Annotated in this window: 38 protein-coding genes and 1 other RNA gene; 13 read left to right on the forward strand and 26 right to left on the reverse strand. The window is 71.9% G+C overall.

Features of this window, described 5'->3' with window-relative positions:
- Positions 1–212: 212 nt before the first annotated feature.
- A complete protein-coding gene (locus ADK67_RS38545; protein ID WP_197289817.1) occupies positions 213–845 on the forward strand; it encodes an HdeD family acid-resistance protein in 633 nt (210 codons plus the stop codon).
- A gap of 9 nt (positions 846–854) precedes the next feature.
- On the opposite strand, the gene ADK67_RS38550 is transcribed toward ADK67_RS38545, so the two are convergent.
- Positions 855–2570 (reverse strand): NAD+ synthase, encoded by a 1716-nt coding sequence (locus ADK67_RS38550; RefSeq protein WP_053721526.1) that lies wholly within the window; start codon positions 2568–2570, stop codon positions 855–857.
- 88 nt (positions 2571–2658) lie between these two features.
- On the opposite strand from ADK67_RS38550, the gene ADK67_RS38555 reads away from it, so the two are divergent.
- Positions 2659–4206 carry an alpha/beta hydrolase gene (locus ADK67_RS38555; RefSeq protein ID WP_082404452.1) on the forward strand — a complete coding sequence of 516 codons (1548 nt, stop codon included), beginning with the start codon at positions 2659–2661 and terminating at the stop codon, positions 4204–4206.
- Between the two features lie 4 nt (positions 4207–4210).
- Here ADK67_RS38555 and ADK67_RS38560 read toward each other — a convergent pair whose 3' ends face one another.
- The 3 genes from ADK67_RS38560 to ADK67_RS38570 form a co-directional block, all read right to left on the reverse strand.
- Complete coding sequence (locus ADK67_RS38560) at positions 4211–5167, reverse strand: hypothetical protein (protein WP_053721558.1); 957 nt, start codon at positions 5165–5167, stop codon at positions 4211–4213.
- Between the two features lie 13 nt (positions 5168–5180).
- Positions 5181–5462, reverse strand: coding sequence for a DUF4287 domain-containing protein (locus ADK67_RS38565; protein ID WP_053721528.1), 282 nt, complete (start codon positions 5460–5462; stop codon positions 5181–5183).
- 95 nt (positions 5463–5557) lie between these two features.
- On the reverse strand, positions 5558–6403 hold the full coding sequence (locus tag ADK67_RS38570) for a helix-turn-helix transcriptional regulator (protein WP_053721529.1): 846 nt from the start codon (positions 6401–6403) through the stop codon (positions 5558–5560).
- Positions 6404–6523: 120 nt separating this feature from the next.
- On the opposite strand from ADK67_RS38570, the gene ADK67_RS38575 reads away from it, so the two are divergent.
- A complete protein-coding gene (locus ADK67_RS38575) occupies positions 6524–7273 on the forward strand; it encodes an SDR family oxidoreductase (RefSeq protein ID WP_053721530.1) in 750 nt (249 codons plus the stop codon).
- 38 nt (positions 7274–7311) lie between these two features.
- Here ADK67_RS38575 and ADK67_RS38580 read toward each other — a convergent pair whose 3' ends face one another.
- Entirely contained in the window at positions 7312–8130 is an 819-nt protein-coding gene (locus ADK67_RS38580) for a TetR/AcrR family transcriptional regulator (protein ID WP_053721531.1), read from the reverse strand.
- A 65-nt stretch (positions 8131–8195) separates the two neighbouring features.
- Between ADK67_RS38580 and ADK67_RS38585 the strand changes: the two genes are divergently transcribed.
- Positions 8196–9884 (forward strand): right-handed parallel beta-helix repeat-containing protein, encoded by a 1689-nt coding sequence (locus tag ADK67_RS38585; protein WP_053721532.1) that lies wholly within the window; start codon positions 8196–8198, stop codon positions 9882–9884.
- On the opposite strand, the gene lysX is transcribed toward ADK67_RS38585, so the two are convergent.
- The gene (gene lysX / locus ADK67_RS38590; RefSeq protein WP_053721533.1) at positions 9868–13161 is read right to left on the reverse strand and encodes a bifunctional lysylphosphatidylglycerol synthetase/lysine--tRNA ligase LysX; all 3294 of its coding nucleotides are present in this window, start codon (positions 13159–13161) and stop codon (positions 9868–9870) included. The two genes, ADK67_RS38585 and lysX, sit on opposite strands and share 17 nt — an antisense overlap.
- On the opposite strand from lysX, the gene ADK67_RS38595 reads away from it, so the two are divergent.
- Together ADK67_RS38595 and panB are read left to right on the forward strand one after the other, a co-directional pair.
- Positions 13160–13966 carry an alpha/beta fold hydrolase gene (locus ADK67_RS38595; protein ID WP_053721534.1) on the forward strand — a complete coding sequence of 269 codons (807 nt, stop codon included), beginning with the start codon at positions 13160–13162 and terminating at the stop codon, positions 13964–13966. The two genes, lysX and ADK67_RS38595, sit on opposite strands and share 2 nt — an antisense overlap.
- A gap of 176 nt (positions 13967–14142) precedes the next feature.
- Positions 14143–14997 (forward strand): 3-methyl-2-oxobutanoate hydroxymethyltransferase, encoded by an 855-nt coding sequence (gene panB, locus ADK67_RS38600; protein ID WP_053721535.1) that lies wholly within the window; start codon positions 14143–14145, stop codon positions 14995–14997.
- A 262-nt stretch (positions 14998–15259) separates the two neighbouring features.
- On the opposite strand, the gene ADK67_RS38605 is transcribed toward panB, so the two are convergent.
- Positions 15260–15766 carry a hypothetical protein gene (locus ADK67_RS38605; protein ID WP_053721536.1) on the reverse strand — a complete coding sequence of 169 codons (507 nt, stop codon included), beginning with the start codon at positions 15764–15766 and terminating at the stop codon, positions 15260–15262.
- 36 nt (positions 15767–15802) lie between these two features.
- Here ADK67_RS38605 and ADK67_RS38610 point away from each other — a divergent pair, with 36 nt between their 5' ends.
- Genes ADK67_RS38610 through ADK67_RS38625 form a run of 4 tightly spaced genes read left to right on the forward strand, consistent with a single transcriptional unit; the run spans position 15803 to position 19755 of the window.
- Positions 15803–16561, forward strand: a complete 759-nt coding sequence (locus ADK67_RS38610) for a hypothetical protein (protein WP_053721537.1) — start codon at positions 15803–15805, stop codon at positions 16559–16561.
- Between the two features lie 15 nt (positions 16562–16576).
- The gene (locus tag ADK67_RS38615; RefSeq protein ID WP_053721538.1) at positions 16577–18265 is read left to right on the forward strand and encodes a hypothetical protein; all 1689 of its coding nucleotides are present in this window, start codon (positions 16577–16579) and stop codon (positions 18263–18265) included.
- A 41-nt stretch (positions 18266–18306) separates the two neighbouring features.
- On the forward strand, positions 18307–19251 hold the full coding sequence (gene pip, locus ADK67_RS38620; protein WP_053721559.1) for a prolyl aminopeptidase: 945 nt from the start codon (positions 18307–18309) through the stop codon (positions 19249–19251).
- A 54-nt stretch (positions 19252–19305) separates the two neighbouring features.
- Entirely contained in the window at positions 19306–19755 is a 450-nt protein-coding gene (locus ADK67_RS38625; RefSeq protein WP_442974226.1) for a GNAT family N-acetyltransferase, read from the forward strand.
- Here the strand turns inward: ADK67_RS38625 and ADK67_RS38630 are convergent.
- The 11 genes from ADK67_RS38630 to ADK67_RS38680 are packed head-to-tail and all read right to left on the reverse strand — an operon-like array spanning position 19745 to position 30601.
- Positions 19745–20500, reverse strand: a complete 756-nt coding sequence (locus tag ADK67_RS38630; RefSeq protein WP_053721539.1) for a helical backbone metal receptor — start codon at positions 20498–20500, stop codon at positions 19745–19747. The genes ADK67_RS38625 and ADK67_RS38630 overlap by 11 nt on opposite strands.
- Positions 20500–21168, reverse strand: coding sequence for an NADPH-dependent F420 reductase (gene npdG, locus ADK67_RS38635; protein WP_053721540.1), 669 nt, complete (start codon positions 21166–21168; stop codon positions 20500–20502). Before npdG ends, ADK67_RS38630 begins: the two co-directional genes overlap by 1 nt.
- Positions 21169–21220: 52 nt before the next feature.
- Entirely contained in the window at positions 21221–22627 is a 1407-nt protein-coding gene (locus ADK67_RS38640; protein WP_157621351.1) for an RNB domain-containing ribonuclease, read from the reverse strand.
- Positions 22628–22648: 21 nt separating this feature from the next.
- Positions 22649–22837, reverse strand: a complete 189-nt coding sequence (locus tag ADK67_RS38645) for a hypothetical protein (RefSeq protein ID WP_157621353.1) — start codon at positions 22835–22837, stop codon at positions 22649–22651.
- A gap of 37 nt (positions 22838–22874) precedes the next feature.
- Positions 22875–23405 carry a hypothetical protein gene (locus ADK67_RS38650; protein ID WP_053721542.1) on the reverse strand — a complete coding sequence of 177 codons (531 nt, stop codon included), beginning with the start codon at positions 23403–23405 and terminating at the stop codon, positions 22875–22877.
- 12 nt (positions 23406–23417) lie between these two features.
- Entirely contained in the window at positions 23418–24419 is a 1002-nt protein-coding gene (locus ADK67_RS38655; protein ID WP_053721543.1) for a C40 family peptidase, read from the reverse strand.
- Between the two features lies 1 nt (position 24420).
- Positions 24421–25026 (reverse strand): hypothetical protein, encoded by a 606-nt coding sequence (locus ADK67_RS38660; RefSeq protein WP_053721544.1) that lies wholly within the window; start codon positions 25024–25026, stop codon positions 24421–24423.
- Positions 25026–26948: a hypothetical protein gene (locus ADK67_RS38665; RefSeq protein WP_053721545.1), complete on the reverse strand. Its 1923-nt coding sequence runs from the start codon at positions 26946–26948 to the stop codon at positions 25026–25028. The genes ADK67_RS38660 and ADK67_RS38665 overlap by 1 nt, the downstream gene beginning before the upstream one ends.
- A 58-nt stretch (positions 26949–27006) precedes the next feature.
- Positions 27007–29823 (reverse strand): ATP-binding protein, encoded by a 2817-nt coding sequence (locus ADK67_RS38670; RefSeq protein WP_231648563.1) that lies wholly within the window; start codon positions 29821–29823, stop codon positions 27007–27009.
- Positions 29824–29848: 25 nt separating this feature from the next.
- Entirely contained in the window at positions 29849–30322 is a 474-nt protein-coding gene (locus ADK67_RS38675) for a hypothetical protein (RefSeq protein WP_053721547.1), read from the reverse strand.
- 3 nt (positions 30323–30325) lie between these two features.
- Positions 30326–30601: a hypothetical protein gene (locus ADK67_RS38680; protein WP_053721548.1), complete on the reverse strand. Its 276-nt coding sequence runs from the start codon at positions 30599–30601 to the stop codon at positions 30326–30328.
- 383 nt (positions 30602–30984) lie between these two features.
- Between ADK67_RS38680 and ADK67_RS38685 the strand changes: the two genes are divergently transcribed.
- Positions 30985–31329 (forward strand): hypothetical protein, encoded by a 345-nt coding sequence (locus ADK67_RS38685; protein WP_053721549.1) that lies wholly within the window; start codon positions 30985–30987, stop codon positions 31327–31329.
- Positions 31330–31440: 111 nt separating this feature from the next.
- On the opposite strand, the gene ADK67_RS38690 is transcribed toward ADK67_RS38685, so the two are convergent.
- Together ADK67_RS38690 and rnpB are read right to left on the reverse strand one after the other, a co-directional pair.
- On the reverse strand, positions 31441–33051 hold the full coding sequence (locus tag ADK67_RS38690; RefSeq protein ID WP_053721550.1) for a DUF6345 domain-containing protein: 1611 nt from the start codon (positions 33049–33051) through the stop codon (positions 31441–31443).
- A gap of 217 nt (positions 33052–33268) precedes the next feature.
- Positions 33269–33669, reverse strand: an RNA gene (gene rnpB, locus ADK67_RS38740) — RNase P RNA component class A.
- 221 nt (positions 33670–33890) lie between these two features.
- Between rnpB and ssuE the strand changes: the two genes are divergently transcribed.
- On the forward strand, positions 33891–34448 hold the full coding sequence (gene ssuE / locus ADK67_RS38695) for an NADPH-dependent FMN reductase (RefSeq protein ID WP_053721551.1): 558 nt from the start codon (positions 33891–33893) through the stop codon (positions 34446–34448).
- Here ssuE and ADK67_RS38700 read toward each other — a convergent pair.
- From ADK67_RS38700 to ADK67_RS54190, 6 genes are all read right to left on the reverse strand, one after another.
- Complete coding sequence (locus tag ADK67_RS38700) at positions 34445–35572, reverse strand: bifunctional RNase H/acid phosphatase (RefSeq protein ID WP_053721552.1); 1128 nt, start codon at positions 35570–35572, stop codon at positions 34445–34447. The two genes, ssuE and ADK67_RS38700, sit on opposite strands and share 4 nt — an antisense overlap.
- Positions 35569–36306 carry a zinc ribbon domain-containing protein gene (locus tag ADK67_RS38705; RefSeq protein ID WP_053721553.1) on the reverse strand — a complete coding sequence of 246 codons (738 nt, stop codon included), beginning with the start codon at positions 36304–36306 and terminating at the stop codon, positions 35569–35571. The genes ADK67_RS38700 and ADK67_RS38705 overlap by 4 nt, the downstream gene beginning before the upstream one ends.
- Complete coding sequence (locus ADK67_RS38710) at positions 36303–37130, reverse strand: Nif3-like dinuclear metal center hexameric protein (protein ID WP_053721554.1); 828 nt, start codon at positions 37128–37130, stop codon at positions 36303–36305. The genes ADK67_RS38705 and ADK67_RS38710 overlap by 4 nt, the downstream gene beginning before the upstream one ends.
- Positions 37127–38170, reverse strand: coding sequence for an Rv2231c family pyridoxal phosphate-dependent protein CobC (gene cobC / locus ADK67_RS38715; protein ID WP_053721555.1), 1044 nt, complete (start codon positions 38168–38170; stop codon positions 37127–37129). The genes ADK67_RS38710 and cobC overlap by 4 nt, the downstream gene beginning before the upstream one ends.
- Before the next feature lie 27 nt (positions 38171–38197).
- Positions 38198–39205 (reverse strand): polyprenyl synthetase family protein, encoded by a 1008-nt coding sequence (locus ADK67_RS38720; protein WP_231648564.1) that lies wholly within the window; start codon positions 39203–39205, stop codon positions 38198–38200.
- Between the two features lie 402 nt (positions 39206–39607).
- Positions 39608–40081 (reverse strand): hypothetical protein, encoded by a 474-nt coding sequence (locus ADK67_RS54190; protein WP_157621355.1) that lies wholly within the window; start codon positions 40079–40081, stop codon positions 39608–39610.
- A gap of 63 nt (positions 40082–40144) precedes the next feature.
- On the opposite strand from ADK67_RS54190, the gene ADK67_RS38735 reads away from it, so the two are divergent.
- Positions 40145–40600 carry a low molecular weight protein-tyrosine-phosphatase gene (locus ADK67_RS38735; RefSeq protein WP_053721563.1) on the forward strand — a complete coding sequence of 152 codons (456 nt, stop codon included), beginning with the start codon at positions 40145–40147 and terminating at the stop codon, positions 40598–40600.
- Positions 40601–40901 lie beyond the last annotated feature (301 nt).

Genomic DNA, 40901 nt, shown 5'->3' on the forward strand with positions numbered 1-40901 from the left:
GCTCCGGGGTTGGGGCGGGTGGTGAGCGGGCCCGGCAAGTGGCACAGGTCCAACTATGGCGTTGGAATTTAGGGTAGGCCTGCGGTCCGGTGAACTCCAACGGTGGAGATGGAATGTGCGGTGCGTCACGGCGTGCGCGTGGGTGTCACCCGAAAGGTCGGAGTGCGGTGGTGGCGGCTGCGGGTCGGGATTGGTGGACGCACGATGGCCGCATGACGCATCCCGAGGCGAACGCCGCTGGTCGCGGTCAGCGGGCCGAGGTGCCCGCCGGTCAGGTTCGGCGGGGTGAGGCTCCTGCCGGCCGCACGCGGGCGTTGTGGATCGCCTTTGGGGTGATCACCCTGGTGATGGGGCTCGCCGTCCTGCTCTGGCCGGGGTTGACGCTGCTGACGGCGGCGGTGCTGTTCGGGGTGCAGCTGCTCGTCACCGGCGTCTTCTGGCTCGTCGGCTCCTTCGGCGCGGACGCGCTGGGGCGGCAGCGGTGGCTGCTGGCGGTGGCCGGGTTGTTGGCGCTGGTCGCGGGCATCCTGTGCCTGCGCTCGCCGTTCCAGACGATCGCGGTGCTGACGCTGCTGCTCGGGGTGACCTGGGTCGTCGGCGGGGTGGCCGAGGTCTTCCACGGGTTCGGCACGAGCGGGTGGGCGGTGTTCTCCGGGGTCGTCACCGCGATCGGCGGGATCGTGGTGCTCGTCTGGCCGGTCGCGAGCCTGATCGCGTTGGTCTGGTTGCTCGCCGTCGTGCTGATCGTCTTCGGGACGATGACCATCGCGGGTGCGATCAGTGCCGACCGCACGCCGAAGACGGCGAAGGCGGCCGCGCCCACCGGGACGGCCGCCACCGCGTGACGCGTCCGGTCAGCCCTCGCGCCAGCCGCTGGTGATGGGCAGCCTGCGGTCGCGGCCGAAGGCCTTGAACGTGATCTTGGTGCCCGGCGGGTACTGGCGGCGCTTGTACTCGGCGCGGTCGACCATGCGCAGCACCTTATCGACCAGTTCGTGCGAGAAACCCATCGCGATGAGGTCGCGGTAGCCCTTGTCCCCCTCCACGTAGTCGTCCAGCACCGAGTCGAGCAGTTCGTAGTCCGGCAGCGAGTCGGCGTCGAGCTGGCCGGGACGCAGTTCGGCCGACGGCGGCTTGCTGATGGAGTTCTCCGGGATCGGCGGCAGCTCGCCCAGCTTCTCGGCCTGCGCGTTGCGCCACCGCGCCAAGTCCCACACCAGCGTCTTGAGCACGTCCTTGATCGGCGCGAACCCGCCGACCGCGTCGCCGTAGATGGTCGAGTAGCCGACGGCCAGCTCGGTCTTGTTGCCGGTGGCCAGCACCAGGTGCCCGTGCTGGTTCGACAACCCCATCAACGTGACGCCGCGGCACCGCGCCTGGACGTTCTCCTCCGCCAGCCCGGTCAGCCCGAGCTGGTCGACGAAGGCAGCGACCATGTCCGCGATCGGCTGCTCCGCGTAGTGGCAGCCGGTGCGCTGGGCGAGGTCGTAGGCGTCGGACTTCGAGTGGTCCGACGAGTACACCGACGGCATGGACACGCCGTACACGTGGTCGGCGCCGAGGGCGTCCACCGACAACGCGGCCACCACCGCCGAGTCGATGCCGCCCGACAGCCCCAGAACGACCGAGCGGAAGCCGTTCTTGTGGACGTAGTCGCGCAGACCGGTGACGAGCGCGTGCCACACCTCCGCCTCGTCGGACAGCGGTTCGGCGGGCTGCGGCACGGGCAGCGGGTCGTAGGCCGGGAGCGGGTCATGGGTCAAGGATCGGCGGTGGACCATAAACCCGCCGTAACCACCTTCCGTGCGGGGCGCGCCGCCGGGGAGGTCGAGGTCGAGCACGACCAGGTGCTCCACGAACTGGGGCGCGCGGGTGATCAGAGCGCCGTCCGCGGCGACCACCATCGTGTCGCCGTCGAACACCAGCTCGTCCTGCCCGCCGATCAGGTTCACGTACGCGAGAGGCGCTCCCGCCTCGACCGCGCGCCGCGCCACGAGCGGCAGCCGGGCGTCGTCCTTCTTCCGCTCGTACGGCGACGCGTTCGGCGAGACCACCAGGTCCACGCCCGCCTCGCCGAGAGCGGCGATCGGCCCGCCGTCCTGCCACAGGTCCTCGCAGATCACCATGCCGACTTCGAGGCCGTGCACGCGCACGACGTCCAGCGTGTCGCCGGGGGTGAAGTACCGGCGTTCGTCGAACACGCCGTAGTTCGGCAGGTGGTGCTTGTGCTGCCGGGCCACCACCTCGCCCCGGTGCAGCACGGCGGCGGCGTTGCGCATGCCGTGCTCGTCGCGGTCGAGGTAGCCGACGAACACCGCCAGCTCGCCGCACCCCTCGTCCTTCAGGCGGGACGCGAGCGCGGTCAGCGCCTCCTTGGACGCCTCCGCGAACGACACGCGCAGCGCCAGGTCCTCGACCGGGTACCCGGTCAGCGCCATCTCGGGGAAGACCGCGAGGTGGGCGCCCGCCTCCACGGCCTTGCGGGACCACTCGACGACGAGTTCGGTGTTGCCCGCCAGGTCGCCGACACAGGCGTTGACCTGGGCGAGGGCGAGTCGGAGCTGTGGCATGGGGGCATTCTCGCTCACTCGGAGCGGCCTTGGCGGACGTTGTGGCGGACGTGTCACACCTACGATCGAAGATGTGCGCCGTCCGATGATGCTGTTCCTCGCCCTCCCGCTCCTCGCCTCGTGCACGAGCGTGCTGCCAGGATCGCCCAACGCCGGGATCGCGTTGGAGCAGAGAGGGCCTGCCGGGGTGGTGCCCGCCGGGTTGGAGCGGTTCTACGGCCAGCAGTTGGGCTGGGAGGACTGCGCGCCGTACGCGACGACGGGGACGACGACGTCGCTGTTCAAGAACAAGAAGTCGATCGAGTGCGCCCGCATGGAGGTGCCCCTCGACTACACCAAGCCCGACGGCCGCACGATCAAGATCGGGTTGCTGCGGCAGCCCGCGACCGGCGACCGGATCGGGTCGCTCGTGATCAACCCGGGTGGTCCGGGCGCGTCCGGCATGGCCGCGGCGGCGGGCATGGGCGCGCAGGTCAAGTCGTCGCCGGTGGGTGAGCGGTTCGACCTGGTCGGGTTCGACCCGCGGGGCATCGGGGCGAGCGAGCCGCAGGTCAAGTGCCTGACCGACGCCGAACGGGACGCCGACCGGCTGGACACCGACATCGACACGTCACCGGCGGGCCTGGCGGAGACCGAGTCGGAGAACAAGGCGTACGCGGAGAAGTGCGCCGCGGTGACGGGCGCCGACGTGCTGGCCAACATCGGCACGCGGGACGTCGTGCGCGACCTGGACGTCATGCGGTCCGCGCTCGGCGACGAGAAGTTGACGTACTTGGGCTACTCGTACGGGACGCACATCGGCGCGGCGTACGCGCAGGCGTTCCCGGGCAACGTGCGGGCGCTCGTGCTGGACGGCGCGGTGGACCCGACGCAGAACCAGGTGGAGTCGCTGATCGCGCAGGGGGCCGGGTTCCAGAAGGCGTTCGACGCGTTCGCCGCGTGGTGCGCGACGCGGCAGGACTGCGCGCTGGGCACGGACCCGGCGAAGGCCAACCAGGCGTTCCGGGAGCTGACGTTGCCGCTGGTGCAGCGGCCGGTGGCGGTGGGCGAGCGGAAGCTGTCGTACAACGACGCGATCACCGGCGCGATCCAGGCGATGTACTCGGAGGAGCTGTGGGCGCCGCTGAACACCGGGTTGACGGAGCTGAAGAACAACCGCGGTGACGTGCTGATGTTGTTGGCGGACAACTACTTCGACCGGGACCAGCAAGGCCGGTACTCCACGATCACGGACGCGTTCGTGGCGGTGAAGTGCGTGGACGAGCCGCGGGTGACGGACAAGAACGTGCTGAACGACGTGGCGCGGCGGTACAAGCAGGCCGCGCCGTTCCTGGACGACGGTCAGCCGCCGGGCGCGGCGCTGGACGCGTGCGCGTTCTGGCCCGTGCCGCCGAGCGTGCAGGAGCACAAGCCGGTGTCCGGGCTGCCGCCGGTGCTGGTGATCTCGACGACGGGCGACCCGGCGACGCCGTACGAGGCGGGGGTCAGCCTGGCGAAGGAGTTGGGTGGCGGGCTGCTGACGTTCGAGGGGAACCAGCACACCGTCTACTTCCACGGCAACGAGTGTGTGGACGAGGCCGGGCACGCGTACCTGATCGAGGTGAAGCTGCCGGCCGAGGGGACGCGCTGCTCCTAGAAGGTCACACGTCCCACCGGGCGCGCAGGACGCCGTCGTCGTCCGGGAGCACGGCGGCGAGCAGTGGATGCCGCTCGTCCACGAACGTGGAGATCGCCATCGCCGCCCGGGCCTCGGCCAACAGCGGGGGCAGCTCCGGGTAGTGCTCGTCATCGGCGTAGCAGCTGGTGATGCGCCCGTCCTGGTGCTCCCAGACGATCTCCACGCTGCCTTCCTCCGGCAGGCCGCAGAGCACGGCGGCGACGTCGTCGTTCAGGTCGGGCCACACCCACAGCCGCGACCGCGGGGTGAGCCGGGTTCGGATCGCGTCGACGTCGGAGGCGCGGAGGCGGTGCCAGCGGGAGGCGTTGAGCACGTAGCCCTCTTCCAGGACCACCGCGCCGCGACGGGTGGCGAGGTCGCTCAGCTCAGCCCAGAAGGCGTCGTCGGCGGGCCGCTGCGGCGGGGGTCGGTCGAGGGTCCGCTCGTAGTCCTCGGGGTCCGTCGATTCCGGGAACAGCCCGAGTGCCCGGGTGCGGGCGACCGCGTTCTCGCAGGGCTCCGCACTGCCGATGTACATGTACTGGTCGAAGCCGACGTGGACGAAGAACCTCCCGTCCACCTCCAGGTCGCACGAGGCACCGTTGTCGCGCAGCATGGCCCGCAGGAGTTCGAGCCCGGTGGCCAGGTCCACCTCCGCGCCGTCGTGGAAGCCGGTCAGGTCCGGCGGGAACAGCCCGGCCAACCCGTACCCCTCGATCGGCGCCTCCACGCCGAAGGTGACGATGCCCGGGAGCAACGGGTCGCGAATGGCCAGGCGGGTGACGCCGGTGTCCTCGGCGAAGGCGGCCATGGCGGCGAGGTAGGCCGCTTCCACGACGCCGTGGTCGCTGGTGACGTCCTCGGGGCCGTGGTACCGGCCGTGCTCGTCGCGGTCGGCCGGGTCGTACTTGGTGATCCGGAAGACGTGGGGCAGGGGCACGCCGCACATCGAATCAGCGGTTGGCGAGGCCGTCGATCCGCAGGGTGGCCGAGTCGTCCCGGTGGGTCCCGGTGCTGCCGACGTGCTTGTCGCTGATCGCGGTGCCGTTCTTGAGCACGTGGTAGAGCGCCATGCCGTGGCCGCGGCCCAGGTCGTAGTCGTCCTTCAGCCATTGGAGGACGACGCCCGCCTTGGTGGTCGCGTCGTACCCGTGGTCGGCTGCCTCGGACAGCAGCTCGGCCGGCGTCTTGCCGGTCTTGCGCTCGATGGTGTCGAGGTACGCCTGGAAGGACATGGTCTGCTCCTGTTCGTCGGTGCGACCAGCCTAGGACAACTCGAGCTGTCTTGACAAGTTTTTTTGTCGGTACTGGACCCCAGAGCGGTTCGAGTTCAGGCCTGCTGCTCTGAAGGCGTTCCTGACGGCGCAGCGGACCAGCTCGCCAGGAGCTTGAGGCGGTCCTCGGTCGGTGAGCCCACGCGAGCCGTGTAGACGGCGAGCACGACGTCCGGGTCGCCGGTCGGTTGCAGGGTCTCGTAGTCGAGGTCCAGGTCGCCGACCACGGGGTGGTGGACGAGCTTCGTGCCGTGCGTCTTCTCCTGCACCTTGTGCTGCGCCCACAGCTTGCGGAACGTCTCGTCCTTCACCGACAGCTCACCCACCAGCGCGGCGAGCCTGGCGTCGTCCGGGTAACGCCCCGCGTCGAGCCTGAGGAACGCCACCATGTCGGCGGCGACCGTGGGCCAGTCGCGGTAGAACGTGCGGGATTCGGGGCGCAGGAACGTGTGCCTCGCCGAGTTGCGGTCCTCCGGGGCCAAGGCGCCGAAGCCGTAGAGGGCGTCGGCGAGCGGGTTCCACGCGAGGATGTCCGAACGGCGGCCCATCACGAACGCGGGCACGTCGTCGACCACGTCGAGCAGCCGGCGCAGGCCCGGTCGGATGCGTTGCGGCGCGGGGCGTTTCGACGGCGCGGGGCGGACGAGGTTGCGCAGGTGGGCGCGTTCGGTCTCGTCCAGGCGCAGCACGCGGGCGACGGCGTCGAGCACCGAGTCGGAGACGGCGGGCGTGCGGCCCTGTTCGAGGCGCATGTAGTAGTCCACGCTGACGCCGGCCAGCAACGCCAACTCCTCGCGGCGCAGGCCGGGGACGCGGCGCCGGCCGCCACCGGGCAGGCCGACGTCGTCCGGGCGGACGCGAGCACGGCGGCTGCGGAGGAACTCGCCCAGGTCGTGGTTCACCCATCCAGTATGGCCGCCGTCCCGGTGCCGAGCCTGGGTACTGCCAGACCTAGGGAACGCGGCCCCACAGGTTGACCAGAGCCTCTGGTACCTACTGCGACCAGGTCCAATGTTCTTGCCATGACCTACGACCTGAACAACCGCACTGCCGTCGTCACCGGTGCCGCGAGTGGCATCGGCGCCGAGATCGCGCTCGTCCTGGCCCGGTCCGGGGCGAAGGTCGCGCTGCTGGCCCGCCGCGCGGACCGGCTCACGGACCTGGCCGCCAAGATCGCCGCCGAGGGCGGGCAGGCGATCGCGGTCGCCGCCGACGTCACCGGTGACCTCACCGAGGCCGTCGAGGCGGTCCACACCGCCTTCGGGCGGGTCGACCTGGTGGTGAACAACGCGGGCGTGATGCTCGCGAACCCGCTCACCGAGGGCCGCGACGACGAGTGGCACCGGATGATCGACACCAACGTCAAGGGCCTGCTGAACGTGACCAAGGCGTTCACCGCGGACCTGGTCGAGGCGGGCGCGACCGGCACCGCCGACCTGGTGAACATCTCGTCCGTGGGCGCGCACCTGACGTTCCCCAACTACGCCGTCTACACCGCGACCAAGGCCGCCGTCACGCACCTGTCGGCGAACCTGCGCACCGAGCTCGGCCCGCTGGGCGTGCGGGTGACCAACGTCGAGCCCGGCCTGGTCAGCAGCGAGCTGGCCGACCACATGGACAACCCGGACGTGTCGGCGCACCTGACGCAGTGGCGCGAGCAGGTGCCGCCGCTGAACCCGGCCGACATCGGCGACGTGGTCGGTTTCGCCACCAGCCGCCCCAAGCAGGTGAACCTGCGGCAGCTCGTGGTGCTGCCGACGGTGCAGGTCTGAGGATCCGAGCCGCCCGGCGACGATGGTCGACGGGCGGCTCAGCTCGACCGGCGGCCGCGGTAGGCGCGTTGCTGACACGCCCGCGAGCAGTAGGCGCGAGGCCTGCCGGACGTCGGCTGCTCCACCGGGTTGCCACACACCTGGCATGTTTCATCACGCTTTACATCACGCTGCCGGACCAGGAGTTCGATGCCGTCGAGCACCCGGGCCAGGCCGAAGCCGAACGGGTCCGGCTGGTCGAAGCCACCGGACTCCCACAGCGAGGTCAACGTCGGGTAGCGGTCGAAGCGGGCGAACAGCGTGTCGCGCGCGCCCCACCACTCCTCGTCGCTCACCCCCGTGCTCCGCTCCGCCCGCGCGGCCTCGACCAGCGCGGACGCCTCGGCGTCCACGAAGCGCGCGACCAGGCCGACCGCCGCGACCACCTCGGCCGGGGCGAGGCCGGTGTCCACGACGATGGCCAAGGCGTGCTCGTAGTGGGCCAGCGCGTTGGGTCCGGGCACGTGCCGGGCGCCCGACCGCTCGGCCAGCCACGGGTGCCGTTTCCGCACGTCCCAGGCAGCCCGGGCGAACGTCTCCAACCGTGCGCGCCACCCGTCTTCCGGAGCCTGCGCGGGCGGGTCGCCCAGCACGGCGTCACGCATCAGGTCGACCAGGTGGTCGCGGCCCGGCACGTGGCGGTACAGCGACATGGTGGTGAAGCCGAGCCGTTCGGCGACCTTGCGCATGGACAGCCCGGCCAGGCCTTCCGCGTCGGCCACCTCGACCGCCGCGCCCACGATCGCCCGCAGGTTCAGCGCCGGTCGTTCCTCCCACAGGAGCTCGACCCCGCGGTCGGGATCGCCCGCTTTCCCCATCACGCACCTCCGCGCTCATGATATACATCTGAACTGTTTACGGCATAAACAGCGAAGGTGTGATCATGGTCGAGTTCCACGTCTCCCCCAGCGGGGACGATGCCACGGCGGGCACCGCCGAGCGGCCGTTCGCCACGTTGGCCCGCGCACGACAGGCCGCCCGCGAGGCGGACGGTGACGTCACCGTGCACCTCAGGGCGGGCACGCACGTGCTCACCGAGCCGTTCGACCTGACCGAGGAGGATTCCCGGGTCGTCTACCAGGCGTTCGGCTACGGCACCGACGCGCAGGAAGAGGTCGTCGTCAGCGGCGGGAAGGAAGTCGCCGGGCAACGGGGACCTGACGGCGTGTGGTTGGCCGAGGTCGGCGACCTCGTCACCCGCCACCTCGTGGTGAACGGGCGGCGGGTCGAGCGCGCCGGCGTGGACGGCCTGCCCGGCACGGTCCGCCGCACGCCCACCGGCTACGCCACCGACCACCCGCTGGACTGGCGCAACCCGTCCGGCGTCGAGTTCGTGCACCGGGGCGTCTACCCGTGGACGGAAGCACGCACGGCGGTCGCGTCCGCCACCGGGGACGGCGAGATCACCATGGCGCAGCCCGCGTTCGGCTGGGCCGTGGACCTCTACAACTCGGAGTGGTTCGGCCAGGTCATGTCCGGTCCCCCGGCGCCGACCCGCGTCGAGAACGACCCGGCGTTCCTGACCGAGGGCACGTTCGCGCTGGACCGCTCGCGGCCCGGGCACCACGTCCTGCACTACCTCCCGCGCCCGGACGAGGAGCCGCGGGTGGTCGCGCCCGTGCTCGAAGTGCTCGTCCGGGCCACCGGCGTGCGGGACGTGGCGTTCCGGGGCGTGACGTTCGCCGACACCACGTGGCTGCGCCCCGGCAGCGACCGGGGCTTCCTGCACTACCACTCGAACGGCTACTACGACGGCGGCCGGATCGGGAAGGTGGAACCGGCCGAGGGCGCGTGGCTGACCGTGCCCGAGGAGCACGAGGAGATCCCCGCCTGCGTGCGGCTCGACGGCACGACCGGTGTGCGGTTCGAGGGCTGCCGGTTCACCCGGCTGGGCGCGACGGGGCTCGGCGCGACCGGCGGCGCGGACCTCGTGGTGCGCGGCTGCGACTTCGACACCCTCGCCGCGTCCGCCGTCTCGATCACCGGCACCCGCGGCGCGACGGTCGAGGACAACCTCATCGCGCACGTCGGGCTGGACCACTCCGGCTCGGCCGGCATCACGTTCCACGACACCGAGAACTGCACCGTCGCGCACAACCACGTCCACGACGTGCCCCACAACGGCATCGTGGCCAACCCGTCCCGCGGCGGCACCCGCATCACGCGCAACCTCGTGACCGGGGCGATGGGCGTGCTGGCCGACGGCGGCGGGATCTACCTGTCCGGCGCGCAGGGCACGTCCGAGAACGGGGCCGTGATCAGCGGGAACGTCATCGAGGACACCCGCACGCCGTACAACTTCGGCCTCTACACCGACTACGGCGCCACGTGGGTGGCGGTCGAGGGGAACGTGGTCGCCCGCGCCGACAACACCGCCGTGCTGCACGTCTACCCGCCGTTGGAGCACGTCGCCTACCGGGGCAACTTCTGGGACGCCGACCCGGTGGGCAGCGACGCCGTGCCGGACGGCGTCACCTACGAGGACAACACCACGATCGCCGACCCGGCCGCGCTCGACGCCGCCACGGCCGACATCCGGGCGCGGGCGGGGCTGCTCACGACACGGGCCTGACGAACGGGAACAGCACGGTCTGCCGGATCGACGTGCCGGTGAGCATCATCAGCACCCGGTCCACACCCATGCCGAGCCCGCCGGTGGGCGGCATCCCGTGCTCCAGGGCGTCGAGGAAGTCCTCGTCCAGGTCCATCGCCTCGACGTCGCCGCTGGCCGCCTTCAACGACTGCGCCTCCAGCCTGCGGCGCTGCTCCACCGGGTCGGTCAGCTCCGAGTAGGCCGTGCCGATCTCCGCGCCGAACGCCACCAGGTCCCAGCGTTCGGCGAGGCGGGGATCGGCGCGGTGCGGCCGGGTCAGGGGCGACACCGAGGTCGGGAAGTCGGTGTAGAAGGTGGGGTCGACCGTGTTCGGCTCCACCAGCTCGTCGTACGCCTCCTGCACCAGCGCGCCGTGGTCGGCGTCCTCACCCGGCTCGATGCCGTGGCCCGCCAGCAGGGAACGCAGCTCCGGCAACGGGGTGTCCGGGGTGACCGTCGCCGAGAGGGCGGCGGACACGGCGGTGTGGACGGGGATGACCGGCCACTCCCCCGAGAGGTCGACCTCCACGCCGTCGCGCAGGGCGATCGGGCGGCCGTGCGCGGCCACGGCGGCGTGCTGCACGAGTTCCCGCATGAGGTGCAGCATCGTCGTGTAGTCGGCGTAGGACTGGTAGGCCTCCACCATGGTGAACTCCGGGTTGTGCGAGGCGTCCGCGCCTTCGTTGCGGAAGTTGCGGTTCAGCTCGAACACGCGGTCCACGCCCGCCACGCACAGCCGCTTCAGGTACAGCTCGGGCGCGATCCGCAGGTACATGCGCATGTCGTAGGCGTTGATGTGGGTGACGAACGGGCGGGCGTTCGCGCCGCCGTGCACGGCCTGGAGCATCGGCGTCTCGACTTCGAGGTAGCCGCGGCCGTGCAGGAAGTCGCGGATGCCGCGCACGACGTCGCTGCGCAGCCGCAGCATCCGCGCCGAGTCCTCGTTCACCACCAGGTCCAGGTACCGCCGGCGGACGCGCGCCTCCGGGTCGGACAGGCCCTTCCGCTTGTCCGGCAACGGGTGCAGGCACTTCGCGGTCACCGTCCACTCGTCGGCCAGCACGGACAGCTCGCCCCGCCGCGAGTGGACCACCTCGCCGCGCACGCCCACGTGGTCGCCGAGGTCGACGCCCGCCTTCCACGCGGTCAGGTCCACCCGGCCGGCGTCGAGCATGAGCTGGAGCTCGCCGGTGAAGTCGCGGACGCGGGCGAAGCACAGGCCGCCGAGCTCGCGCAGCGCCACGATCCGGCCGGTCACCGAGACGGTCTCGCCGAGCCGTTCCCGCGCCTGCGCCAGGGAGTGGTCGCGCGGGTAGTCCACCGGGTACGGGTCGATGCCGGCGGCACGCAGCCGGTCCAGCTTGGCGAGCCGGACGCGGACCTGCTCCGGGCGGCGGACCCGGCGCGGCTCGACCTTGATCGCGTCGATCTCGGCGACGGCCGCGGCGAAGCCCGTGTCGGCGGTCTCGTGGCGGAGCGCGCGGGACGACCCGCGCTTGACCAGCGACCGCAGGCTCGGCACGAACCCCTCGGCGACGCCCGCCGCGACGCTCACCCGAGGCAGCTGGCGGGCGCGGAAGAAGCACAGGTAGCGCGGCAGCCACTCCGGGCCGTACTTGGCGTTGGACCGGTACAGCGACTCCAGCTGGAAGAACCGGGACGCGAGGCTCAGCACCGCGCGCCACGTCCGCAGCACCGGGCCCGCGCCGATCCGCCCGCCCTCCTCGAACACCGCGCGGAACATGGCGAAGTTCAACGACACCCGCTCGACGCCCAGCCGGGGTGCGGCGGACACCAGCTCGGCCACCATGAACTCGTTCAGGCCGTTCTCGGCGGCGCGGTCGCGGCGCATCAGGTCCAGCGACAGCCCGCGCCTGCCCCACGGCACGAACGAGAGCAGGCCGCGCAGCTCCCCGTGCTTGTCGTAGGCCTCGACCATCACGCACCGGCCGTCGGTCGGGTCGCCCAGCCTGCCCAGCGCCATGGAGAACCCGCGCTCGGTCTCCGCGCCGCGCCACCGCTCGGCCAGGTCGAGGATCGCGGCCAGCTCGGCGGCCGGGATGTCGGCGTGCCGCCGCACGCGGGCGGTGTGCCCGGCGCGTTCCACCCGGCTCACGGCCTGCCGCACGGCCCGCCGCTCGGGACCCGTCAGGGTGAACTCGCGCACGTCCAGCACGGCCTCGTCGCCGATCTCCAACGCCTTCAGGCCCGCCGCCGCGTACACGTGCGCGCCGCGTTCGCTCGCGCCGAGCACGCCGGGCAGCCAGCCGTACTGCCGTGCCTCGGCCAGCCACTCCTGCACCGCCTGAGGCCAGGCTTCCTCGTCACCGATCGGGTCGCCGCTGGCCAGCGTGGTGCCGGCGAGGACGCGGTAGGTGAGCGCGGCGCGGCCGTTCGGCGCGAACACCACGCTCTTGTCGCGGCGGGTGGCGAAGTAGCCGAGCGAGTCCGGTTCGCCGTGCGCGGCCAGCAGCCGTCGCACGGACAGCTCCTCGTCGTCGTCCAACGACCGGCTCGACCGCACGCCGCGGAAGAACACGTACAGGGCGGCGATCGCGACGAGCATCCCGCCGAACCCCAGCAGGACGCCCAGCCACGGCGGGCCCTCGCCGCCGCGGCGTTGCGGCAGCACCTCGCCGGTGATCTGGTTCGCCGCCCAGCCCAGCTTGTGCCACGTGCCGTGCAGGTGACCCGGGAAGACCTCGGTCAGACCCCAGCCGACGAGGGACAGCACCACGATCCCGCCGAAGAGGACGACGAGCGTCTGCCGCCAGGCGCCCGCCGCCAGCTTGGCCGGGAACGCGTCCTTGATGGCCAGCAGCAGCACGATGAGCCCGACCGTGACGACGACGAAACTGCCGAGGTCGACGGTCACGCCCCAGCGGTCCGGCGGCTCGTCGGTGCCGAGGAACGGCCCCGGGTCGATCCAGTAGCGGACGATGAGGAGCAGCACGACGCCCGCGTTGAGCACCTGGAACAGCAGCAACGTCCACAGCGCGGCCCTCTTGCGCCTGCGCAGCGCGGCGCCCAGCACCACCAGCACCAGGGCGATGAACAGGTTCGCCTCTACGGGTAGGCCCAGCAGGTACGAGACCCGGAGAATGCTCGTGGCGAGGTCGGACTCCTCGTCGATCACGAACAGCAGGAGCGACGCCGCGGCCGCCACCTGGACGACGGTCGCGACCGCACCCGCCGTCCGCCACTTCCACTTGGCCACCGCCACGACACGCTCCAGGGGGTTCCGGTTGTCCACCATGGTCGCCTCACTCGCCGGTCGCGTGCACGTGCAGGCATCCGGGCGTGTCGACGGCCCCGCGGTGGTGCTCAGCTCGGCGTTGGGTGGCGCCTGGTTCGACTGGGACGCGGTGGTGGCGCTGCTGCCCGACGCGCGCGTGCTCGTGTTCGACCGGCCGGGCACGGGGTGGTCGGAGCCCGCGCTGGCGCCCGCGACGCTGGCCCGTGAGGTGGCCGTGCTGGACGCGGTGCTGGCCGGTGAGCCGTCGGCGGTGCTGGTGGGGCACTCGATGGCGTCGCTGCACGTGGAGGCGTGGGCGCGGTTGCGGCCGGGACGGGTGCGCGGGGTCGTGTCGGTGGACCCCGATCCGGAGGTACCGGGCGCGGGGCGGCCGTTCGACCTGTCGGCGGCGGTGGCGCGGTGGGTGCTGCGGGCGGGGTTGGACCCGGTGGTGGCCGCGCAGGGGCTTCGGCTGCGGCGGTGGGCGATGCGCGGGTCGACGCTGGGGCGGCGTGATCCGGCGACCCCGGCGGCGCTGCGGTCGGTGTACGGGCGGCCGTCGGTGACGCGGGCCGTGCTGGACGAGCTGGCGTCCTACCCGGCCCAGGTGGCCGCGGTGGAGCGGTTGCGGGCGTTCCGGCCGTTGCCGCGGGTGCCGTTCACCGTGCTCACGGCGGGTCGGCGGGAGTTCGCGGCGCACGTGGCGCTGGCCGCGCAGACCCCGACCGGGCGCACCGTGCTGGTGCCCGGCAGCCGCCACATGATGCCCGTCGACCGGCCGGACGCGGTGGCGTTGGCGGTGCTCACGGCGTTGCGCGGCGCGTGAGCCGGGCGGGCACGGTACTCCTGATCAGCGTGGTTGGCGATGTGGCGGACCGACCATGTGAAGCGTCTCGCACTCCGCGCAATTACCCCGGTGTCGGTGTCAGGCTGGTCGGGTAACCGTGCAACAAGGTCCCGGGGACCAGCGACGAAGCCGGCCCCGAGGGAGGACGGTCGACGATGACCTCGACAGAGGTAACCGCGCCCTACGGCAACGGGGCGGGCAGCGCCCCCACCGGCAAGAAGGTGCGCATCCACCACCTGCGGGAGCTGAAGGAACGCGGCGAGCCGTGGCCCATGCTCACCGCCTACGACATGTACACCGCGGAGCTCTTCGACGAGGCGGGCATCCCGGTGCTGCTGGTCGGCGACTCCGCGTCCAACAACGTCTACGGCTACGACACGTCGCTGCCGGTGACCGTGGACGAGCTGATCCCGCTGGTCCGGGGCGTCACCCGGTCGGTGAAGCGGTCGCTCGTCGTGGCCGACCTGCCGTTCGGCTCCTACCAGGTGTCGGTCGAGCAGGCCGTGGCGACGGCCGTGCGGTTCATGAAGGAAGGCCGCGCGCACGCGGTGAAGCTCGAAGGCGGGAAGCACTTCGCACCGCACATCGAGGCCATCGTGCGGGCGGGCATCCCGGTCATGGCGCACATCGGGTTCACCCCGCAGAGCGAGCACCAGCTCGGCGGCTACCGCGTGCAGGGCCGCAACGACGCCTTCGACTCGGTGGTCGAGGACGCGCACGCCGTCGAGGCCGCGGGCGCGTTCGCCGTGGTGCTGGAGATGGTGACCAGCGAGGTCGCCAAGCAGATCACGCACGACCTGGTGATCCCGACCGTCGGCATCGGCGCCGGACCGGACACCGACGCGCAGGTGCTCGTCTGGCAGGACATGATGGGCCTGCGCCGCGGGCGCGCGCCGCGGTTCGTGAAGCGGTACGCCGACGTGGCGGGCGTGATGAAGTCGGCGGCGGAGCAGTTCGCGGCCGAGGTGAAGGGCCACCAGTTCCCCGGCCCCGAGCACACCTTCCACTGATCGTGCTACGTGGTCGCCGCGTCGGCTCTGGCCAGCACGGCGACCACGTTCATGCCGGTCCGAATTCCGGTGATTCCTTTCGCAGAGGAATAGTGCGATAACGAGCACTATTCGCTTTCGGATGCGTTCCCGGTTTTCCCACAATATTGCGGGTCGACCGCGCCACAGGTATGCCACTATCGCGGCCGAAGGCGTGATTTCAGGTCGACTCGGGACGGTTGATGGTCTCCAACGGCGAGTGGTCGCGCGCCCGCGTAGCGGCTCAGAGCCCGTGCCGCCGCACCATCGGCGCGACCAGCTCGGCGCGCGTGCGCCACACCGGCCGCCGCGAGGTGAGGATCGTGGCGAACAGCAGCGCGCTGCCCAGGACCGCGGAGACGACCACCATCGCGACGTCCTCCTCGCCGCCGCCCAGCGACGCGCCACCGAAGGCGACGACCACCGCGGCCAAGCCGAGCGCCGCCGTGCGCGCTGGGTCCGACCAGCGGAAATCCCGGCCCGTCAAGACCTGCTCGCGGAGTTCGTACGACCGCCGGGCCAGGTCGGGGTCGACCGGCTCCAGCTCCGCCAGCCTCTCGGCCACCTTCGCGCACTGCACGAACTGGGCCGCGCTGGTGATCTCCAGGTCCCCGTCGCGGGTGACCGAACGGCACGTGTCCGCGACCGCGAGCAGCCGGGCCGCGAGCAGGTCGACGGCATCCGGCTCGCGTTCGGCCTCGGCCACCTCGGCCCACCGGTGGGCGACCGCCAAGTCGGTCCGGTTCTCCACGTCGACCTCCGATTCTCGGTTCGGGAGAAGGTTTCCATGAGCGATTCGCTCGGCGCGAAGATAGCCGAGAACCGCGACGCGGAACGGCCGCCGCACGAGACGTCCCCGGAACGGACGAGACGGCTGGCCGCGCCCGGGTCCCTCGGTTTCGCCGCGACGGCCGCGGCGCTTTTCCTGGTGGTGAGCCTCGGTCTCGGCTTGGGGACGATCTACGTGCCGCGGTGGTTCGAGGACCCGCCTCCCGCCGCGCCCACCGCCGAGGCGGGTCCGTACGACGTGACGCCGACCGGCACGACGTCGTCGAGGAGGACCACCGGCCGGCCGACGACGACGCGGAGCACGTCGAGCGGCACGCCGGTCGGGTACTTCCGGTACACCGGCCCCGAAGGCCTCACCACCGTGCTCCCGGACTCGTACACGGTGCTCGACAACAGCGGCGCGGGCGTCATCACCGCGCGCAACCAGCTCGACCCCGATGTCGAGGTGCGGTTCGGCGGGGCTCCGCCGGAGGGCTACGACGGCCTCTACGACACCATCGCCAGAGCGGCCGAGAGCAACGCCGGGCTGGAGGACTACCGGCAGCACGCGCTGGAGCGCACGGGGCACGACGGTCTCGACGCGGTGGACTGGGAGTTCCAGTACCAAACCGAAGAGGGCCAGACCCGGCGGGTCCGCGCGCACTACTGGCGGACGGGCGGCATCGAGTACGTCCTGCTGGCCACGGCCGCGACGAGCCGCTGGTCGGAGGCGCGGCAGCTACTCGACACGATGATCGACCACAGCGACACCCCTTGAGGAGCGACACCGAAGATGGTCCTGGCCGACACGCGGTCCGTCCGGCACGCGGCAGCCGACGATGACAGGGGTGCCGACCGCGACGAGGGCACGCGCCACCTGTGCGCCGCCGCCCACCTCAGCCGCGACTTCGCCGACGCGGCCCTCCAGGAGCTGCTGGTCGAGCCGACCCGGCCGGCCGCGCCCGCGCCCGGGGTGGACACCTCGGCCGTGCTCACCGAGGCGCTCGCGGCCCGGCTGCGCACGGACGTCGTCGACGTGCTGGTGCTCGTGCTGCTGGGCCTGACGCTGTACTTCTCGGTGTCGCTCGCGGTGGTGTGGATCACCATCGCGGTGCTGCTGAGCCTGCCGAAGATCATCCGGGTCTGGCTCGCGGCACGGGCCAGGCGCGGCGACACCCGCCCGGTCCGGCCCGTGCGCATGGGCATCACCGTCCTCACCCTCGTGCTGTCCATCGGACCGGTGGTCACCATGATCGGCGGCGACCCCGAAGGCACCGCGGAGGACGCGTTCGAGGACGTGGTCGGCCTCTCGCTGCTGGCGGCGGCGCTGGTCGTGCTGCTGGCCAACCGGCTGGTCGTCGCGCACCACGTGACCGCGCGCTTCGGTCCGCTGCGCGGCTCCGCGCCGCATCCCGTCGACCGCGCCCTGCTGCGCCTGGCGCCCGCTCTCGCCCGGCGCATCGCGGAACGCCACGGCGCGGCCACCCGCGTCGCGCCCGGTGCGTCCGAAGAGGACGGTCTCGTGCCGCTTGTGGTGCACCGCGGCTACCAGCCGTTCGTCGGCGCGGGCGACATCCACGAGCCGTGGACCGTCGCCGTGCCGCTCGAACGCCGGTCCGACGTGCCGAGAACCGACGTCACCCTCGGCACCTCGACGCTCCTGGACGGCATCACGGCCAAGGTCACCGACCTGCGGACCGCGTCGCTGCTCGCGCCGAGCGGCCGGCTCGGCGCGCTCAAGGTGGACGACTACGTCGTGGTCGCCGCGCAGGGCCTGGTGGACCACCTTCCCGACCGGGTCTCGGCGCACTACCTGCGCCGGCCCGGCGAGCCGCCCTACACGCATGTGTCCCGGGCGCACGCGCACGAGCTGCGTGACAACCCGCTGGAGTGGTCCCGCTTCTACCGCCGGTTCGCGGTGGAGACCTGGGACCGCGACCTCGTGCTGTCCGTGTTCGTGCACGTGGCGATGGACGAGTCCACGCTGTACCTGGAGTGGACACCGTGCGTGCTGCGGCCGATCAGCTCCGAGCTCAAGTCCGTGGACGCCGAGCCGGCGTCGGCGTGGGTGCCGGTGGGCCGTGCCCTCAAGGACCTCGTGCTGCTGCCCGCGAGCGCGTTGTCCCGCATCGTGCGGCTCACCACGCACCCGCGCCCCAGTGCCCAGGCGGGCGCACGGGTGGACGCCGACAAGTACGGCTCCCTGATGACGCTGCGGGAGATGGCGGCCGACGTTGAGCTGCACAGCTACTTCCAGCAGGCCGACGTCGAGCGCTACACACACCTGCTGCGCACGCGCGTCACGCTGGCCGTGGCGGAGATCCTGCGTGACGCGGGCTACCACACGGCGTCGTTCGACCAGCAGGCCCAGTCGATCGTCAACAACACCGTCAACACGGTCACCGTCACCGAGGGCGGCACGCTGACCGGGCACGTGCTGCAGGCCGGGTCGCTGAACGGAGACATCGACATCACCGGCTGACGGTGATCCACTCGCGACGGTTCTCGGGCAGAGTGGTGCGCATGTACCCGGAGATCGAACCGTACGACCAGGGCCTGCTCGACGTCGGCGACGGCAACCGCGTCTACTGGGAGGTGTGCGGCAACCCCTACGGCAAGCCCGTGGTGTTCCTGCACGGCGGGCCCGGCGGTGGTTGCGCGCCCGTGCACCGCAGGTTGTTCGACCCGGCCGCGTACCGGATCGTGCTGATCGACCAGCGCGGCTGCGGGCGGTCGCTGCCGCACGCGTCCGAGCCCGGCACGGATCTGTCGGACAACACCACCTGGCACCTGGTGTCCGACCTGGAGAAGGTCCGCGAGCACCTGGGCGTCGACCGGTGGCAGGTGTTCGGCGGGTCGTGGGGGTCGACGCTGGCGCTGGCGTACGCCGAGACGCACCCGGACCGGGTGACCGAGCTGGTGCTGCGGGGCGTCTTCACGTTGCGGCGCAAGGAACTCGACTGGTACTACGGCGGCGGCGCCGGGTTCCTGTTCCCGGAGCTGTGGGAGCAGGTCGTGTCGCGCGTGCCCGAGGGCGCCGACGTGATCGAGACCTACGGGCGGCTGCTGGACGACCCCGACCCGGCCGTGCGCGAACCGGCCGCGGTGGCGTGGAGCGTGTGGGAGGGGTCGACGGTCACCCTGCTGCCCCGGCCGGAGCTGGTGGAGATGTTCGCGCGGCCCCGGTACGCGGTGGCGTTCGCGCGGATCGAGAACCACTACTTCCGGCACGGCGGGTGGTTGGAGGAAGGGCAGCTGCTGCGTGACGCGGGGAAGCTCGCGGGCATCCCCGGCGTGATCGTGCAGGGCCGCTACGACCTGGCCACCCCCGCTGTGACGGCCTGGGACCTGCACCGGGCGTGGCCGGGGTCGGAGCTGGTGATCGTGCCGGACGGCGGGCACGCGTTCGACGAGCCGGGCGTGCTGCGCGCGTTGCTCGCGGCGACCGACCGGTTCAAGGCGGTGTGATCCGGCCCATCCGCGCTTGGACTCGCGGCACCGGGTGCGACCAGACTCCGGTGCGTGGAACTGCGACCGGTGACACCGGACAACGTCAAGGCGGCCTGTGCGATGGAGGTCGAGCCGGGGCAGGAGCGATTCGTGGCGTCCGTCGCGGAGTCGCTCGCCGAGGCCTACGCGCAGCCGAGCGTCGCGTGGCCACGGCTGGTCTACGACGGTGAGCGGCTCGTCGGGTTCCTGATGGGCGGGTTCGACCCCGACAGCCCGGTCGACTACTTCCGGTGCGGCATCTGGCGGCTCGCCGTGGCGGCCGGTCGGCAGGGCGCCGGGTACGGGCGGTTCGCGGTCGAGGCGTTCGGCGCCGAGGCACGTCGGCGCGGCGCGGACCGGATCACCGTGCTGTGGGTGCCGGGACCCGGCGGGCCCGAGGGGTTCTACCTGCGCTGCGGGTTCACGCCGACCGGGCAGGAGTTCCACGGGCAGGTGGTCGGCGAACGGTTCCTCACGGCCTGAGCGCGGTCTCCAAGGCGTGCCGCGCCTCTACGAGCGACGGGCCGTACCAGGTCAGGTAGCGCCCCGAGACGTGCACGGGACGCAGGCCCGGGAAGAACTGCGGGCCGTCGTCCGGGGTGAACAGGTACGGCTCGTCGGGCAGCACGACCAAGTCGGCGTCCTGCAGCTCGCGCAACTCGGGGCGGGGGTAGCGCTCGGGGTGGTCGGCGAAGGCGTTGACCACGCCGAGGCGCAGCAGCACGTCGCCGGCGAACGTGTCCCGACCCAGCACCACCCACGGCTTGCGCCACACCGGGACCACGGCCCGCGTCCACGGCGGCGTCATCTCGCGCCACAGCCGTTCGGCCTCGACCAGCCACTCCGGTTCCACGTCCCACGCCGTGCCGAGCAAGCGGCGCAGCGAGCCCAGCGCGGCGGGCACGGTGGCGGGCGCGGCGGTCACCCACACCGGGATGCCGTCGGCACGCAGCCGTGCCACGTCCTCCGGCCGGTTCTCCTCGCTGTTGGCCAGCACCAGGTCCGGGCGCAGCGCCAGCACCCGGTCCACCTTCGGGTACTTCGAGCCACCGACGCGGGTGACCTCCAGGTCCGGCGGGTGCGTGCAGTAGTCCGTGGCCCCGATCAGGACGGCCGGGTCGACGGCCCCGGTGACCAGCGCTTCGGTCAGCGACGGCACCAGGCTGACCACGCGCGTCGGCGGGCCGGGCAGCGGGACCGGCTCGCCGAGGTCGTCGACCGGCAGCATCAGATGTCGGTGATCTTCAGGCCGGCGTGCGCCTTGTAGCGGCGGTTGATCGCGATGAGGTTCGCGGTGAACGCCTCCACCTGGTGCGCGTTGCGCAGCCGTCCGCCGTAGACGCCACGGAAGCCCGGGATCGTCTCGGCCAGCGCGCGGACCAGGTCGGTCGCCTCGCGGTCGTCACCCAGGACCAGCACGTCGTTGTCCACGGCCTCGACGGTCAGGTCGGCCAGGGTGACCGCGGAGACGTGGTGGAACGCGGCCGTGACGCGGGAGTCCGGCAGGAGCGCGGCGGCCTGCTGCGCGGCGCTGCCCTCCGGCACGGGCAGCGCGAACGGGCCCTGCTTGTCGAAGCCGAGCGGGTTCACGCAGTCGATCACGACCTTGCCGCGCAGCGGTTCGCGCAGCGACGCCACGGTGTCCGCGTGCCCGTCCCACGGCACCGCGATCAGCACCACGTCCGCCTGCTCGGCGCAGCCCTCGTTGTCGGCGCCGCTGACGTGCCCGACCCCGGCCTGCGACCGCACCTCCTCGGCGGCGGCCTCGGCGCGGTCGGCGTTGCGGGAGCCGATGACGACCTTCAAGCCCGCCTTGGCCCAGCGCAGCGCCAAGCCCTTGCCCTGCGCCCCGGTCCCGCCCAGCACCCCGACCGCGAGCTCACGAATATCAGTCACCCGGCCATCACAGCACACCCGCTCCGGGCGGGCCCGCCGATCGCGTGCGTGATCACAACCGTTCGAAGACGACCTTCCGGCGCTCCGGGTCGGCCTCCACCAGGCGCACCGCGATCCGTTCGCCTTCCGGCAGGTTCTCGCCCGTGCAGCGGCCCATCACCGGCGGTTGGGCGACGAAGACGTCCGCGCCGTTGGCGTCCGCCCGCAGCACCACCGCCTCGAACCGCTGCCCCACCCGGTCGGCCAGCACCCACGCCTCGACCTGGTCCAGGCACGCCCGGTCGACCTTGCTCGCCACCGCGTCCGAACCGCCCATCAGACCGGGCAGCAGGGGCAACGCCTTGGCCAGCCACCCGGGCACGTCCTGCCCCGCCGTGACGGCCAGGCACACCTCGGTGGCGAAGCGGTCCACCAGCCGGCGCAGCGGCGCGGTCACGTGCGCGTAAGGCGCGGCCAGGCCCGCGTGCGTGGAGACGGCGGGCACCTCGCCGTTGAACGCCGTGTAGCCCGCGCCGCGCAGCAGCCGGGTCGCGTCCACGAACAGCGCCAACGCCTCCGGGCGGCTCGGGTCCAGGCCCGCGAGCAGCCGTGACGGGGTCATGCCGGCCGGCCACGGCACGCCGAGCGCGTGCGCGGACCGCCGCAACGCGTCCACCGCGCCGTCGTCCGCGTCGGGCAGCGTGCGCAGCACACCGACCTTGGCGTCGATCATGATCTTGGCCGCGGACATGCCGGTGAGCAGGGAGATCTCCGCGTTCCAGGAGTCGACGTCGGCGCGCGGCCGGACCGCGAGCTTCCAGTCCCCGTCCCCGTTCGGCACGATCTCCTGCTCCGGCAGCTGCAGCTCGACGGCGCCGCGCTCGACCGCTCGTTCCCGCCGCAACCGGCCGAAGTCGGGCAGCGCCTCGATCGACGGGTGCGGCGTGCCCGCGTCGAACTGCGCCTGCACGCCCTCGTAGTCGAACTGCGCGGTCGAGCGCACCACCGCCCGCCGCACCCGCACCTCGACCGGCTCGCCGTCCGGCCCGCACTCGAACGTCCACAGCACCGAGGGCCGCGTCTGCCCCGGCAGCAGGCTCGCCGCGCCCTCCGACAGCACCGGCGGGTGCAGCGGCACGTTGCCGTCGGGCAGGTACAGCGTCTGACCGCGCTTGCGCACCTCGGTGTCCAGCGCGCCGCCGGGCACCACGAACGCGCCCAGGTCGGCGATCGCGTAGTGCACCCGGAACCCGGACCCGACCCGCTCCACCAGCAGCGCCTGGTCCAGGTCCTTCGCGCCGGGCGGGTCGATCGTCACGAACGGCAGGTCGGTCGCGTCCTCGCGGTCGGCCAGGCCCACGTCGCGCGACACCGCGGCCTGCGCCTCGGCCAGCGCGTCCGCCGGGAACTCCTCGGGCAGGCCGAACTCGGTCCGGATGCCGCCGAAGTCCAGGTCCGCTCGGCCGGTGCGGATCACCATGGGGTGCACCCTAAGCCGGCCTCAGCGCTTGCCCCAGTCCTTATCGGCCTTGTCCTCGGCTTTCGTCCGCTCCCGCGCCAGCTCCAGCGCGCGCTGCGCCGTGGCCTCGTCCGGGTAGGGGCCCATGCGGTCCCCGCCCCGGCAGCCCACACCGTGCTCGACCGTCTGGTGGGTCAGGCAGTAGTACCAAGCGTTCGGGTCAGAAGCCATGCACCCAGGTTTCCATGCGCCGCAGCGCATGTCATGTTCACCGCTGCGGCGGACGGGGCGCCTGCACCGGGACGGGACCCGACTGCGGGTAGGTGGGCTGCGGCACGACCGGCGGCGGCTGGGGGAACCCGCGCGGCGGCGTGTTCTGGTTGGCGTTGGCGAACTCGCCCGGGATCGGGTCGAGCACCGACACCAGCACCGTCTTGTGCTCCGGGTCGGTGATCAGCGCGCCGGAGCGGTCCCGGTAGACCAGCTCGCCGTCCGAGTCGATCTCCACGATCGCGCCCACCTCGGCCAGCTGGTCCTCGTCCAGGTCCACCAGCCGTTCCACCCGGGACGGCACCACCCGGTACACGGGCCAGTTGAGGTGCGCGTACGTGCGGTGGAAGTCGGCGAGCAGGTGCGCCATCTGCTGCTGCCACGGCAGCGGCATGGCCTCGACCAGCGACCGCGGCAGCACCGCGTACGACTGGTCGGTGCCCGGCGGCCGGCTGTTCAGGTAGTCCCGCGTCGGCGTGCTCGACGCGGGCGGCCCGGCGTGGCGCTGGATGGGTTCGTGGTTGAACACCGTCGTGCCTCCCTACACGCCCGGCCGGACGGCCAGTGGCATCAACTCGTGGTAGTCCCAGTTCACCTTGCTGATCTTCACCACGTCACCGGTCTGCGGCGCGTGGATGTACTCGTCGTTGCCCAGGTACATCGCCACGTGGTGGACGGTGACCGGGTCGGCCGGGTTGGTGGCCCAGAAGATCAGGTCACCGGCCTTGGCCTCCCGCACGGGCAGGTACGCGCCGCCGGACATGTACTGGTCGTTCGCCACCCGCGGGATCTTCACGCCCGCCGCGCCGAACGCCTTGACCAGGATGCCGGAGCAGTCCCACGCGTCCGGGCCGTTGCCGCCCCACAGGTACGGCTCACCGAGCTGCTGCTTGGTGAACTCGATCGCGGTGCCCGCCGCGTTCGACGCGAGCAGGTACTCGCCGACGCTCTCGCCGCAGCCCGCCGGGTCGCTGACGTCGCCTTCCTTGCTGATCAGGAACGCCGCCATGGCCTCCCAGTTGTGGTACCGGTCGGGGAACGCCGACCGCTCCACGTCCTGGGCCGAGTCACCCGGCCGCTGCTCCTCCCAGTCCGGCAGCTTGAGCAGCACGTCGTAGAACTTGTTGATCGCGTACTGGGGGTCGGTGACCTGCTGGGGCGTGCCCCAGCCCATCGACGGGCGCATCTGGAAGATGCCGAGCGAGTCGCGGTCGCCGTAGTCGAGGCTGCGCAGCCCCGACTCGGTCATGCCCGCCTGGATCGCGACCTGCCACGCCAGCGGCGGCAGCTTGCGCTCGCGGCCGATGGAGATGATGTTGGCGACGGTGGTGCGCTGCTCGTCGGTGAGCCGGTCCGCCTCCCGGCGGCCCTTCTCCTCGCCGCCGCCACCCCACGGGCCGATCGAGGCGTTGCAGCTCGCCATGCGGATGCCGGCGGCTTCCTCCGACGGGGTGTTCTCGCTGAGCACGGTGGACACGCCGTTGGTCACGGTCACGGCGACCACGGCCACCACCGCGACGACCAAGAGCCCGATCTTGAGCATGTCACCCCACCTTGGTCCAGTCGGTCACGACCCAGCCCTCGGGGAGCTTCGCCACCGTGACGATCAGCTTGCCGTCCTCCAGCCGGGCCTCGAACTCCGCCGACGCGGTGAACGACTTGATGGCCTTGACCGGTTCGTCGATCACCGCGGGCACGTTCGCCGGGTCGACCGACTCCAGCGCGGGGAACTTCTCGTTCGAGGTGTGCGGCTTCAGCCCGGCCAGCCACTGCTCCTTGGTCGTCTTGCCCGGCTGGAACGCGCTGAACGCGTCGACCCACATGTCGGCGACCAGTTGCGCGTTCGGGTTCACCGGCGCCGAGCTGGGCGCGGCGGTGGGGCTCTGCGCCTTCGTCGGCAGCGCGGTGGACGTGACGGTGGGCAGCACGCCGACCTGCGTGCCGTTGCCGCCCGTCACGACGGTGGACGTGGTCCCCGCCGTGCTGCCGGTCGGCTGCGGCTTGATCGCGTTCGGGATGACCACGCTGATCGTCGTGACCAGGACGGTCACGCCGACGATCGAGGCCACGAGGTGGCGGGGCGAGCGCAACGGCCAGCCCCACAGGCGTCGGTACACGGCCGCTCGGCCGCGATTGGTTCGGATCGGCATCAGCTGTCCCTGACCTCAAGCCCGCGTGACGGCCGGTAGATCACGTGGACCTGCCGTCCCGCCACGACCTCCGTCTCGGCGCGACGCGGCCCCGGCACGGTCGTCGGCGCGTCCACGACCCGGCCGTTGACGCGCGACGGCACCAGCACCGCGTCGTCCACCCGGTCGTAGTTCCGGTCGGAGACGGGCGGCGCGTCGACCACCCTGGACCGCCCGGACGGCAACGCCGCCTGCCCGGCGTACCCGCCCACCGGCAACGCCGCCGCGCCGTTCCCGCTGACGCCGACACCCAACTCGCCCACGCTGTTCCCGGCCCGGTCCAACCGCTGCGCGGTGGCGGCCACGGGGTTGGCCGCCTCGGGCCGCACCCGCCGCCGGTCCCGCTGCGGCACCTCGGGCCCGTCCGGGTCCGCGTCGCGCACGGTGTCCCAGAACTCCTCCTGCGGCGAGGGCCCTTCCTTCTTCTTCCGCAACCGGGACAGCACGCCGCCGCGCATGGGCAGCGCGTTGCTGGCCGAGCCGACCGACATCTCGACCATCTGCCACATCCGGCGCAGCGGTTTGCCGACCATGAAGCAGACGATCGTGAGCATCAGCGCGAGCAACGTCCTGGTGAGCAGGGACAACCCGGTCGCGTTGAAGATCGCTTGGAGCAGCAGCGCGTGCGTGCCCGCCAGCACCGCGAGCACCAGCACGTTGAACACCGTCACGGCCGCCGCGCGAGCGACCTTGCGCAGCAGGTCGTGGTGGATCAGCGCGACCAGGCCGATGAGCGGACCTGCCAGCGTGAGCACCCGCAGCAGCAGTTGGGCAAGCAGCACCGCGGCCTTCGCGAACAGCTGGAACAACGAGAACGCGACGGCTTGCAGCAACGACAGGAACCCGGCGCCGGTCCGGCCGCCGTCCTCGCCGGTGAAGTAGCCCTTCGCCGTGCCGAGCTGCGCGTAGATGTTCTTGTACTCGGCCTTCTTGGCGTCGAGCGCGGCCTGGTCGCCGTCCTTGTGCTCGGCGATCTCCTGCACCGTCCACGCCTGCGCGGCCAGCAACTTCTTGTCGAGGTCCGGACCGCCGTCCTTCTCGTCCTTCGCCTGCGGCGCGTCGGGCGAGCCGAACTCGCCGCGCAGCCAGCTCTGGTAGACGACGGTGTCGTGCAGCTGCGACGGCAGCACGTCGAGGTTGTCCTTGCCCGGGTCCACGCTGATGAACCCGGCTTGGATCTCGGAGGTCTTGGTGACCAGGGTGCTGTCGAGCAGGTTGTAGAACTGCGGCAGCGCCAGGGTCGAGGTCGCCAGCCACATCGCGGCCAGCGCCCACAGCCCGCGTTTGCTGATCGACGCCAGGTCGCCCTGCCAGATCTGGCGGAACATCAACACCGCCAGGATCAACGCGACCAGGCCGAACCAGCGCAGGTAGACGTTGTCGTAGACCTGCTGGACGCCGGTCTTCACCGCCTCGTCCAGCGGTTGCAGCAGACCCTGGCCGACGACGGTGTAGTGCAGGGCGTTCGTCGCGCCGACGATGTTCTTGCCGACGTTGAACAGCTCGTTGCCCATCCAGGTGTCCAGCACCGGGGTGGCGTTGGGCACCAGGCACTTCTCCTGGTAGGTGTGCCAGACCATGCCCGCGTACCCGTGGTTCAGGTACGGCGTGTCCGGCAGGCCGTTGCCGATCGGCGGGTCGATCGCGCCGACCATGCCCGACCCAGGCCGCTCGGGGTTGGGCGCTTCACCGCACGGCGCGGCGCTGGCGGGCGTGGCGCCGATGACGACCTGGAGGCCGATGATCGCCACCACCACGGCCATCGCACGCCACCGGGCGCGCGCTGGTCGGCCGTGTGCCTCCGCGTGCTCTTGAGCGTGTCTGAAACGCCGTCGCGCGTAGAGCGCGACGGCGACCAGCGCCACCAGCAGCAGTGTGCTCATGCGCGTACCTCGCTCGCGGTGGCGAGCGGACGTGTCCGCGATCCGTGCGCGAGCCCGTTCATGCGACGCCTTCCCGGCCCGGTCGGCGGTTTCCTCCCTCGCCGTGCGCCGAGTCGACCAGCTCGTCGGTCAGGCCGACCTCCAGGTCGGCGGCCAGCTCGTCGTCGTACTCGTCGGTGTACTGCTCGGCGTACGCGAACGGGTCCTGCGGTGGGGAGGAGACCTCCACCTCGGTCGACTCCGAGCCCTCGCGCAAGGCGTCCGGCGTGGTGTCGAGGGAGTTGCGCAGGTGCTCCAGGTGCGGTCCGGAGAAGTCGATGCGGATCCGCTCCACGCCGCCCGCGCCGTCGCCGAAGATGAACTGCCGCGGCGCGCGGTCGCGTTCGAGGTTGGTGCGGACACCGCCCGGGCGACGGCCCAGTGACGCCACGACCTGCTCGTAGCCCGCCCCGATCGGCACCTTGAGCAGGCGCAACGCGTCGGCCTGGGCCTGGTCGTCGTCCAACCGGCCGACGAACACCGAGTCGAGCAGCGTGACGAAGCCCTGGATCTTCAGGAAGTCCGCCGGGATCTGCGACGACAGCAGCACGCGGACGTTCCACTTGCGCGAGTCGCGGGCGAACCGGTTCATCAGCACGCGACCCGTCGGCACCTCGGACAGGAAGAACGCCTCGTCGATCCAGACGCCCTTGCGCAGGTCCTTGGGCCGCTCGTAGATCGACCGCTGGGTCAGCCACGCGGCGAGGTTCAGCATCTCGACGCCGAGCGCTTCCGCGTCCGTCCAGTGCTCGCGGCCGACGCCGTCCTTCGGCAGGTTCAGGCCCGCCATGGTCAGCACGGTCAGCCGGTCGTCACGCGCCTCGTTGTACGGGTCCAGGTCCTGCTCGGGGATGAGCAGCGACATGCGCTCCCGCATCTCGTCGAGGAAGTCCGCCACGACGACCGCGTGCTCGTGGTGCTCCGACGCGTCCCGCCGCAACGCCTCGAACACCATGCCGGGGTGCGCGTCGGGCCGGCCGCCGACCGTGCGGACGGCGCGCAGCAGCACGATCCGGGTCTGCGGCAGCCGGGCGACCTCGAACGGCAGCAGGCCGGACAGCACGTCCAGCACGAGGCGGCGCCGGGTGGCCGCGGCCAACGCGCGTTCACGCCGCCACGCCCGTTCCGGGTCCTCCTCGTCCATGAAGTGGTCGAGCTGCGGCTCGGCCACCACCCGGTACGGGTTGAGGATGCCCGCCTGCGCGTTGAGCAGGTTGATCGGCCGCGCGTACGGCTTGAGCTCGGGCAGCTCGCACAGCGCCGCCAGCGGACCGGACGGGTCGAGCAGCGTCCAGTGCGCCCCGGCGCGCAACGTCTTGTAGACGATGCCGCCGCCGAGGAACGACTTGCCCGCGCCCAGCCCGGCGACCATCGCGGTCAGGCCGGACGAGTCGCGCAGCTCCTGCGCCATCCACGGGTCCCACGCCACCGGGCGGCGGGTCGCGGTCACCGTCTCACCGAGCAGGATGCCGCGGCGGTCGCCCACCTCGGCCGTCGCGGTCGGCACGGCGGACGCCGCCCACAGCACCGAGCCGCGCCGCAGGTAGGCCGACGACGACAGCGGCTCGCCCGGGATGAACTCCCGCGCGATCGCGTACTGCGCCTCGGGGTGCTCGATGGCCACCTTCGGCTTGTAGAGGTCGAGCAGGCCCTGCGCCAGCCGCAGCGCCTCGCGCTCGGTCGGCCCGGACACCGCGAGCCGCCACCAGCTGCGCACCCGCGTGCCCAGCGCGGTGAAGCCCGACGTCATCTCGTCGTCGATCTCCAGCACCCGGGACGCCTGGCGCGCCAACGACTGCGGCGGGTCAAGCTCGTGCTCGTCGGTGTAGTGGCGCACCTGCGAGCGGACCTTGCTCATCTGCCGCTGCAGCTCGCCGGACACCTCTTCGGGACGCCGCACGTAGATCCGCGCCGACCACTCCACGGCCGCGGGCAGCCGGTCGGAGCGCTGCACCCACGGGTCGTCCTGCTCGGGGATCTGCAAACCGTGCATCAGGCCGACGGTGAGCACGGCGACGTGCCGCTTGATGCCCGCGTTCGACCCCGTGCGGCCGCGCACGGTGACCGTCGGGGCGTACGGCTCCTGGTGGAAGTCGGCCGCGTCGGTGAACGACGCCAGGTCCTCCGGCTCCCACGGCGCGCCGGGCACGGCGGGCAGGTTGCGCGGCGCGGGCAGGCCCAGCGAGCACGACCGGTGCATCAGCCAGGACATCTCCTCGGCCGTGGCCGGGCGGCCCTCAAGGCCGGCGGAGCCGATCACCTGGTCGAGGTGGTCGATCTCGGACTCGATCGCGACCAGCTCGGCGTCCACCGCGTCCGGGAAGACCTTGCGCAGCACGGGCGCGGCGCGTTCGACCGCGCGGTCCATCATGTTGCGGGTCTGCACCTGGACGCCGAGGTAGACCTCCTTCTCGGCCATCGACCGGCCCATCAGCTGCTGCTGCTCGCCGACCATGTAGTCGTCGAAGCTCAGTGTGCCGGGGGTGTCCGGGAGCCGCCGCACGGCGTTGTGCACGTGCGCCTCGGCCCACATCCGGATCGGGTACGGCCGGTTCGTCACGCGCAGGTGCATCCAGCGGCCCTGCAGCTCGGCGTACTGGCCCGCGATCGCCGCGATCAGGTCCTGGCGCTGCGAGTCCGACCGGAACGACCAGCGCTGCGGCGCGAGCCGGTACCAGGCGTAGACCTCCTGGCCGGTGCGCAGCAGGTGGCCGTCGATGCTGCGGGCCGAGATCGACGGTGTGTAGCTCGGCACGGCCTGCTCGCCCGGCAAGCGGCGACCGCGCTTGCTGTAGACCTTGCGGTCGTCGCGCCCCGCAGCCGCGTGCTGGGCCACGTGCGCAGCGGATCGTCGGTCACGGTCACGCCGGCGTCCGAACACCGCGCACCTCCTTCTGACGGCGGTCTTGCTGCGTGCGGTGCTGGGATCGGGTGGCGGCGCTCGCGCGTTTCGCACCCTTCTTGGGACGTTTGCGCGGGCGGTGCGCGGACACGCGGATCCGCGCGGCGCTGGCCGCGCCGCCCCGGCCCGACGTCGTCTCCCGCGGCGAGGTCAGTTCACGCACCCACATCGCCACGACCGACGACAGCGGGCGCTCGTGGCTGATCCGCGCGCAGATGAACCTGGTCAGGGCGATCGTGATCACGAAGCCCCAGCCGGTGTTGATGAAGTCGAACCCGAAGCCCACCTGCCGCTGGACAGCCGTCACCAGCAGGAAGACCACGATGCCGACACCCCACGCGACGTACCGCGCACGCCAGGGGAAGGTTGCTTTGGGCGGGCCGAGCCAGACGGCGTCGACCCGGTAGACCTCGTCGTCAGTGCGTACCCGCAAGGGTCACCCGCCGGTGAACAGGCCGGCGATCCACTGGCCGATGTTCGCGCCCGCGTTCGTGGTGACGGCCAAGCCGATGATCGCCAACGCGATGATGACGCCGCCCAGGCGGCGCATGACCCCGGCGTTGTCGCCCTTGCCTCCGCCGAGCCAGAGCAGCAGGACCGCGACGGTCAGCAAGAGGAGGGGAACCAGGTTGTCGAGGATCCACTGGCGCACCCCGCCTGTGCCCAAAGCGGGCGGCTGCTGGGCGAGTGTTACCAGGGTCATGGCGGTCATCTCGTACTCCTGAGTACGCAGGACTTCGCCGGGCGGGCCGAGGGGTGCCCGTCCGGTTGGTGCGCTATCGAGTAGAACACGTCTTCGTCACGAGGTGTATCGGTCGGCTAGCGGTGGGTAGATCAATAACCGTTCCCCTGGCAGTCGATTACGTCTAATCTGACCACAGACATCATCGTTCGGGGGGAGCCGGTGGAGAACCGACGTCCCCGGATTCTCCCGATTGCTGAGATAGTTCACCCGCCTGCGAACCCCCTGGTCACGCACAGTGTGCACGACCTCCAGCCCTCTCCCCGCCGGCCACGACGACTCCCCCGTCCGGCCGAACGGCGGGCACCCGAACGGTCCGCAGGCCGGAGTGACGACGCCGAGGAGGCTCGCCGATGACCCAGCCGCCCGAGGCCGCGCCCGAACCAGCCACCGGAGTGAACGAAATCACCGTCTCCGTGGCCGTCTCGGGCGATGATCAGGTTACCGGTGAGGACCGGCAAACCGGGCGGCGGGTGCAGCGGACGGTCAACTTCGACCAGGACGTGCTGGAGCGGGCGCGGGCGGCGGCGACCTACCTGGCGGCGTACGAGGCGGAGGCCGGCGTGCGCAGCCTGGCCGACATCGTGAACCCGGCCGTCGAGGCGTACGTGGCCGAGCTGGAGCGCCGCTTCAACGGCGGCGCGGCGTTCCGCCCGGTGTTCCGGATGCCGCCCGGCCGCCCCGCCCGCCGCGCCTGACCCGCCTCGCCTGACCCGGCGGCCTCGTCCGACCCGGCGGCTTCGTGGGACACGCGGGACGGGGCCCCTTCCCACCCCCAGGTGCGGAAGGGACCCCGTCTGCTCAGCGGGTCAGCTGGTGCCGGAGATCCGCCAGTAGCCGGACGTCGGCAGGGTGTCCGGGCCGACCGGCCCCTTGTTCCAGAAGTAGTCGTTGAAGTTGGCCAGGCCACCGCCGCCGATCGGGCCCATGGTCGCCCACCGCACCGACGCCGGCTGGGTGTCGATCGACGCCTGCGCCCACGCGTCGCGGACCTTCATCGGCTTGTTCCAGAACAGGAACGGCTTGCGCACCAGGTAGTTCGCGAACTTCCCGCCGTGCACGGCGGAGTGGTACGAGACGGTGTCGAAGCTGTTGATCTGGTGCAGCCCGCGGAACGCCCGGCCCCAGCGCGTCGCCCAGCTCTGACCGCCCGACGTGCCCTGCAGGATCGAGCAGGTGAACAGGCTCATCCACTCGACGTCCCGGTTGCCCCAGCGCGCGTCGTTGTTGGACAGGAACGTGTCGGTGTTGCTGCTGCACCCGGCGAACGAGAAGCCGGTCGGCGAGCCGTGCCCCTGCCAGTACGTCATGTCGACGTCGTCGGCGTAGAGCTGGTCCTGGCCGCCGGGGAAGACCGGGTCCTTGAAGTCCCGCTCCCAGGCGTTCTGGTTGACCCAGCTGAACTGCACCGGCACGCCGGCGGCGGTGAACCGGTTGTTGAACGACGCCAGGTTGTTCGCCGTCCACGGCAGGCCGGAGCACGGGCCGGTGCCCTCGCTGCCGACGTCGATCCGGGTGGTCCACTGCGGCGTGAACGAGCCCTGCTCGCGCGGCGGGTCCACCGGGCCGGGCTCGGGCAGCCGCGCGTCGACGGCGGCGCCGACGATCACGGCCTGGACGGACGCGCCGTCGGAGTTCACGCCGTCGCAGCGGAACCCGGGCTCCAGCCGGTCGACCTTCTCGGCCAGCGGCGGCGCCTCGTACACGTACGACACGTCGGTCGGCCGCACGCTCGACCCGAGCACCTTCGCGCACCGCTCCAGGCCCTCGTCCAGGCCCAGCACCGGCACGCTGCCGGTCTTCACCAGGTCACGGGTGGCGTAGGTGAGCCCGGCGACGGCGCCCTGGCCGTCGAACGCGACCCGCAGCTTGGCGCCCGGCCCCTCCAGCGGCACGCCGTCGAGGGTGAAGGCGAACGACACCGCGGTGTCCAGCGGCGCGGTCAGGACCGCCTTCTGGTTCGCGTCGACGATCTCGAACGTCGTCTGGCCGGCGGTCGGCGTGGCGTCGGCGGGCAGCAGGCCGATCCCGCGCAGGGTTTCGAGGGTCCGCTTGGTGGCGTCCTCGACCGGGATGGCGCGCAGGCGTCTCAGGGCTTCGACGTCGAGCGCCGTCTGCGCGGTCTCGGCGCCGTCCTCGTCCGGCTTGCCCGCGCCCAGGTCCAGGCCGGGCACGCGCAGGTAGGTCGACTCGTCGGCGAACGACACCGAACCGTCCTCGGCGAGCTGGACGTCCTTGAGGCCGAACGCGCGCTGCAGGGCGACGGCCTCGTCCGGGGTGCGCCCGACGGACCGGACCTCGTACACCGGCATCTCCGCGGACGCCGCGGTGGCCGTGCCGGTGGAGCCGGTGATCGCCGCCGCGCCCATCAGGCCGGTGAGGGCGAGCCAGGTGGTGGCACGCCTCCTGTTGGTGGACATGTGTTTCCCTCCTCGTGGTACCGCGGGACAGGGCCGCGGTCTGCGAGGAGGACTCCGGTCGGACGTGACTGATACCGACAACCACTCGAACGGCCTCACTTGTGTAACACCGTTGGCACGCAAGGGATGTATAGGCGGACGGGTAGGTCCGAACGGACAGTTGGACCGAATGCCGCAGGGCGGGAATGGCCGGAATGGCCGACACGGCCGGAAAGGGCGGATGAGCCGGCATGTAAGCCGGATTCTGTTCCCGGGCGCCTCGCGGCGGTCCCGTTCGGCGGCCATCCATCTCGGCCTGCCGTTGCCGACAGGCTCTTGCGGCCTACCCGCAGGCATCGGGCGGGCAGCCCTCGAACGCCTGCGCAGGTGCCCTGAGGCACCCTCTTGGCCTTGCTCCGGGTGGGGTTTACCTAGCCGCTCCCGTCACCGGGAGCGCTGGTGGTCTCTTACACCACCGTTTCACCCTTACCCCGACTCGCGCCGGGGCGGTCTGTTCTCTGTGGCACTGTCCCGAGGGTCGCCCCTGGTTGCCGTTGACAACCACCCTGCCCTGTGGAGTCCGGACTTTCCTCGGCGACGGAGCTTTCACACCGTCGACGCGGCCGCCCTGCCGACTCATCCGCCGCACCAGGATACCGGCGGCTTCCCAGGCTGTGGAACCAGGGCCGGGAAACCTTGTCGCGATGTGGGCTTGCTGCTCTACTCGAAACCATGGCAGGAATCGGGGGACTCACCCGCCGCCGGCACGTCGACTTCGGCCGCACCGCCGCCGCGATCTGTTGTCGCTGACAGTTTTTACCTCGCACTCCGAGCCTTTTCTCGAAAGGTGTCAGCGAACCATGTCCTCCATTCTGATGATTTCCGGCGGCCCGTCGCCGACGTCCCGGACCGGCGTCGTCGTCTCGCACGTCGAAGAGCTGCTGCGCGGGACCGGGCACGAGGTGCGCACCGTGCACGTGCGGCAACTGCCGACGTTGCCGCTGCTCACCGAGGACTTGAGAGACCCGGAGATCGGTGACGCGGTCGCCGCGGTGCTGCGCGCGGACGGCATCGTGGTGGCCAGCCCCGTCTACCGCGCCGCCTACAGCGGTCTGGTGAAAGCGCTGGTCGACCTGCTGCCGAAGAAGGCGTTGCGCGGCCGGGTCATCCTGCCCCTGGCCACCGGCGGCAGCCAGGGATTCCTGGTCGCGATGGACTACGCGCTGAAACCGCTGCTCGCGGGCAAAGGCGCCGATTCGGTGCTGCGCGGCGAATTCGTGCTCGACCCGGACATCGCGGGCGGGACCATCGCGCCGAAAGCCGCCGAGGCGATTCGCGACGCGGTGGACCGGTTCGCGCTGGCCGTCGAGGACGCCCGGTTCCGGCGCGAGCGCGCCAGGCTGCGCCCCGCCGGCTAGCCGAGGTGCGACGTGTCGTTGACCAGCCGCACGGAGGCGTGCCCGTCGGGGTAGAACTCGACCACCGACAGCGACGCGAGGTCGAGGTGCAGCCGGAACAGCAGCGACGGGCCGACGTCCAGCGCCATCCGCAGCAGCGCCTTGATCGGCGTGACGTGGCTGACCACGACGACGTTCGCGCCGCCGAAGCGGGACACGATCGCGTTGCGCGCCCGCCGCACCCGGTGGTGCACCTGGTCGAAGCTCTCGCCGCCGGGCGTCGGCACGGACGGGTCGCCCAGCCACCGCCGGTGCACGTCGGGGTCGCGTTCGGCGGCCTCGGTGAAGGTGAGCCCCTCCCACGCGCCGAAGTCGGTCTCGATCAGGTCGTCGTCCCACGACAGCTCGGCGCCGGTCGCCGACGCCACCGCCTGCGCCGTCTCCCGCGCCCGGCCCAGCGGCGACGAGACGACCGCGGTCAGGCCCTCGACCTTGGCCAGCCGCCGTGCCGCGGCCTCGGCCTGCCCGCGTCCGACGTCGGTCAGCGGCGGGTTGCCGCGCCCGGAGTAGCGGCGGGCCACCGACAGCTCGGTCTGCCCGTGCCGCAGCAGGTACAGCCGGGTCGGCTCGCCGACCGCGCCGGTCCACGACACCGGTGACTGGGTCGCCGCCGTGTCGGGCTGCTGGGGCTCCGGCTGCTGGGGTTCGCGCCGCACGGGCTCGGCCTTCTCCGGCCTCGGGACACCCGCCTGCTCGTCCATCGCCTGGTTGGCCAGCCGGTCGGCCCGCTGGTTGCGCTCGCGCGGGATCCACTCGTAGCTCACCCGGTCGAACGCCCGCGCCACCTCGCGGGCCTGCGCGACCAGCGGCTGCATGGACGGGTGCTTGACCTTCCACCGGCCGGACATCTGCTCGACCACGAGCTTGGAGTCCATCCGCACGGCCACGTCCGACGCGCCCAGCTCGGCCGCCGCCCGCAGCCCCGCGATGAGCCCCTGGTACTCGGCGACGTTGTTGGTGACGACGCCGAGACCCGCGGACCGCTCGGCCAGCACCGCGCCCGACTCGTCCAGCACGACGGCCCCGTACCCGGCGGGCCCGGGGTTGCCGCGCGAGCCGCCGTCGGCCTCGACGACGACCCTCACAGCCCCGATTCCCCGGTCCGCACCATGATCGCGCCGCACTCCTCGCACTGGACGACCTCGTCCGGCGCGGCATCCTTGACCTGGGCGAACGCGTTGCGGTCCAGCTCGATGCGGCACGCGCCGCAACGCCGTGACTGCAGCAGCGCCGCGCCGATGTTCTTCTGCTTGCGCACCCGCTCGTAGAGCGCCAGCAGCGGCTCGGGGAACTGGCCGGTCATCCGCTCGCGGTCGGCGGCGCGCTTGGTCTCGGTCGACTCCAGGTCGGCCAGCGCGCTGTCCCGGCGGCGTGCCGCGTCGGACAGCGCCTCCTGCGCCTTGTCCAGCGAGACGCGGGCGTGCTGGATGTCGGCTTCGACGGCCTCGCGGCGTTCCATCAGCTCCAGCAGGTCGTCCTCGAGGGCGGCGCGGCGGCGGCCGAGGGTGGCCAGCTCGTGCTCCAGGTCGGTGAGCTGCTTGGCGCCGACGGCCCCGCCCTGGAGCAGCTTGCGGTCGCGCTCCTCGCGGGCGCGGACCTGGTCGATCTCGGTCTCCTGCCGCTTGACCTCGCGGTTCAGGTCGCCCAGGGTCGTCTCGATCGTGGTCAGCGCGTCCTGCTTGGCGCGGAACTGCTTCTCCGCCTCGGCGATCTCCGCGATCTCGGGCAGCGTGCGGCGCCGATGGGTGACGCGCGACAGTTCGGCGTCGACCTGCGCGAGGTCGAGCAGCCTGCGCTGCACGGCGGGATCGGCTTTCACTGATGTCCTCCTGTTCGGCTCGTCACGCCTACGGTCCACGGGTCGGTCCGGCGGGTCGAGACGAGGACTTCGACCGTACCGCCGAAGGCGGTGCGCACGACGTGCGCCGCCTGTCCGCACCACGGCTGCTCACTGGCCCAGTGCGCCACGTCGACCAGCGCGGGGCCGCCCGCGGCCAGGTGCTCGCCCGCCGGGTGGTGGCGCAGGTCCGCGGTGACGTAGGCGTCCACGCCCGCGCGTGCCGCGGCGGTCAGGTAGCTGTCGCCGGCTCCGCCGCACACCGCGACCCGCCGGATCGGCCGGTCCTCGTCGCCCGCGGCGCGCACGCCCCACGCCGTCGCGGGCAGGGCTTCGGCGACGCGCCGGGCGAAGTCGCGCAGCGGTTCGGGCCGGTCGAGTTCGCCGATCCGGCCGATGCCGGTGCCGGGGTCGTCGTCGGCGGGCACCAAGGGGCCGGTGACGCGCAGGCCGAGGGCTTCGGCGAGGGCGTCCGAGACGCCCGGGTTGGCCACGTCGGCGTTGGTGTGGGCGGTGTAGAGGGCGACGCCGGCGCGGATGAGCCGGTGGACCAGCCCGCCCTTCGGGTCGTCGGCGGGCACGCCCGTGACGCCGCGCAGCATCAGCGGGTGGTGCGCCACGATCAGCTGCGCGCCCACTTCCAGCGCCTCGTCCACTGTGGACTCGACGGGGTCGACGCAGAACAGCGCCTTCGACACGGGTTCGGCGCGGTCGCCGCAGACGAGGCCGACGGCGTCCCACGACTCGGCGGTCGCGGGCGGGTAGGCGGCTTCCAGGACGGCCAGCACGTCCCCGAGCGTCGTCACAGCTCCTCCAGCACGACTCGCAGCGCGTCCACCAGCAGGGCGAACTCCTCGGGCGCGCGGACCGCGACCCGCACGTGGTCGGCGGTCAGGCCGGGGAACGTGTCACCGCGCCGCACCGCGATCCCCTTGTCCCGCAACGCCTCCCGCACCCGCCGACCCTGCGGCACGCGCAGCAGCGCGAACGGCGCGTCCGGCGGCACGACCACCAGGTCGCCGAGCTGCGCGACGGCGTGCGCGGTGTGCTCCCGAGCCTCCCGCGCCAACGCCTCGGCCTCCGCCACGGCGGACGGCTCGCAGCACGCCGTGACGGCTTCCAGCACCAGGCTGCCCACCGGCCACTGCGGTCGGGGCAGCGCGAGCCGGGCCAGCAGCTCCGGCGCGCCGAGCAGGTAGCCCGCGCGCAGGCCCGCCAGGCCCCACGTCTTCGTCAGGCTGCGCAGCACCAGCAGCCCGGGCACGTCGGCGCGGCCGGCCAGCGACTCCGGCTCGCCGGGCACGGTGTCGGCGAACGCCTCGTCCACCACCAGCACCCGACCCGGCCTGCTCAGCGACGCCACGACCTCCGCCGGGTGCAGCACGGACGTCGGGTTGGTCGGGTTGCCCAGCACCACGAGGTCGGCCTCGTCGGGCACCAGGTCGGCGCGCAGCCCGTAGCCGTCCTCGGGCCACAGCTGCACCCGCTGCACGGGCACGCCCGCGTCCCGCAACGCGACCTCGGGCTCGGTGAACGACGGGTGCACCACGGCGGCCAGGCACGGGTGCAGGTTCGGCAGCAGCGCGAAGCCCTCCGCGGCGCCGTTGAGGATCAACACCTCGTCGGGGGTGCGGCCGTGCCTCGCGGCGACGGCGGCGCGGGCGCGTTCGTCGGCGGCGGCGGCCGGGTAGGAGCCGAGGCCGTCGAGGGCGGCGACCAGCCGGTCGCGCAGCCACGCGGGCGGTGCGGGCATCCGCACGTTCACCGCGAAGTCCGCGAGCCCGGGCGCGGCGTCGACGTCCCCGTGGTGGCGCAGCAGCGCCCGGCCGGAATCCTGGCTGGTCATCGCCGCGAGTCTAGGCGATCAGCGTCGTCACCCGATCTGGGAGGCGGCCCAGTCCAGGTAGGCGCCGGGCAGCTCGCGCAGGATGTCGAGCGCCTCGGAGTCGGGCAGGTCCGGCAGCGCCCGCACCGCCTGCGCGGCCAGCGACGTGCAGTGCGCGAGCGTGTCGGCGACCAGGCTGGTCTGGCGCAGCTCCGCGAGCAGGCCGGTCAGCTCGGCGTCCGTCAGCTCACGGCCGCGTTCGGCGAGCAGCGCGCGCTGGTCGTCGGTCAACGCCCTCAGCAGCGGGAACGTGTAGACGCCCTGGCGGATGTCGTTGCCGACCGGTTTGCCCAGCCGCTGCGAGGTGGACGCCAGGTCAAGCAGGTCGTCGAGGATCTGGAACATCAGCCCGAACAACGCGCCGAACCGGGCCATGGCGTCGGTGGTCGCCTCGTCGGCGTCGCCGCAGTGCGCGGCCAGCACGCAGCCGACCTCGAACAACGCGCCCGTCTTCAGCTCGATGGACCGCAGCGCGTTGTCCGGGCGCCGGTTCACGTCGTACAGGTCGACGACCTCCAGCACCTGCCCCTCGACCAGGTCGGTCACCGCCTGGGCGAGCCTGCTCGCGGCGAACGGCGAGATCCGGTCCAGCGCGGCCTGGCTGGCACGGGCCAGCATGAAGTCGCCGACCAGCACGGCGGGGCCGGTGCCCCAGTCCGCGTTGACCGTGCGCACGCCGCGCCGCTCCTCGGCGTTGTCCATCAGGTCGTCGTGCACCAGCGAGCCGGCGTGCAGCAGCTCGACGCAGGCGGCGGCGGTGACCGCCTTGTCGGTGATGCCGCCGGACACGGCCAGCGACCCGGCCAGGACCAGCACCGAGCGCAGCCGCTTGCCTCCGGCCGCCGTGATGCGGCCGGAGAAGGTGTTCACGATCGGCAAGGACGACGACGTCGCCAAAACCCGGATCTCGTCCTCGACCCTCGGCAACGCGCGGGCGAGCGCCGGCATGGTCGGCATGGTCGACTGCGCCTGGTTCGACGACTGCACTGTGGACACACCGTGATCGTCGCGCGCCGCACCTGAGAGCCCGCTGAGACGGCCGCGAGGGCATCGCCGTCAGGGCATTCCACCCGTCAGGGCATCCAGCCGTCAGGGCATCGCCGTCGTCAGAGGAACGAGATGGCGACCGCGAAGCACAGCAGGGCGAGGCTCAGCACCAGCTTGACGGGCGAGGTCACCTCGTACCTGGTCTCGCGGCACAGGAGCGGCTCGGTCACCACCGGTTGCCGACCTGTCCCGGCCTCGACCGCGTCGACCGGCCTGCCGGCGCGGTCCTCCAGTGCGACATCCGTTCCGAATTGGACGGACGGACCCGCCGCACGCCACATGTGCAAGTCATTCGCGTTCCTTCCCGACACATTCCCCACGCCTTTGGCGTCGGAATCGCGGGCAGACCCGTTACTCGATAACACGCTTTCGGAGACTCTCTTCCGCTGCTGAGAGCAGTCGGTCCCGGTCCTGCCGCGCCCGTTGCTTACGTTCACGCTCACGCACCCATGCTCGCACGTCGTCGGCACCCAAGCCGACCGCCTCCCGGTAGAAATCGTCCTCGAACCACCACCACACCCGAATGCCGTAGCGGGCAATGCGCACAGGCTGTTCCCGACGCAACACGTCGAGTGACGGGAAATCCGCGACCAGCACCGGAGGACACCCCGTGCCGACGAAGAAATACCTTTTCCGGAACACGAAACGGCCATGGGTGAAGAATCCGGCGTTCGGGTCGGGCGCCGGTCCACCAGGCGATGTCACGGGCCGTGGTCGGGCGAACGCGGGCGTCTCCGGCCACGACCGACGGCGCACCGCCACCACCACTCCGACGGCCGCCAAGACCGCGAGCACCACGACGACACCGACAACGACCCCGGACATGCTTGGACCCCCAACGCGAGCGGTCGTGGGGCGCCCAACCTGGCAGACTCCCCTGCCGTGACGCTGACCGTCTCGTTCATCTGCACCGGCAACATCTGCCGTTCCCCCGTGGCCGCGATCATATTCCGCGAGCACCTGCGCCGGGCGGGCCTGGGTGATCTTGTCGAGGTGACCAGCGCGGGCACCGGCGGCTGGCACGTCGGCGACCCGGCCGACCCGCGCGCGGCGAGGTCGTTGGCCGACAACGGCTACCCGACCGAACACCGCGCCGCCCAGGTCGACGACAACCACTTGGACGCGGACCTTCTGGTGGCATTGGACACGGGGCACGCGCGTGCGCTGCGGCGACTGGTCGGCGACCCGGAGCGGGTCCGACTGCTGCGCTCGTTCGACCCGGACGCGGATGGGGTGGATGTGCCCGATCCGTACTACGGCGACAAGGACGGCTTCGACCGTGTGGTGGAGATGGTCGAGGCCGCTGTGCCGGGGTTGTTGGGGTGGGTGCGTGAGCGTGTCTGACCTGCGTTGTCTGCTTTAAAAGCTTAAAAGCATGTCCTCGCCGGACGGGCAGATCAGCAGGATGACCCCCACTGCCCTGGTTCTGTGTCCGGGTCCGTCGTTGGTCCGGGCTCCGTGCCATCCCACCGACCTCCACAAGGGCTACCACACGTATCAAGGGGGGCGCAGCCCACAGTCGACGCCGACAGGCATCGGTGGACAGGCGCCCCCCTTGACACGCGCGGTAGGGCTGCGCCAGGTCGGCGGGATGACACGGAACCCTCGCTCTGAGGAAAAGAGCCGCCAGTGGACTGGTTCGGGG

Source organism: Saccharothrix sp. NRRL B-16348, from assembly GCF_001280085.1.
Classification (GTDB): Bacteria; Actinomycetota; Actinomycetes; order Mycobacteriales; family Pseudonocardiaceae; genus Actinosynnema.

What these genes read in the sequence shown, in the direction of transcription:
- ADK67_RS38690 (WP_053721550.1), bottom strand. Translation starts at nt 33,051, where the DNA reads ATGTCCACCAACAGGAGGCGTGCCACCACCTGGCTCGCCCTCACCGGC.
- ADK67_RS38665 (WP_053721545.1), bottom strand. Translation starts at nt 26,948, where the DNA reads ATGAGCACACTGCTGCTGGTGGCGCTGGTCGCCGTCGCGCTCTACGCG.
- ADK67_RS38545 (WP_197289817.1), top strand. Translation starts at nt 213, where the DNA reads ATGACGCATCCCGAGGCGAACGCCGCTGGTCGCGGTCAGCGGGCCGAG.
- ADK67_RS38565 (WP_053721528.1), bottom strand. Translation starts at nt 5,462, where the DNA reads ATGTCCTTCCAGGCGTACCTCGACACCATCGAGCGCAAGACCGGCAAG.
- ADK67_RS38655 (WP_053721543.1), bottom strand. Translation starts at nt 24,419, where the DNA reads ATGCTCAAGATCGGGCTCTTGGTCGTCGCGGTGGTGGCCGTGGTCGCC.
- ADK67_RS38575 (WP_053721530.1), top strand. Translation starts at nt 6,524, where the DNA reads ATGACCTACGACCTGAACAACCGCACTGCCGTCGTCACCGGTGCCGCG.
- ADK67_RS38640 (WP_157621351.1), bottom strand. Translation starts at nt 22,627, where the DNA reads ATGGTGATCCGCACCGGCCGAGCGGACCTGGACTTCGGCGGCATCCGG.
- cobC (WP_053721555.1), bottom strand. Translation starts at nt 38,170, where the DNA reads ATGACCAGCCAGGATTCCGGCCGGGCGCTGCTGCGCCACCACGGGGAC.
- ADK67_RS38585 (WP_053721532.1), top strand. Translation starts at nt 8,196, where the DNA reads ATGGTCGAGTTCCACGTCTCCCCCAGCGGGGACGATGCCACGGCGGGC.
- ssuE (WP_053721551.1), top strand. Translation starts at nt 33,891, where the DNA reads ATGTCCTCCATTCTGATGATTTCCGGCGGCCCGTCGCCGACGTCCCGG.
- ADK67_RS38555 (WP_082404452.1), top strand. Translation starts at nt 2,659, where the DNA reads ATGCTGTTCCTCGCCCTCCCGCTCCTCGCCTCGTGCACGAGCGTGCTG.
- ADK67_RS38680 (WP_053721548.1), bottom strand. Translation starts at nt 30,601, where the DNA reads ATGACCGCCATGACCCTGGTAACACTCGCCCAGCAGCCGCCCGCTTTG.
- ADK67_RS54190 (WP_157621355.1), bottom strand. Translation starts at nt 40,081, where the DNA reads ATGTCCGGGGTCGTTGTCGGTGTCGTCGTGGTGCTCGCGGTCTTGGCG.
- ADK67_RS38685 (WP_053721549.1), top strand. Translation starts at nt 30,985, where the DNA reads ATGACCCAGCCGCCCGAGGCCGCGCCCGAACCAGCCACCGGAGTGAAC.
- ADK67_RS38580 (WP_053721531.1), bottom strand. Translation starts at nt 8,130, where the DNA reads ATGGGGAAAGCGGGCGATCCCGACCGCGGGGTCGAGCTCCTGTGGGAG.
- pip (WP_053721559.1), top strand. Translation starts at nt 18,307, where the DNA reads ATGTACCCGGAGATCGAACCGTACGACCAGGGCCTGCTCGACGTCGGC.
- ADK67_RS38595 (WP_053721534.1), top strand. Translation starts at nt 13,160, where the DNA reads ATGGTCGCCTCACTCGCCGGTCGCGTGCACGTGCAGGCATCCGGGCGT.
- ADK67_RS38660 (WP_053721544.1), bottom strand. Translation starts at nt 25,026, where the DNA reads ATGCCGATCCGAACCAATCGCGGCCGAGCGGCCGTGTACCGACGCCTG.
- lysX (WP_053721533.1), bottom strand. Translation starts at nt 13,161, where the DNA reads ATGGTGGACAACCGGAACCCCCTGGAGCGTGTCGTGGCGGTGGCCAAG.
- ADK67_RS38550 (WP_053721526.1), bottom strand. Translation starts at nt 2,570, where the DNA reads ATGCCACAGCTCCGACTCGCCCTCGCCCAGGTCAACGCCTGTGTCGGC.
- panB (WP_053721535.1), top strand. Translation starts at nt 14,143, where the DNA reads ATGACCTCGACAGAGGTAACCGCGCCCTACGGCAACGGGGCGGGCAGC.
- ADK67_RS38615 (WP_053721538.1), top strand. Translation starts at nt 16,577, where the DNA reads ATGGTCCTGGCCGACACGCGGTCCGTCCGGCACGCGGCAGCCGACGAT.
- ADK67_RS38630 (WP_053721539.1), bottom strand. Translation starts at nt 20,500, where the DNA reads ATGCTGCCGGTCGACGACCTCGGCGAGCCGGTCCCGCTGCCCGGCCCG.
- ADK67_RS38610 (WP_053721537.1), top strand. Translation starts at nt 15,803, where the DNA reads ATGAGCGATTCGCTCGGCGCGAAGATAGCCGAGAACCGCGACGCGGAA.
- ADK67_RS38645 (WP_157621353.1), bottom strand. Translation starts at nt 22,837, where the DNA reads ATGGCTTCTGACCCGAACGCTTGGTACTACTGCCTGACCCACCAGACG.